Source organism: Paracoccus sp. SCN 68-21 (assembly GCF_001724535.1).
Classification (GTDB): domain Bacteria; phylum Pseudomonadota; class Alphaproteobacteria; order Rhodobacterales; family Rhodobacteraceae; genus Paracoccus; species Paracoccus hibiscisoli.
Genome location: NZ_MEES01000065.1, coordinates 1 through 56,548 on the forward strand (window position 1 = coordinate 1; position 56,548 = coordinate 56,548).

Sequence of the window (56,548 nt, forward strand, 5' to 3'; positions counted from 1 at the left end):
CTATGGTTCCGGCGCGGTCGTCTCGTCATGGTCATCTCCTCGCTCGCAGCATCATGCTGCTGTTGCGCGGAAAATCCACTTATCCCGGCTGTTCGGTTTCCCCGAGCCACCTCATGCATCAGCCGCCGCGGTGCGCCAGAAAAAGGTAAACACTCACACATCGACCACTGAATGAACGGAAATCCAAAATCAAAGGCGGGTCAGGTCTCGATGGACTCCAGGGTCACTTCTGGTTGGAAATCAACACTATAAGTCTGCGATTTTTTGCGGCGGGCTCTTGGCATGCACGGCAAGGCAGCGCAGGGATGATTGGCGGGGCTTGGGTGAAAATGGCGGGCATGTCTTGCCTCGGGCCGTCGAAACGGGACATCTGGTTCGGCATGATCCGAACGCATCACGGGGGCCGTCATTGGAAGCGCTGATCGAACAGCATCTTGGCAATCCGCTGGTTCTGGCGGCCTTGTTGTTCCTGTCGACCTTTGTGCTGGAGGAGGCCGCCATCCTGCTGGGTGCCGGTCTAGCCGCCTCGGAGGAGATGACCGCGACCCTGGCGCTGATCGCGCTTGGCGCCGGGATGATCGTCAGCGATTGGTGCCTGTACGGGCTGGGCGCGCTGGCGGTGCGGCATCGGCGCATCGCGGCCTGGGTGGCGCAGGAGCGTCTGGATCAGGGGCGGCGCCTGCTGCATCGCAGCACGCTGGCGGCGGCGCTGTTGGCGCGGCTGGTGCCGTGGCTGCTGTTTCCGATCTTTGTGGCCAGCGGGTTCCTGCGGGTGGGGTTCCGGCGCTTTGCGGCGATCAATGCGGTGATCGTGCTGATCTATGTTCCGGCGGTGTTTTATGGCGCCTTTGGCATCTATGCGGTGCTGATGGAGTGGCTGGGGCCATGGGCCTGGCTGGCCGGGGCTGCTGTGCTGATGGCGGTGCTGTGGGCCGGGCGCGCGGTGGCGCGGCGCTATCTGTCGGGGACGGACGCCTCGGACCGCTGAACGGTCTGCGCCTCCAGCAGGCAATCCAGGGCGCGGTTCAGGACCGGGGCATGGGACCAGGGCAGGAAATGATCCGCCCCCTCGATCATCACCGTGGCCGGGGTCACCGCCAGATGGGTGCGAAGATAGTCGGCGTTTGACGCTGGCACCAGCGTGTCGGCGGTGCCCTGCACGATGGTCACCGGCAGGCGAAGACCGGGCAGATCCCGGGCCAGCGCCTCCAGCCCTGCGCGCAGGGACATCAGCTCGGCGTTCGAGCTGGCCAGTTCGGTGGGCAGCATCTGGGCAAAGAAATCCAGCGCCGCGACCTCCTGCAGGGGGTGGATCTCCTCCAGCCCCGGATCGGCGGCGGCGCCCACCAGCAGCAGGGCCGCGACGCGGTCGGGGTGATCGGCCGCCAGCCGCAGCGCCAGCGGGCCGCCATAGGAATAGCCGACCAGCGTCACGGGCGGCTGCGCGGGCGTGCCCAGCAGGGGCACCAGCGCGTCGGCCTGGTCCTGCAGGTCGGTCACCGGCGTCGGGCCGCTGTTGCCGAAACCGGGCCGGTCGGGGGCCAGATACAGCCGCCCGGCCGGGACATCGGCCAGAAAGCCTGCCCATTCCTCGCCCAGGCCCGGGCTGCCATGGATGAAGATCACCCGCTGACCGCCCGGCTGTCCGGCGGCCAGAACGGACAGGGGCTGACCGTCCGCGCGGGTCGGCAGGTCGCGGCGGCGCAGCAGCGGGTCGTCGCCCTCGACCTCGGCCTCCAGGCCGATGCCGGTGATCGCGATCAGCTGTTCGCGCAGCGGCTGGAACGGCTCCAGAATGAAGGTCAGCGCATCGCCCGCCAGCGACTGTTCGGGGGCGGCCAGCTGGACGATCTCACCGGGGACGGGGCAATGCGGCAGGTCTGCGATCATGGTGCGGGGTTCCGGTCACGAACTGGGCGGATAGGTGCGGCGCAGGCGCTCCTGCTGGCGCTGCAGGCGGATCATGCCGATCAGGCCGACAGGGCGGTGGCCCTGCCGGCGCATGGCGGCGCCCAGGGCGAACAGGCTGCGATATTGCTGCCACAGCGTGCGCCAGGCGCCGCGCAGCGTCCCGTCGCCCGCCCAGATATGCAGCATCTCGGCGCCCGCGCCGTTCAGCTCGACGATGCGGAACCCGCGACCCTCGCGCAGCGCCTCGACGCTGCGAAAGCGGATGTCGAACCGGCCAAAGTGGAAATCGGGGATCTCGGCCGAGATGCGGTCGATCACCGCCTCCAGCGCGGGCGTAACCTGATCGATCGCGTTGCGATAGACCGCGCCAAGCCGCGCGCTGCGGGCATTGGTCAGGCAATGGAACGCGTCGGGCGCGGGAGTGCTGTCCCATGCGCCGGGGTTCCTTTCGCGATAGATCGCGGCATTCGCCTGCAGGATCGGGTCGCGGGCGACCAGCTGCGCGATGCTGTGCTGTCCGTCGCCGATGACATGGGGCGGGTGGACAAAGGCCATCGACACGATGCGCCCCGCCCCCTGCCCCGGCTGGCGGATGTAGAAGATCCCGGCCTCTCCGGGCATGTCGATCAGGGCCTGCAGCATCACCTGCGCGCCGTCCGGCTGGCGCGACAGGTAATCGGCCAGCTCGGCCCGCGTGCTCAGCAGCCGCACGCCCCAGCCCTGATAGCCCCGGTCGGGCTTGCCCACGACCGGAAATGTCAGCGCGTGATCGGCCATCGCGCGCGTGGCCGCCTGCAGGCGGACGATACCGGGCACGCAGTCGACATTCGCGAAGGGGGGCAGGAACCGCCGGCCGGTCGGACCGAACAGCGCCAGTCCCTGGGACTTGCTCTCTCCCCACAGGCCGCCTGCGTCCAGGGCGGGGTTGGCCGCGCTTGGCAGGGTCAGGCTGCCATGGCGCAGCGACAGGGCCAGCCACATCAGCGCCGGAACCACATAGAACAGCCGTTCCGGGATGCGCCGCTTGAAGGCGGGATAGACCGGACCCGCCGAAGGGCGGAGTGGCATGGGCGTCTCGGCGCGGGTCTTTGGCTCTCGGGAATAGGTCAAATGCTCGGGGTGCTGCTTTATCCTGGGGTTGTGGCGGGGACCGGCCCGCGCCGCGAGGGATCAGGATGCCCGATCACACCGCGAAAGGCCAGCCTTGCGCCCGCCCTGCCCCACGCTGTCAGCGACCGCGCTGCGACAGGCGCAGCAGACCCTTTTGCAGCAGGATGAACCCCAGCAGCAGCAGCCCGATCACGATCTTGGTCCACCAGCTGGACAGGCTGCCGTCAAAGACGATGTAGGTCTGGATCAGGCCCATCGTCAGCACGCCCACCAGCGTGCCGATCATGGTGCCCGACCCGCCCGTCAGCAGCGTGCCGCCGATGACCACAGCGGCAATGGCCGTCAGCTCTGTCCCCACGGTGGCCAGCGAATAGCCCGACCCCGTATAGACCGAAAACACGATCCCCGACAGGCCCGCCATCAGCCCCGAAAACGCATAGACCAGCACCGTCGTGCGCCCCTGCGGCACGCCCATCAGCCGCGCGGTCTGCGCGCCGCCGCCCAGGGCGTAGACGCTGGTGCCGAACCGGGTGCGATGCGCCACCACCGCGCCCAGGGCGACCACGACCAGCATCAGCACCCCGATCAGCGTCAGCCGCCCCCGCCCCGGCATCAGCCAATAGGCGTCCTGCAGCAGCTTGTAGAACGGGTGCGTGATCGGCACCGACTGGACCGACAGCAGATAGGCCGCGCCCCGCGCCAGGAACATCCCCGCCAGCGTCACGATGAACGCGGGCATGGCCAGCCGGTCGATCAGGAACCCCATCCCGGCTCCGAACACCGTGGTCAGCAACAGCAGCGCCGCGAACACCGCCAGCGGATGCAGCCCGGTGTCGCGCAGCAGGACGGCGATGAACACGCCCGAAAAGGCGATGACCGACCCCACCGACAGGTCGATCCCCCCCGACAGGATCACCAGCGTCATGCCCACCGCGACGATTCCCAGATAGGCGTTGTCGGTCAGCAGGTTGCCGATGACCCGCGTGGACAGCATCGCCGGAAACTGGCTGTAGGCCAGCGCATAGGCCAGCACGAAGATCGCGATCGTCGCATAGAGCGGCAGCAGGCGGGTGTTCATGTCCGGCCCCTTTCGGCGCGGTGGCTGTCGCGCCACAGCCGCCATTCGGACGCGATGCGCGGCGATTGCAGCACCAGGATGATCAGCACCAGCCCGGCCTTGATGATCAGGTTGTATTCCGACGCGAACCCCGCCAGCAGGATGCCCGCGCTGATCGTCTGGATGATCAGCGCCCCCAGCACCGATGCCGCGACCGAGAACCGCCCCCCCAGCAGGGAGTTGCCGCCGATGACCACGGCCAGGATGGCGTCCAGCTCCAGCCACAGGCCCGCGTTGTTGGCATCTGCGCCGCGGATGTCGGCGGTCACCACGATGCCCGCCAGCGCCGCGCAAAAGCCGCTGGCGACATAGACCGCGATCAGCAGGACGGTCGCGTTCACCCCCGCCAGATGGGCGGCGCGGCGGTTGATGCCCACGGCCTCCACCAGCAGGCCCAGGGCGGTGCGGCGCATGATGGCCGCGACCGCGATCGCCGTGGCCAGCCAGATCCAGACCGGGACCGGCAGGCCCAGGGCCACGCCCGACCCGACCCAGCCAAAGCCCGGATCGGTGAATGTCAGGATCCGCCCTTCGGTGATCAGCTGCGCCACGCCCCGCCCCATCGTCATCAGGATCAGGGTCGCCACAAAGGGCTGGATGCCTACGACGGCGACCAGCACGCCGTTCCACAGCCCCGCCGCCAGACCCGCCGTCAGGGCCAGCGCGATCGCCGCCCCCGCGCCCAGGCCCTGCGTCAGCGCCCAGGCCGCCGCCGCCCCGCAGATCGCCATGATCGTGCCCACCGACAGGTCGATCCCGCGCGTGGCGATGACCAGCGTCATGCCCACCGCCAGCAGGGCCACCGGCGCGCTGCGTTTCAGGATGTCGATGACCGGGCCCACGGGGCGGCCGTTCTGGATGTCGATGGACAGAAAGCCGGGATAAAAGACCGAGACCAGCGCGATCAGCGCGGCCAGCACGATCAGCTGCGGGGCGATGCGCGACAGGACCGTCATGCCGCGTCCCCCGTCCCGGCGATGGCATGCATGATCGCGTCGGCGCCCACCGCAGCCCCCGTCAGCTGCGCCACATGCGCCCGGTCGCGCAGCACGATCACGCGGTCGGCGACGGCGACCAGTTCGTCCAGCTCGCTGCTGATGATCAGCAGGGACAGGCCCTTGTCGGTCAGGGTGCGGATCAGGCGCAAAATCTCGGCATGGGCGCCCACGTCGATGCCGCGCGTGGGTTCGTCCAGGATCAGGAAGCGCGGATTCATCGCCAGCCAGCGGGCCAGCACGGCCTTTTGCTGGTTGCCGCCCGACAGCTCTCCGATGGGTTTTTCGCGGCCCGAGGTGCGGATGTCCAGCTGGCGGATATAGTCGTCGGCCAGGCGGTTCTGTTCCGCCCGCGGGATGGGTCGCGCCCAGCCCCGCCGCGCCTGCAGGCCCAGGATGATGTTCTCGCGGATCGACAGGTCGGCCACGATGCCGTCCGTCTTGCGATCCTCCGGCGCGAAACCGAAACCGGCGGCGATGGCCGCGCGCGGGTGGCGCAGGTCAAGCGGACCGTCCGCGTCCCGCGCGGTGCCGGTCTGGGCGGGGCGGATGCCGAACAGCATCTCGGCCGTCTCGGTGCGCCCCGATCCCAGCAGGCCCGCCAGGCCCACGACCTCTCCGGCGGCGACAGTCAGGTCAAAGGGCGCGACGACCCCGGCCCGGCCGATGCCATTGAAATGCAGCATGGCGGGGGCCTGTTCGGCCACGGGGGCGGGGCTGGCCACGACCTCCTCCAGCGCGCGGCCCAGCATCTGTTCGACCAGCGCCATGCGGGTCAGGCCCGCGATGGGCTGGCTGGACACGCGCCGACCGTTGCGCAGAATGGTCACCCGGTCGGCCAGATCAAAGACCTGGTCCAGGAAATGCGACACGAAGACGATGGCCATGCCCCGGTCGCGCAGGCCGCGGACCACGTCAAAGACCATCGCCACCTCGGCCGCGTCCAGGCTTGCGGTGGGTTCGTCCAGGATCAGCACCTTGCCGGAAATTTCGACCGCCCGCGCGATGGCCACGATCTGCTGGATCGCCACCGAATAGCTGCCCAGATCGCGGTCCACGTCGATGGACAGCCCGTATTGCGCCAGCGTCGCGTGGGCCTGCGTCCGCATCCCGCGCATGTCGATCAGGCCAAAGCGGCGCGGTTCGCGCCCGAACATCAGGTTCTGCGCGACCGTCAGGTTGGGCAGCAGGTTCACCTCCTGATAGACGGTGCCGATGCCCAGTTCCTGCGCCTGCAGGGTCGATCGCGGGTCGATCGGCGCGCCCTCCAGCGTGATCGTGCCGCCATCGCGGGGGTAAGCCCCGGTCAGGCATTTGATCAACGTGGACTTGCCCGCGCCGTTCTCGCCCAGCAGGGCGTGGACCTCGCCCGCGGCGATGTCCAGATCGACATCGTCCAGCGCGCGGGTGCCGGGAAAGACCTTGGTCAGCGACCGGATCGACAGCAGCATCGGCATTCCTTTCCAGGGTCGGGCGGGCCGCGTCGGGCCCGCCCGCATGGCATCAGTAGCCCAGATCCTTGCGGCGGTCGTATTCGCCTTGCGGATCATCGGCCTGGGTGTACAGGCGCGATTCCGTCTGGATGAACTTTTCAGGCATGGTGCCGTCGGCCCAGAACGCCTCCAGCGCGTCAAAGGCGGGTCCGGCCATGTTCGGCGTCAGCTCGACCGTGGCATTGGCCTCTCCGGCGGCGATGGCTTGGAAGATGTCGGGCACCGCGTCGATGGACACGACCAGGATGTCGCTGCCGGGCGCCAGCCCCGCCTCCTTGATGGCCTGAATCGCGCCGACCGCCATGTCGTCGTTATGGGCGTAAAGCGCGCAGATATCCGCGCCGCCGCCCTCGGCCTGAAGGAAGCTCTCCATGACCTCCTTGCCGCGGGCGCGGGTGAAATCGGCGGTCTGGCTGCGCACGATCTCCAGGTTGTCATGGCCGGCGATGGCGGTCTCGAAGCCGGTCTTGCGGTCGATGGCGGGGCTGGAGCCGGTCGTGCCCTGCAATTCGACGATGCGGCATTCCTCGCCTGCGACCTGGTCGACCAGCCACTGGCCTGCGACCTCGCCCTCATGGACCAGATCGGAGCCCACGGCGGTCAGATACAGGCTTTCGTTGCTGTCCACGCGGCGGTCCAGAAGGACGACGGGGATCTCGGCCTCGGCGGCCTCCTCCAGCACGCTGTCCCAACCGGTCGCCACCACGGGCGCCAGCAGGATCGCGTCGACGCCCTGCGCCACAAAGGACCGGATCGCGGCGATCTGGTTCTCCTGCCGCTGCTGCGCGTCCGAGAATTGCAGCTGATAGCCGCGCTCCTCGGCCTGCTGGCGGGTCAGCGTGGTCTCTGCCGCGCGCCAGCCCGATTCCGAGCCGATCTGCGAAAAGCCCACGGTCTGCGCCGTGGCAGCCCCGCCGCACAGCGCCAGCGCCGCGACGGTCGTCATCAGAGTTCTGGTCATGATAGCCTCCCTTGGGTGATGTGGTCGTCTTTTCGCGCGCCTGTCTCCTCTCAGTCGCGCAAATCCGCCGGCAGCAGGGCGTCGGGCAGGTTCTGGAAACAGACCGGGCGCAGCCAGCGCCGGATCGCCATCGTGCCCACGCTGGTCGCGCCGAAATTCGTGGAGGCCGGATAAGGGCCGCCATGCACCATCGCATCCGCGACCTCGACCCCGGTGGGCCAGCCATTGGCCAAGATGCGGCCCGCCTTGCGTTCCAGCACCGGCATCAGCCGCCCCGCCAGCGCGGTGTCTCCTACGTCGAGTTGCAGCGTGATCGTCAGCTGACCCTCCAGCGCGCGGGCCAGATCCAGCATCTGGTCGTCGCTGTCGGTCGCGACGATCAGGCCCGCCGGGCCAAAGACCTCATGCGCCAGGCCCGGATCGGCCATGAACCGCGCGGCATCCACGCGAAAGACCGCGGGCCGGGCGTTGCGGCCGTCGCTGTCATGGCGCAGCACCGGGTCGGCGGATGCGGCCAGCGTCTTAGCCCCCTGGCGGAAACCGTCGGCGATGCCGTCGGTCAGCATGACCTGGGCCGGGGCCTCGGCCAGGGCTGCGGCGGCGGCATCCGCAAAGGCGTCGGCATGATCGGCGGGCAGGATCACCAGCCCGGGATTGGTGCAGAACTGACCTGCGCCCATGGTCAGGCTGGCGGCCCAGCCCTGCGCGATCTGCGCGCCCCGCGCCGCCAGTGCGGCGGGCAGCAGGAAGCAGGGGTTGATGCTGCCCAGCTCTCCGTAGAACGGGATCGGCTCGGGGCGCCCGGCGCACAGATCGTACAGCGCGCGCCCCCCGCGCAAGGACCCGGTAAAGCCCACGGCCTTGATCAGCGGGTGTTGGACCAGCGCCTGACCCACCTCATGCGTGTCGCCGTGGATAAAGCTGAAGATGCCCGCGGGCATGCCGGTCTGGCGGATGGCCGCGTCAACGGCCTCGGCCACGATCTGTCCTGCGCCGGGATGGGCGGGGTGGCCCTTGACGACCACCGGGCAGCCCGCCGCCAGCGCCGATGCGGTGTCACCGCCCGCCGTCGAAAACGCCAGCGGGAAATTCGACGCGCCAAAGACCGCGACCGGGCCGATGGGCCGCTGGATCATCCGCAGATCGGGGCGCGGCAGGGGCTGGCGGTCGGGCAGCGCGGCGTCATGGCGGCGGTCCAGATAGTCGCCCGCGCGGATGTGGTCGGCGAACAGGCGTAGCTGCCCGGTGGTGCGGCCGCGTTCGCCCTGCAGGCGGGCCTCGGGCAGGCCGGTCTCGGCTGCGCCGATGGCGGTGATCGCCTCGGCGCGGGCCTCGATCTGGTCGGCGATGGCGTCCAGCAGGGCGGCACGATCGGCGCGGGTGGTGGCGGCGAAATCAGCGAATGCCGCCTCGGCCGCCTGCACGGCGCGATCGACCAGGGCGGCGTTGCCCGACGCGAATTCCTGCGCCTGCCCGGTGGCGGGTGCGGATCGAAAGCGGGTCTCGCCTGCCGTCCAGTCGCCCGCGATCAGGTGATGTCCGTGCGTGGATTGGGTCATGGTCTGTCCTTCAAAAATCGAACGGGGCGACGGTGACCCGCCGTCCCAGGGTGAACGCATCCGCGACCAGCACCATCGGTGCCAGATCGACCTCGGACGCGCCTTGACGCACCTGCGCCGCCATGCGGGCATAAAGTGCGGGGTATTCCTGCATGATGCTGTCCTGACCGTCGACGGGCTGGCCGCCGATCTCCAGCAGGTTGCCGCCCATGCGCAGGGCCAACGTGCCGCCATCGGTCTGCAGTTCGATATCCCATGTCTGCGGCCCCTGCTGCAGGAAATCCAGATCGGCGGTAATGCCGTCCGACAGGGTCAGCCGCGCGGCGATGGGTGCCTGCCGGTTGGCGGGCAGGTCCAGCTCGGCCCCCGTCAGATGCACCGGGCGGGGCAGGATCGCGGTCAGGATCGACAGCGCGTTGATGCCGGGGTCAAAGACGCCCATGCCACCCGCCTCCAGGATCCAATCATGGCCGGGATGCCATTTGCGGATATCCTCGCGCCAGGTGATATGCCCGCCATGGATGGTCCGGTCGGCCAGCCAGGCCCGCGCGCCCGCCACCCCATGCGCCATCCGGCTGTGCCAGGTCGCATAGAGGCTGACGCCCTGCGCCATGGCCTGCAGGGCGTGAACCTCGGACAGGGTGGCGCCGGGGGGTTTCTCCAGCATCAGGTGCCGACCCGCGCGCAGCACTGCCTGCGCCGCGGCAAAGCGCGGCACCGGCGGCAGGCACAGGCTGATCGTGCCCACATCGGGATGGGCGGCCAGCATCGCGTCGATATCGGTATAGGCCGGCACCCCCGCGACCTGGCCGCTGCGCGAGACGGTCGCGGCCAGCGTCCAGTCGGGACTGTCGCGCAACGCCGGGACGTGCTGGTCCAGCGCGATCTTGCCGATGCCCACAAGCGCGATTTTCATCAGTGGCTGTCCTTTCCGACCGCATTGCCCCGGCACCCGCGCAGGAAATCCATGTCCGCGCCGGTATCGGCGCCCATGACGTGCTGCTGGTGCAGGAACGCATAACCGCTGGTCGGCTGATCGGGCAGCGGCTGCCACGCCGCCAGACGCGCGGTCAGCTCCGCCTCCGATATGTCCAGATGCAGGCGGCGGTTCGGCACGTCCATGTCGATCATGTCGCCGTTGCGCACGACCGCCAGGGGGCCTCCGGCGGCGGCCTCTGGGGCGGTGTGCAGGACGACCGTGCCATAGGCCGTGCCCGACATGCGCGCGTCGCTGATGCGCACCATGTCGGTGATGCCGCGCCGCAGGACCTTGGGCGGCAGGCCCATATTGCCGACCTCGGCCATGCCGGGATAGCCGCGCGGGCCGCAGTTCTTCAGCACCATCACGCAGGTCTCGTCGATGTCCAGGGCCTCGTCGTTGATGCGCGCCTTGTAGTCGTCGATATCCTCGAACACCACCGCCCGACCGCGATGGACCAGCAGATGCGGGCTGGCGGCCGAGGGTTTCAGCACCGCGCCCTTGGGCGCCAGATTGCCCTTGAGGACCGCGATGCCGCCCTGCGCGGTCAGGGGGTTGTCCACGGGACGGATGACGTCCTCGTTGTGATTCATCACGCCCTTGACCTCGTCCCAGATTGTCTGGCCGCTGACGGTCAGGGCACCCTTATGCAGCTGCCCGGCCTCGGCCAGGCGCTTGATGACCACAGGCAGGCCGCCCGCGTAAAAGAACTCCTCCATCAGGTATTGCCCCGACGGCATCAGGTTCACGATGGTCGCCACGTCGCGTCCGCAGCGGTCCCAATCATCCAGCGTGATGTCCACGCCCACGCGCCCCGCCATGGCCAGCAGATGCACCACCGCATTGGTCGAACCGCCGATGGCGCCGTTCACGCGGATCGCGTTCTCGAAGGCGTCGCGGGTCATGATGTCTGACGGCTTCAGGTCGTCCTTGACCATCTGCACGATCCGCCTGCCCGACATCTGCGCCATGACGCGGCGGCGGCTGTCCACGGCCGGGATCGCGGCATTGCCCGACATGGCCATGCCCAACGCCTCGGCCATCGAGGCCATGGTGCTGGCCGTGCCCATCGTGTTGCAGGTGCCAGAGGAGCGCGACATCGACGCCTCGGCCTCCAGGAAATCGTCCTGGCTCATCTCTCCGGCCTTCACGGCCTCGCTGAACTTCCACAGATGCGTGCCCGAGCCGATGCGTTCGCCCCGGAACCAGCCGTTCAGCATCGGCCCGCCGGTGACCACGATCGAGGGGATGTCGCAGCTGGCGGCGGCCATCATCAGGCTGGGCGTGGTCTTGTCGCAGCCGACCAGCAGCACCGCGCCATCCATCGGCTGCCCGCGGATCGTCTCCTCGATGGCAAGCGCCGCCAGGTTGCGGAACATCATGGCCGAAGGGCGGAACGTGTTCTCCGATGCCGAAAAGACCGGCACCTCGACCGGGAAACCGCCGGCCTCCCACACGCCGGCCTTCACCTTCTCGGCCAGCTCGCGCAGGTGGCCGTTGCAGGGCGTCAGGTCGGACCAGGTGTTCAGGATGCCGATGATCGGGCGCCCGTCGAACAGGTCATGCGGATAGCCCTGATTCTTCAGCCAGCCGCGATGATAGATCGTGTCGCGCGAATTGCCGCCATACCAGTCCTGCGAACGCAGGCGGCGGGGCCAGGGGGCGGGGGTGAAACTCATGCGCGCACCTCTACAGCGTTGCGACGGCGACCGGGGTCGCGTCGGTGTCGTCATGGGCCAGCGGGTTCTCCAGCGGCAGGCCGAATTCGGCGCAGTCCAGCCGGAACCGGTCGCCGGGTTGCGCGGTGATCCCGTCGGCGAATGACAGCGTGGCCGTGCCGAAGAAATGCACATGCACATCGCCGGGCTGGCGGAAGATGGCATATTTGAAATGGTGGTGTTCCAGGTTGGCCAGGCTGTGGGACATGTTCGCCTCTCCGGACAGGAACGGCTTTTCCCAGATCGTCGTGCCGTCGCGGATGATGCGGCTGTGACCCTCGACATGGTCGGGCAGCGGGCCCACGCGCATCTCGGGGCCATAGCTGGCGGGGCGCAGCTTGGAATGGGCCAGCCACAGATAGTTGCCGCGTTCGGTCACGTGGTCGGAAAACTCGTTGGCCAGGGCGAACCCCACCCGCAGCGGGCGGCCATCGGGGGCGATGACATAAAGGCCCGCCAGCTCGGGCTCCTCTCCGGCGTCCAGCGCGAAGGCGGGCGATGTCAGCGCGGCGCCCGGCGCCACGGCGGCATGGCCGTTGCCCTTGTAGAACCATTCGGGCTGCGCGCCGACCTGGCCTGCCGGGGGCTTGCCGCCCTCCAGCCCCATGCGGAACATCTTCATGCTGTCGGTCAGCGTGTCCTCCGCGCCCTGATGCATGGCGTCGCGGGTCGCAGCGCTGCCCAGATGCGTCAGGCCGGTGCCGGTCAGGTGCAGATGCGCCGGGTCCGGATGATCCAGCGGCAGCAGCACGCGCCCCTCGCGCAGCGCGGCGGCCAGATCGACCGGGGTGCCAGGGCCACGGGCCGCGATCTCGGCCGCAAGGTCGCGGCCTGCCTCCCAAGCGTCCAGCGCCAACTGGCGGGTCGACGGCTCGCCCGGCACCAGATGCGCCTGTCCGTCGGTGCGGGCGGCGACGGCGCGGGTGCCATCGGTCAGGGTCAGTTGCGACAACAGCATCTCAGGCCTCACGGTTCTTGTTGTAGACGTCGAAGAAGACGGCGGCCAAAAGGACCAGGCCCTTGATCACCTGCTGGTAATCGATGCCGATGCCCATGATGGACATGCCGTTGTTCATCACGCCCATGATGAAGGCGCCGGTGACCGCGCCGACGATGCGCCCCACCCCCCCGGACATCGAGGCCCCCCCGATGAAGACGGCGGCGATCACGTCCAGCTCGACCGCGAAGCCCGCGCGGGGCGTGGCGGTGTTCAGCCGCGCGGCAAAGATCAGCCCCGCCAAGGCCGCCAGCATCCCCATGTTCACGAAGGTCAGGAAGGTCAGCCGCTCAGTCCGGATGCCGGACAGCTTGGCGGCCTTGGCATTGCCGCCCACCGCATAGATGCGCCGCCCGATGGTCGTGCGCTCGGTCAGGAAGACATAGACGACCGTCAGCACCACCATCGACAGTAGCACGTTGGGCAGGCCCCGGAACCAGGCCAGCTTCCAGGTCACGAACAGGATCGCGGCGGCGACGATGGCGTTGCGGATCAGGAACAGCGCAAAGGGTTCGTCATCCATCCCGTAGCGCGCATTGCGCGCCCGGCCCCGCAGCCCGATCCACAGGATCAGCCCCACGGCCAGCACGCCGGATGCCAGCGCCAGCCCGTTGGGACGCCCCACCCCCATCAGGTCGGGGATGAACCCGGTAGACAGCAGCTGGAAGTTCTGCGGGAACGGCCCGACCGACTGTCCCGCCAGCAGCCACAGCGACAGCCCGCGAAAGACCAGCATCCCCGCCAGCGTGACGATGAAGGACGGGATCTTCCAATAGGCCACGAAATAGCCCTGCACCGCGCCGATCGCCATGCCCGCCAGGATGCAGACCCCCATGGTCAGCCAGACCGGCAGGCCCATGGTCACGATCATCACCGCCGCCAGCGCCCCGATGAACCCCATGACCGAGCCGACCGACAGGTCGATATGCCCCGCCACGATCACCAGCAGCATCCCAAGCGCCATGATGATGATATAGCTGTTCTGCAGGAACAGGTTGGTGATGTTGACGGGGCGCAGCAGCACGCCCCCCGTCACGATCTGAAAGAACGCCATGATCGCGATCAGCGCGACCAGCAGGCCGTATTCGCGGATGTGGCGTGCCACATAGGCGCCGATGCCCATGGTCGGCGCGTGGTCTGTCTGGTCCACCATTGCGGTTTCCTATTCCCTGACGATCAGTGACATGATCGCTTCCTGGCTGGCCTCGGCGGCGGTCAGTTCGCCCACGAACCGGCCCTGGTTCATCACATGGATCCGGTCGCACAGGCCCAACAGCTCGGGCATTTCCGACGAGATCAGGATGACGGCCTTGCCTGCCGCGCTGAGGTCGTTGATGATGCTGTAGATTTCGTATTTCGCGCCCACGTCGATACCGCGCGTGGGTTCGTCCAGGATCAGCAGCTCGGGGTCGGTGAACAGCCATTTGGCCAGAACCACCTTCTGCTGGTTCCCGCCAGACAGGTTCATGACCTTCTGGAACACCGAGGGCGTGCGGATACGCAGGGACCGGCGATAGGTCTCGGCCACCTCGGTCTCGCGGCCGTCATCGACGACGCCGCGCGTGGCGACGGCGCCCAGATTGGCCAGCACGGTGTTGCGGCGGATCGTCTCGTCCAGGATCAGGCCGAGGGTCTTTCTGTCCTCGGTGACATAGGCCAGACCGGCGGCGATGGCCCGGTCCACGGTGGAGACGTCGACCGGCCGCCCGTGCATCAGCACCTGCCCCGAGATGTCGCGCCCATAGCTGCGGCCAAAGACGCTCATGGCCAGCTCGGTCCGGCCCGCGCCCATCAGGCCCGCAATGCCCACGACCTCTCCGGCGCGGACCTGCATCGACAGGTCGCGGATCATCCGGCGGTCGCGCTGTTCGGGATGGCCCACATTCCAGTCGCGCAGCTCGAACACCACCTCGCCCGCGCGGCGTTCGCGCTCGGGATAGCGATGCGCCATGTCGCGGCCCACCATGTCGCGCACGATGCGGTCCTCGGTCAGGCCCTTGGCCTCCAGCGTGCTGATCGTGGCGCCGTCGCGGATGACGGTGACGCTGTCGGCCACGCGGCGGACCTCGTTCAGCTTGTGGCTGATGATGATGCTGGTGACGCCTTGCCCTTTCAGCTCCAGCAGCAGGTCCAGCAGCGCCTGGCTGTCGCCCTCGGACAGGGCGGCGGTGGGCTCGTCCAGGATCAGCAGGCGCACGTTCTTGGACAGCGCCTTGGCGATCTCGACCAGCTGCTGCTTGCCCACGCCAAGCGTGTCGACGCGGGTGCCCGGCGTCTCTCGCAGGCCGACCTTGGCCAGCAGGGCCTCGGTCTGGCGGAATGTCTCGGGCCAGTCGATGACGCCGCGGGTGGCGCGCTCGTTGCCCAGAAAGATGTTCTCGGCGATGGTCAGCAGCGGCACCAGGGCCAGCTCCTGGTGGATGATGATGATGCCCACATCCTCGCTGTCGCGGATGGACCCGAAGGCCGCGGGCTGGCCGTCATAGGTGATCTGGCCCTCATAGCTGCCGACCGGATAGACGCCCGACAGCACCTTCATCAGCGTGGACTTGCCCGCGCCGTTCTCGCCGCAGATGGCGTGGATCTCGCCCTCGGCCACCTCCAGGCTGACATCGTCCAGCGCCTTGACCCCTGGAAAGGTCTTGGTGATCCGGTCCATTCGCAACAGCGCGCCCATGGCTCTCCCCCCTTGTCCGGGCCGCCCGCAGGGGGGCGGCCCGATGCGCCTTACTGCAGCTGTTCGGCGGTATAGTAGCCGCTGTCGATCAGGACCTGTTCCCAGTTCGATTCGTCGACGCCCACCGGCTCCAGCAGGAAGGACGGCACGACCTTGACGCCGTTGTCATAGGTCTCGGTGTCGTTCACCTCGGGCTCGGTGCCCTTCAGCATGGCGTCGACCATCCCGACGGTGACGCGGGCCAGCTCTCGGGTGTCCTTGAAGACGGTCGAATACTGCTCTCCGGCCCGGATCGACTTGACCGACTGGACCTCGGCATCCTGGCCGGTGACGATGGGCATGGTCTGGTCGCCCGAGCCGTATCCCACGCCCTTGAGCGAGGACAGGATGCCGATCGACAGCCCGTCATAGGGCGACAGCACGCCATGCACCGTGGCCTGGGTGTAGTTCGCCGACAGAAGGTTATCCATCCGCGCCTGCGCGGCCGATCCGTCCCACCGCAGCGTGCCGACCGTGTCCATGCCCATCTGGCCCGACGGAATCGCGATGCGCCCCTCGTCGATCAGCGGCTGCAGGATCGACATCGCGCCGTCATAGAAGAAATAGGCGTTGTTGTCGTCCGGGCTGCCGCCGAACAGCTCGACGTTCCAGGGCTGGACGTCGGGGAACCGCTCCTCCAAGCCCACGACAAGCGACGTGGCCTGTGCCACACCGACGCTGAAATTGTCGAAGGTGGCATAGTAATCCACGTCCGGCGTGTCGCGGATCAGGCGGTCATAGGCGATGACCGGAATGTCGGATGCCGCCGCATTGGCCAGCGCGTTGGACAGCGTGGTCCCGTCGATGGCCGCGATGACCAGCACGTCGACCCCCTGGCTGATCATGTTCTCGACCTGGGCCAGCTGGTTGGGGATGTCGTCCTCGGCATATTGCAGGGTCGTCTCGTAGCCTGCCTCCTGGAACTGGCGGACCATGTTGTTGCCGTCATCGATCCAGCGGGCCGAGGATTGCGTGGGCATGGAGATACCCACGGTCTGGGCCGCGGCGCCAAAGGCCAGCCACGAGGTCCCGATCGCCAGCGCGACCGCGGCGGTTTTGAATGTCATGTTACCCTCCCTTTCGGCGCCGTGGCGCCGCCCCTGTGCGGTCCCCTTGTTGCGGGGCTGCGAACGGGACCATAGCAAAGCCGCTGCATATCAGTAAAATGACATTCACGACGACCAACATACCGGAAAACGCATGTCGCCACCCCTCCATCTGAAACCCGCCCCCCTGCGCCTGATCCTGGAGATCGCCGAGACCGGCCAGCTGCAGCAGGCCGCCGCGCATTGCGCCATGACCCAGCCCGCCGCATCGCGCATGCTGGCCGAGATCGAGCGTCAATGCGGCGCGCCGCTGTTCATCCGCCAGCCCAAGGGCATGTCGCCGACCGAGATCGGCACCACCGTCCTGCGCCGCGCCCGCGTGATCCTGCGCGAGATGCAGGGCATGGCCGATGACGTGCAGGCCCTGCGCGGCGGGCAGGCGGGGTCGGTGCATGTGGGCGCGGTGACGGGGCCTGCGGTCGGCTATCTGACCTCGTCGGTCCGCGCGATCAAGCGCGACACCCCCGAGGCAGACATCACAGTCGACGTGATGCCGTCACGCGAATTGCTGGGCCAGCTGAGCCTGGGGCAAATGGATTTCGCGCTGGCCCGCGTCCTACCCGATTTCGACAGCCGCGAGTTCCTGATCCAGCCCCTGCGCGATGAAAAGGTGACGTTCTGCGTGCGCGCGGGCCACCCTCTGGCTGCGGCCGCGCGGGTCGATCTGGCCGATCTGCACGATCAGGAATGGATCATGCAGTCGCGCGGCGCCCCCATCCGCGAGGCCACGATGGAGGCATTCGCCGCCGCGGGCCTGCCCGAGCCGCGCAACATCGTCAACAGCCCGTCGATCCTGTTCACCATCGCCTATCTGGCGCAGGGCGACGCCATCGCTTCAGTGTCCGAGGAGGTGGCCCAGCTGTTGATGCGCCCGCCAGTCAATGCGGGATTCGCGCTGCTGAACCACCCTCAGGACATCCGGGTGGCGCCCTATTACCTGCTGTCGCTGCGCCGCCGCCCACTGTCGCCGCTGGCGGCGCGCATCCGCGACGCGGTGATCCGCGCCACGCGCGTCACGCCAGCGTCACCGGGCTGATCGGCGGCCGCCCCGCAAAATGGGCGTCCAGGTTGTCCACCATCAGCGCGGCCATCGCGTCGCGCGTCTGGACCGTGCCCGACCCCTGATGGGGCGACAGCGTCACGTTGCGCAGCGCGGTCAGGCGCGGGTCGGGGTCGGGCTCGGACGCGAACACGTCCAGCGCCGCCGCCCCCAGCCTGCCCGATTGCAGGGCGGCGATCATCGCCTCCTCGTCGACGACGCTGCCGCGGGCCACGTTGACGAACAGCCCCTGGGGCCCAAGCGCCTCCAGCACCGGGCCCGTGATCAGGCCCTGCGTGTCCGGCCCGCCCGCGACGATGGCGATCAGGATGTCGCTGTCGGCGGCCAGCGTCGCCAACTCGGGCTGGAAGGGCAGGTCCACGCCCTTGTCGCGGCGGTTCCAATAGGCGACCTGCAGCCCCAGCAGTTGCGCCAGCGCCGCGATCTGCCGCCCGATCGTGCCCATGCCGACGATGCCCAGCCTGCGCCCCCGGAACGACCGCTGCAGCGGGAACGACCCCTTGCGCGCCCAGTCCCCGCTGCGGACCCAGGCATCGGCGGCGACCATGTCGCGCCAGCCCACCTGCGCCAGCAGCAGGGCCATGTCGGCCACCTCCTCGGCCAGCGCCGGAGAGGCGTTGGTCAGCACGATTCCGCGTTCCGCGATGGCGGCGGTGTCAAAGGCGTCATAGCCCGCCGATCCGCAACTGATGATCTCCAACGCGGGCAGGCGGTCCAGCAGGGCCACGTCGATGGGCACATGGCCGATCGCGGCAATGGCGCGGATCTGCGCGCCGTGGCGGTCCAGCAGCGCGTCGCGGTCGGGGGCATGGTCCAGGCGGTGCAGAGCATAGCCCGCCTCCAGCCTGGCCAGCGCGTCGGGGCGGGTCGGGGTCATCAACAGAACGTCAGGGGTCATCGGCGGTCGCTTTCCGGCGGTTCGGGCCCGCATCGGGCCGGGGGCGCCCGTCGCGGCGACGGGCGGGACCGGGTCAGCATGCACGCAGCTGCGACCAAGCGCCACCCGCCCTGCAGATGCCCCCATTTCGCTGTCTGAAACTTTTTCCCGCCCCCCTCGTAGATCACGATGCTACGCGGCGCCGGGTTATCAGGCCACCAGCGCGGGCCGCGACCGGACCAGCCGACCGACTGCGACCATCGTCGTCACCGCGCCCGTCAGGGTCGCCAGGAAAAGGACAATCAGCAGCGCCCGCAGCGCATTTATCCCAAAAAGCGAAATAGTTGTCGCGACAGCAATCAGGGGAATATGTGTGCCGATAAAGATGATCAGCATGATCCGCGCCTTGTCGGTCATTTGGTTTCCTTGGATTTATTGTTAAGTCATTTAGTGTCCGATTATGATTCGGGCCAAGGATAACCATTTCAATCTTTCCAGATCAAGACCTTAGCGAATATGAATCGGCATGACGAAAATACCGGCTGGCTGAATGCCATCGCCGCTGGAAGCCGGAACGACTTCGCGCGATATTATCGCGCGAACAGTAATCTTGTATTCGGTATTCTATTACGCATGCTGCGCGACCGTGCCGATGCCGAGGAGGTTTTACAGGAAGTGTTCGTGCGTGTCTGGACCCGCGCGGGCCGTTACGACCCTGCTTTGGCGAACCCGCAGACCTGGCTGGTGGCCATCACCCGCAATGCCGCCATCGACCGGCTGCGCGCCCGTCAGAGCCGCCCCCTGACCGCCCCGCTATGCCCCGATATGCCCGGCAGCGCCCCCTCCCCCGAGGCGCAGGCCGTGGCCTCGGACCAGCGGTCGCAGCTGGATCACTGCCTGTCCCTGCTGGAGGATGACAAGGCGCAGGCCGTCCGCGACGCCTATCTGGAGGGCTGGAGCTATGAGGAACTGGCACGGCGGTCGGGCGTTCCCCTCAACACGATGAAGACCTGGCTGCGCAGATCCCTGCACCGCTTGAGGCGCTGCATGGATCAATTTACGGACCCCCAATGACCGATCTTTCCCCCGACGAGCTGCTGGCAGCCGAGTATGTCATTGGTCTTTTGGATCGTGACCAGCGGCGCGCCGCCGAGGATCGGTTGACCCGCGACCCGGAATGGGCGTGCGTGGTTGCGCGCTGGCAGCGACAACTGTCGCAGATGGACGCTGCCTTTGCGCCCGTTCCCGCGCCCGACCTGCTGCCCCGGATCGAGGCGCGGCTGTTCGGTGCCCCCCCCGCCGTGCACGGATGGTGGAGGATCACGCGCCCGGAGCTGCTTACGGGGCTGGTTCTCGGCGCGGTGCTGGTGGTCAAGGCGGTGCTGCTGGCGCTGTGGCTGGGCGGGCGGTGACCGCCGCCTGAAACCTTTCGGCACACGGTCCGTATCGGCCGACGCGACAGCGACAGGTCCGAGCCGCCTATGATTGATGCCTCTCCCACCCCGCGCCGCGGCGCTCTGTATCCCGTGATCGCCGCGGTGACGACGACGGTGGTGCGGGACAATTGCGTGCTGTTTCTGCCCTGCATGGGGCGGGGGCGGCAGATGCCGTTGCCACCCGACGACCAGATGGCGCCAGGACGCCTGCTGGCGGTCGGAGATGCGACGCTGCATGTGGCGGCGCGGGGTCAGGCAGGCGCCGGCCTGACGCTGGCCGGGCTGCGCCTGCCCCTGGGGCGCCGCCTGCCGGTGCTGGTGCTGACGGATGCGCAGGGCGGGCTGCGACCCCGTTCCGTCGGCGCGCCTGCGAAAATCTCTCCCTCAGGGTGAAACAATCCACGACCGCACCCGTAACCCTCGCCGCTAAGAATAGCATGACAGGGAGCCACAGAATGTCGGTCGTCAATGATGTCACAACCCAGAACTATTCGGGGTCGCTGCTCAGCGCCCAGCTGCTGTCGGCGCAGCGCACGCTGCTGCTGAACCGGATCGGCCCACAGGTCACCAACACCGTGACCGACAACAACAACCAGCTGGTCGTCGGTGAGACCGTCACCCTGGGCGATGGCCGCACCGCCACCGTGCTGGGGTCGGGAACGATCCAGCCCGGCGTGCGGGTGGCGGGCATCGTCGTGCCTCTGGGCTCCTCTCAGCCGGTGGTGCTGGTCCAGACTTCGGGCGGACAGCTGGTGTTCCTCTATCCTGAGGGGGCGCCGAACCTGTTGGGCGCAATCGCGCTGATCACGGATATCCGTCCGGTGGATTACACGTTCCCGGGCGGCATCATCTGCTTTACCGAAGGCACGCTGATCCGCACGCGCCACGGCGATGTCCCGGTCGAGGAGCTGCATCCCGGCATGCAGGTCTGGACCCGTGACGCGGGCCTGCAGGAGATCGCCTGGACCGGCAGCCGCACCCTGTCGGCCGCCCGTCTGGCGGTCGAGCCGCATCGCCGCCCCGTGCTGATCCGCAAGGACGCGCTTGGGCCGGGGCTGCCCGCGCGGGACATGACCGTCTCTCCGCAGCATCGGATGCTGGTGGGATCGCGCATCGCGCAGCGGATGTTCGACGATTCCGAGGTGCTGGTCGCGGCCAAGCATCTGACCGCGATCCCCGGCATCGAGGAGGCGCCGTGGCGCCATGGCGTGACCTATGTGCATTTCCTCTGCGCCGACCATCAGGTCGTGATGTCCGAGGGAGCCTGTTCCGAGACGTTGCATACAGGGCCCGAGGCGCTGAAAGCCCTGTCGGACGTCGCGCAACGCGAGCTGCTGGACCTGTTCCCCGAACTGGCGCTGATGTCGCCTGCGGCCCCGGCCCGGCCCGCGGCACGTCGCCTGCTGAACGGCCGCGAAGGGCGCAAGCTTGCGCAGCGCCATGCGCAGAACGGGATGATGGTTCAGGCCTGACGCCTCTGCCCCCGCCGCCGCGACCGGCGGCGGGGGATCACACCTCGACCGCGATCCGGCCCATCGGGTTGGAACAGCAGGCCAGGATCCAGCCCTCGGCGATGTCCTCGTCGCTGATGCCGCCGTTATGGACCATATGGACCTCTCCGGCGGTCTTGCGGATCTTGCAGGTGCCGCACAGCCCGAAGGTGCAGCCCGACGGAATGTTCAGCCCCGCCCGCTTGGCCACGGCCAGCACGGTGTCGGTCTCGGCGCAGGCGGCCGTGACGCCGCTGGCGGTGAACACCACCTGCGCGCGGGCATCCTCATCGGGGGCCACATCGTCGATCACCGGAGCCTCGGATTCGGTGGCGACAGGGGCGCCGAAGCTCTCCTGGTGATAGCGGTCCATGTCATAGCCAAGGGCGACCAGCATGTCGCGCACCGCCTGCATGAAAGGCTCGGGGCCGCAGCAGAACACCTCGCGGTCCAGATAATCGGGGGCCATCAGGCCCAGCATCAGGCTGTTCAGACGCCCCTGATAGCCGGTCCAGGTGCGGAACGGTTCCGGTTCCTCGACGGTCAGGCGGACCTGCAGGCCCGGCACGCGCGAGGCGAACTGCTCCAGCCGTTCGCGGAAGATGATGTCCGAGGGGCGGCGTGCGGCATGGACGAACACGATGTCGGTATCCTGCGCCTGATCCCAGGCCCAGGTGGTCATCGACATCATCGGCGTGATCCCCGACCCGGCCGAGATGAACAGGTATTTCCGCGCCGGATGCCGATGAAAGCTGAAGATGCCGCCTGGACCAAAAGCCTTGATGCGCATGCCCGGCTGCAGGTGATCCAGCATCCAGCGCGTGCCGATGGAGGTCGCCTGCGCCTTGACCGTGACCGAGATCGACAGTGGCCGCGACGGCGACGAGCTGATCGTGTAGGTCCGCTGGATGTTACCGCGCGCGCCCTTGGCCGGATCGACCGGCAGGTCCAGCGTCACGAACTGCCCGGGCTGATAGTCGAACCAGGCCCCCGATGGTGCCCGAAAGATGAAGGTCGCGGTGTCGCGCGTTTCCGGCACGACCATCACGCATTCCAGCGGCTCGTCGTCGGACCAGGGTTCGGCGGTCCAGTTCAGGCGGGGGCGCGCCATTATTCCGCCGCCATGCGCGCGCCAAGCCGCGCGGACATCAGCCCGCAATACCAGTCGATCAGGTGGATCACCCCGGCCTCCTGGCTGGGGGAATAGGGGCCGGGCTCATAGGCGGGCGACAGGATGCCGGCCTGGTTCTCCTCGACGACCTGGCGGTCCTCGTCATTGGTGTTCAGCCAGACGCGGGTCAGGGTCTCCAGATCGTAATCGACCCCCTCGACCGCGTCCTTGTGGACCAGCCAGTTGGTCGTGACCTGGGTCTCGGTCGGGCTGATCGGCAGGATGCGGAAGACGATGGCGTGATCGGCCAGAAAGTGGTTCCAGGACGAGGGGAAGTGATAGAACATCAGGCTGCCCGCGTCATTCCAGGGCATCGAGCCCATGCGCCGCGACACGGCGGCCTTGCCCGACATGGTAAAGCTTTCCTGATGGTCCATCAGCGGCACGCGGGCCATCCGCCACTGCATGTCGGGGGCATTGACAAAGCGCGCGGGCAGGCCCTCCGCATCGCAGCGGTCCCAGTGGGACAGGATCTCGGGGCTGGCGGAATTGGGCCCCTCCATCACCGTCATCAGCGGGTCGTCGGAATAGGTTCGGCACAGCGACGGATGGCTGCCGCCGCAGTGATAGCATTCGCGGTTGTTCTCCATCACCAGCTTCCAGTTGCCCTTTTCCACGATGGTCGAGGTAAAGGCGACCTTGGCATCCGCCAGCCCCGAAGGCGCGACATAGCGCATCAGGTTCGCGGCCAGTTCGTTGATGGCGGGCGGCACGGCGGCCAGGCAGATGAAGATCATCCCCTTGAGATCGACGCAATGGACTGATTTCAGGCTGTATTTCGACGGGTCGAAATCGGGGCCCATGTCGCGCGCGAACAGCAGCTTGCCGTCCAGATCGTAGGTCCATTGGTGATAGGGGCAGACCAGCTTCGGGTTGGTGCCGTTCGATTTCGCGCAAAGGCGCTGGCCGCGATGGCGGCAGACGTTGTGGAACGCCCGGATGCGCCCATCCGCGCCGCGCGTGACGATGACCGGATAATCGCCGACCTGCATCGTGATATAGCTGCCGGTCTTGGGCAATTCGCAGCTGGGACCGGCGAACAGCCATTCGCGGTACCAGATCTGCTCCAGGTCGTCGCGAAACGCCTGCTGGTCGCAATAGAGGTCGCGCGGCAGGGCGTGATCGGGCAGGCGGGCGGCGATCAGCTGGGCGGTCGAGGACGGAGAGGTCTGGGTCATGGCGCTGCTCGGGGTCGGGGTGTCGGGGTGCGGACGGGTGGCGTTCGGCCCAACCTAGTCGGCGCGGCGCGGGGGCGCGGCAGAATTGCGACATTCGGCGGCAGAAACAGACATGCCCGCGCTAGAGCAGCCCTGCCGAGCGCAGCCGCGCGAGCTGCTGTCCCGAATGGGGCCCGCGTTCGGCCAGCAGGGCGCGCAATTCGTTCATCATGTCGCGCGGGCGCGCGCGGTTGACCGTGGTGAAAAGCGAACTGGGCAGCAGGTCGTCGGTCATCAGACTGGCCATCCAGCCCTCGTCGCGCGGCAGCGACCACATCCAGCGCCCGGCCTGCGTGTGCAGGCGGGCATGGCGCAGATCGACAAAGCCCGCGGCACCCTCGATCTGGTCCAGCCGCGGCAGGTGGCGGCCCAGCTGGCAGGTGGTGCCCGTGCCCAGCACGTCGACCTTGATCGCGTGGGGCGCGCGCTTGTGGAACATGAAGTTCTTCCACCCCTCCTGGCCCAGCTTGCCCTTGGCCATCCAGGCATTGCCCAGATAGCCAAGCACATGACACTCGGGCGGCAGCTGGTCGAAATGCGCCAGCGTGCGCGCGACGTAATCGGGCGGATAGAGGATGTCGTCATCGACGGTCAGCACGATGTCGTCGTCATCCGGGACGAAGGCGAACTTGCCCGCGTCGCGCAGGTCGCGATCGGGAATGATCGCGGTGACGCGGTCGTCCTGCGCCAGGGCGGGCGGGATCGCCTCATGCTGGTTCAGGCACAGGAACAGGTGGTCCACCTGCGGCAGGATCGATGCGACGGTCTGCATGAGGATGGCGGAGCGGGGCGGAAAGGTGGCCATGTGGGCGCGGATCATCCCGGTCTCCGGTCAGCTGATGTCGGGGCAGCATGCCGACGCGCCTGCTGAAACGCAACCGGCGCCTGCCGGAGGGGAAAGCCCGCCCGACCCCCATCGAGGGGGACGGGCGGGCTGCGGGGCCCCCGGACCCCCGCGACCAGGACGCGATAGGTGGTTCTGACACAAATGGAAAAACCTTCCATAATGCTTGGCAAAGCCCTAGTGCTGCCGTATTCCATGAGGCAGACGCCGATTCCCTGCCATCCGAGGAGACCATCATGACCCCCGCCACCCCGCGCCACGGCCTGGACGTCCATCCTGATTTCGCAGCCTTTGTCGAGGATCGGGTGCTGCCCGGCACCGATGTGTCTGCTGATGCGTTTTGGCGGGGCTATGCGGAGTTGCTGGACGGCTTTGCCGAGAAAAACCGCGAGCTGCTGGCCGAACGCGCCACATTGCAGGCCCGGATCGACGCCTGGCACAAGGCGCGCGGCAACCAGCCTTGGGATGCGGCCGCCTATCGCGCGTTCCTGACCGAGATCGGCTATCTGGCCGCGGAAGCTGCGCCCTTTGCCATCGACAACGGCACCATCGACCCCGAAATCGCGACCCTGGCGGGCCCGCAGCTGGTGGTGCCGGTCAGCAATGCCCGCTTCGCGCTGAACGCGGCCAATGCGCGGTGGGGGTCGCTGTATGATGCCATGTACGGGTCGGACGTGACGGGACCGGTGCCCACGGGCGGGTTCGACGCGGCGCGGCGCGATGCGGTCGTGGCGCGGGCGGCGGCGTTCCTGGACGAGGCGCTGCCGCTGGCCTCGGGCAGCCATGCGGACGTCACCGCCTATGGCGCCGACGATCAGGGCCTGACCGCCACGGTCGGCGGGCAGGTCGTGCGCCTGGCCGATCCGGCGGCCTTTGTCGGCACGCGGCGGGACGGGGCAGACACGGGCTATGTCCTGCGCCACAACGGGCTGCATGTGGAGCTGGTGATCAATGCGGACCACCCGATCGGGGCGGCCTCGGCCAGCGGGCTGCGTGACGTGGTGCTGGAGGCGGCGCTGTCAGCCATCCAGGATTGCGAGGACAGCGTCGCCGCCGTCGATGCCGAGGACAAGATCGGCGTCTATGCCAACTGGCTTGGCCTGATGAAGGGCGATCTGGCCGAGAGCTTTGACAAGGGCGGCAAGGTCATGACCCGCCGGTTGCAGGGCGACCGCGAGGTCACCCGCCCCGATGGCAGCACCGTGACGCTGCAGGGTCGCGCCCTGCTGCTGGTGCGCAATGTGGGCCACCTGATGACCACAGATGTGGTGCGCAAGGACGGGCAGGACACCCCCGAGGGGCTGATGGACGCGATGGTCACCGTCGCCTGCGCCATCCACGACCTGAAAAAGACCCAAGGCCCGCGCAACAGCCGTGCTGGCGCGATCTATATCGTCAAGCCCAAGATGCACGGCCCCGACGAGGCGGCATTCGCCGACGCCGTCTTTACCCATGTCGAGACCGCCCTGGGCCTGCCCGCCAACACCGTCAAGCTGGGCCTGATGGACGAGGAGCGTCGCACCAGCGCCAACCTGGCCGCCTGCATCCACGCGATCCGCAACCGGATCTTCTTCATCAACACGGGTTTCCTGGACCGCACGGGCGATGAGATCCACACCTCGATGCAGGCGGGCGCGTTCGTGGGCCGCGACGGCATGAAGACCGCGACCTGGCTGAAAGCCTATGAGGATCGCAACGTGCTGATCGGGCTTGCCGCGGGCATGCGGGGCCGCGCGCAAATCGGCAAGGGCATGTGGGCCAAGCCCGACGCCCTGGCCGAGATGCTGGAGGTCAAGATCGGCCACCCGAAATCGGGCGCCAGCACGGCCTGGGTCCCCTCGCCCACGGCGGCAGTGCTGCATGCGCTGCATTATCACCAGATCGACGTGGCCGCGCGCCAGGACGAACTGGCGGGCGCGGCGCTGCCCGATCTGGACCTGCTGCTGACGCCCGCGCTGGCGGACGGTCCGATCCCGCAGGACCAGATCCTGCGAGAGCTGGACAACAGCGCGCAGGGCATCCTGGGCTATGTCGTGCGGTGGGTCGACCAGGGCATCGGCTGTTCCAAGGTGCCCGATATCGACGACGTGCAGCTGATGGAGGATCGCGCCACCTGCCGCATCAGCGCGCAATATCTGGCCAACTGGCTGGAGCATGGGCTGATCACCGTGGATCAGGTCGAGGACGCGCTGCGCCGCATGGCCGCCAAGGTCGATGCCCAGAACGCGGGCGATGCGGCATACCGCGCCATGGCGCCCGGGTTCGACGGTCCGGCCTTTCTGGCGGCGCGCGATCTGGTCCTGACGGGGACCAGCCAGCCCTCGGGCTATACCGAACCCGCGCTGCACGCGCGCCGGGCCGAGGCCAAGGCCCGCGCCGTCTGACCCCCCCGGCGCGGCGGTGGTTGCGCAGCCGCCGCCGCGCGCTATGCTGCGCGCGGATCAGATAGGGAACCGTGATGTCGGGAAAAATCATTGCCGTGGCCGGGATCGGCTATGTCGGCCTGTCCAATGCCGTCCTGCTGGCCGCGCGCAACACGGTGCGGGCGCTGGACGTGAACGCGGACCGCGTGGCCATGCTGAACGCCCGGCAATGCCCGATCATCGATGCCGACATCGCCGACCATCTGGCCACGCGCGACCTGAACCTGACCGCCACGACCGATGCGGCGGCCGCCTATGACGGGGCCGATGTGGTGATCGTCGCGACGCCCACCGATTACGACCCGGTGACGAATTACTTCAACACCACCAGCGTCGAGGCGGTCATCCGCGACGTGACGGTCCATGCGCCCGATGCGCTGATCGTGGTCAAATCGACGGTGCCGGTGGGCTTTACCAAGGGCGTCCGGGAGAATCTGGGCACGCAGAACGTGATCTTCAGCCCCGAATTCCTGCGCGAGGGGCGCGCGCTGCATGACAACCTGCACCCGTCGCGCATCGTGGTCGGAGAGGACAGCCCCCGCGGCCGCGGCTTTGCCGACCTGCTGGCCGAGGCATCACTGGACGCGGATGTCCCGATCCTGCTGACCGGATCGACCGAGGCCGAGGCGATCAAGCTGTTCGCGAACACCTATCTGGCGCTGCGCGTCGCCTATTTCAACGAGCTGGACAGCTATGCGATGGGCAACGGTCTGGACAGCCGCCAGATCATCGAGGGGGTCGGCCTAGACCCCCGCATCGGCAGCCATTACAACAATCCGTCCTTTGGCTATGGCGGCTATTGCCTGCCCAAGGACAGCAAGCAGTTGCTGGCCAATTACAGCAACGTCCCCCAGAACCTGATCGCCGCCGTGGTCGAGGCGAACCGCACCCGCAAGGACGTGATCGCCGAGGACATCCTGTCGCGCCGCCCGCAGGTGGTCGGCATCTATCGCCTGGTGATGAAGGCGGGGTCCGACAATTTCCGCCAATCCGCCGTGCAGGGCGTGATGAAGCGGCTCAAGGCCAAGGGGGTCGAGGTCGTGGTCTATGAACCCGCCCTGCCCGACGAGCGGTTCTTCGGCTCGCGCGTGATCCGCGATCTGGCCGCGTTCAAGGCCGAAGCCGACGTGATCGTGGCGAACCGTCTGACGGCGGATCTGGACGACGTGACCGACCGCGTGTTCACCCGCGACCTGTTCCGCGAGGACTGACAGGGCTGCGGGTGCGATTGTCGGCGGCACGCCCCTGCGGGCTGACATGTCGGGGTGCTTGGCGCTGACGGTCCTTGCGGCTGCCGGATGGGCTGTTGACGGGTTGGGAACGGTTGCTCGGGTGCAGTCGACGGGGTTCAGTCGCGTAGGCACCGAATCGGGCTGCGGGCGGCGGCTGGTCTACTGCCTTTCTCCCGATACAAAAATTTTCATCATTACCACAAAAGCATGCATTAAACTCTTGATGCTTTTTCTAAAGCCTCTCGCGCAGCTGCGCCTCGATCCGGCGGCGGCGCCACGAGGAGCGGATCTGGCGCGCATAGAGGTTTTTGGGGCACAGCGACAGGTCATCGCCCTGACCCTTCATCGCAAAGCGGCGGGCTGCGGCGGCGATGCGGCTGTCGGCGGCGGTGATGGCGGCGACCGTCACCTCGACCTCGCGGATGTCCTGCGGCTCCAGTGCGTCGAAACTGCTGTGGCGGGCGCGGTCCAGCAGGTCCAGAACGCTGCCGATATCGACGTGATCGCCGCTTTTCAGCGGGCCCTGCAACGTCGCCTCGCGCGGGGTGGCGTGCTGGTCGCGGGCGATCTCGGTCCGGTCGGCGACCGAGGACATGCGCTGGCCGTCAGCGGTCCAGACCGTCAGCATGATCTCCAGCACATAGATCGGCTCGAACCCCAGATTGCTGACCAGGATGCGGGCCGACAAGTCGCGCGCACCGCCCAGATGGATCAGGATCTCGGTCCGGCGCTGGCGGCGCAGGCCCGACACGATCACGTGCAGATAGATCATCCAGATCAGCGCCGTTACCGCCGCCATCCCGGCCTGCACCAACCCGCTATTCTCTGAAATCCAGTCCCACATCGCGCCATTCCCCTGTGCTGCCCGCCCAACACGCCCCAAAGGGCGATGTTCCTGCACAGTGCGATCACAGGGGCATGACCGGGCCCGTGAACCCGGCGGGCGCGGGCCGCGTTCCGCCCCGAACCCCACCCGGAGGAGACCGCCCATGTCCGATATCGACCCCGCCATCCTGGACGCCCGCCTGACTGCGCAGCGCCGCCTGCTGGCGCGTCTGGTCGCCGCGCTGGAGCCCGCGGCCCGCCAGCCGGTGATCGACTGGCTGGGCCAGCGCGAGACCCTGCGCGACGGGCAGGAGGACCCCGGCGCGGTCCCCACCGAGGAGGTCGGCCCGGCGCTTGCCACGGCAGAGGAGTTTCGCATGATCCTGCGCCTGACCCGCGACCGCCTGCACGAGACCGATCAGGACTGAGCGCGCGCCCGCAGCATCTCGTCCAGCGCATCGGGCCGGATCAGCGCGTCCAGATCGACCCGCGCCCGCAGCCGCGCTAGCAGCAGATAAAGGCCGCCGATCTTGCGGTGCAGGAACAGGATCTCTGGCGGGGGCATCTCGGCGCGGGCGCGGGTGGCGGCGATCTGCATCGCCAGATCGGCCACCTGACGCGGGATGTCGCTGCTGCCCATGTCCATCACGCCTCCCGCCCGCAGCGGCGCAAAGGCCAGATCCATCATCGCCATCAGCATGTCCTGATGGGCGGCGTCGGTGTCGGCGCGGAAATAGCCGATGGCGATGGCGGCGTCGCGGATCGCCTCGCGGTCGCCCGCCAGCGCGGCACGCAGCAGCGCCAGATAGCGCGGGGCCACGGGGGCCGAGAACCCGCGCGTGGCCCCGAAATCCAGCAGCACGATGCGCCCGCCCGACGGGTGCGCGTCGTCGGGCTGCCAGCGGTAATTGGCGAAATTGGGGTCGGTCTGCATCAGGTCGAACCGGAACAGCTCCTCGATGACCAGCTGGGCCAGATGGGTGGCGGCGCGGTCGCGGACGGGCTGGGGGGCCTCGGCCAGGGTCTCGATGGGGCGGCTGTCGATGAAGTCCATGGCCAGCACGTCGGGCGTGCTGAACTGATCGTCGGGCACCGGCAGCAGGAATTCGTCGCACCCCGCCAGATTGGCGGCATAGAGGCGCATCTGTTCAGCCTCGCGCGCGTAATCGGCCTCGGCATGCAGCTGGGCGCGGGCCTCGGCGATCAGCGGTGGCAGATCGACGCCGGGGGGCAGCAGGCCGGGGATCCGCATCAGCAGCGCCATGTTGTCGATATCGCTGTCGATGCTGGCCCGCACGCCGGGATATTGCACCTTTATCGCCAGATCGCGCCCGTCGCGGGTCAGGGCGCGATGCACCTGCCCGATCGAGGCCGCCGCGATCGGGCGCACTTGAAAGCGCTGGAAATGGCGCAGCCAGCCCTCGCCCCAGGCCGCGTCCAGTGCGCGCTGCAGCTGCTTGGGCGGCATGGGGTCTGCATCGGCGCGCAGGCGGGCCATGATCTGCGTTAGCTCGGGCGGCAGGAAATCGCCCGCCTCCATCGAGATCAGCTGTCCCATCTTCATCGCCGCCCCGCGCATCTGCGCCAGCTGGCCCGCCAGCCGCGCGGCATTGCCGGGGGTCATGAACATCTCCTGCGCGCGGGGGCGCTGGCCGGTCGCCAGCTGCCGCGCGCCGGTGGCCAGCGCGCCCCCCCCGATGCCCCCCGCCAGCCCACCAAGGCGCAGCATCCGCGTCAGGCGGCCCTGGGGGACAGCGCGGGGGGTGCGGTCGTCGGTCATGCGCGGGCCAGCAGATGGGCCGCCATCGCGCGCCCGCTGGCCCAGCCATGTTCTGCCAGGGCCCCTAGCGCCCAGTCCCCGCCGACGACCAGCCCCGCCGCGTCATCGGCCAGGAACGGCTGCCCCAGGGGGCGGTCGGTCTGCGAATACAGCCAGCGATGCGCTGCGGCGTGGTGCAGATGCGCCGGGTCCGCTCCCAGCAGCTCCAGCAGCTGCGGCGCGATCATATGCGCCAGATCGGCAAAGGGCAGGTCGATGTGGTGCATGCTGTAATCGGGCGCGGCCTGCACCACCCAGGTGGTCAGCGGCTGGTCATCGCGCCCCGGCTTGGCGCTGTCCTGGGCGACCCAGGCCAGCGCGTCCTGTCCCTTATGCGTGGCAAAGGGGCGCGGCGCGGCGAGGTCCACCCCCACCATCACGGTGATATTCGCGCGGTAGCGGACCTGCGCCAGCGGCCCCGACAGCGGGTGATCGCCGCCCAGCAGATCGCGGGCCTGGGGCGCGGGAATGGCCAGCACGACGCGGTCGGCGTGGTGGTCGATGCCCTCTCCGCCCAGGTGCCAGCCCGCGCCGTGGCGCCGCAGCGCCGTGACCATGGCACCCGACCGGATGTCCAACCCCTGCGCCAGCGCGCGCGGGATCTGCGCCATGCCGGGCGTGCCGACGATGCCGGCTGCCTCAGGCCAGGGTGCAGCGTCGCCCGCATCCACCAGCCCGCCCAGCAGGGCCGCAAATTCGGGGTCCGAGGCCGGCAGATATTGCGCCCCGTGATCGAACCGCAGCCCCCCATCGGTGCGGCGCGTGGCCAGTCGCCCGCCGATGCCGCGCCCCTTGTCGAACAGCGTGACTGTCAGTCCCGCCGCGACCAGCGCCCGCGCGCAGGTGATGCCGGTGATGCCCGCGCCGATGATGGCCACCCTGACCTGTTCGCCCATGCGCTGTCCTTTCCCCGGTTTTTCCCAACAGGACAGAGTGTCGCGCCGGGTGCAAGGCGGCATTCTGTCCGGCGGGCCCTAGTCCAGATCCAGCCGTGCGGCAAAGTCCAGAAAGGCCGCCAGCGACGCCGTCACCAGCTTGCGCGTGGAATAGACCAGGTGGATCGGCACCCCCGGCAGCGCGTGTCCGGGCAGGACCGGCACCAGCAGCCCCTGCGCCAGATCGTCGGCCACCTGGAATTCCGGAGCCAGCGCGATCCCCTTGCCGCCCACCGCCAGCGCGCGCAGCAACTCTCCGTTGTTGCTGGAAAAGGCGGGAGTGATCTTTTGATAGATCACCTCGGACCCCTGGCGCAGGGGCCAGGTGCCGGGACCCCTGAGGTTGGTGTAATGCAGGCATTGGTGGTCGCGCAGGTCGGCCGGGCGCTGCGGGCTGCCGTGGCGGGCGATATAGTCGGGCGATGCGACCAGCATGATGTTGGCGTCATGCAGGCGCCGGGCATGCAGGCTGCTGTCCTCCAGCGTGCCGATGCGGATCACGGCGTCGAACCCGTCGCGCGTCATGTCGGACCGGCTGTCGTCCAGCACCACGTCCAGCTGGATGTCGGGATATTCCTCCATAAAGCGCATCAGGTGCGGCTGCAGCACCTTGAGGGTGTATTGCACCGGCACGCCCAGCTTCAGCGGCCCGGAGGGACGGGCCGAGGCGGCGCGCACCCCTTCGAAGGCCGCGTCCAGGCGGGTCAGGATGTCGGTGATCTGCGCGTGAAAGGCATGGCCCGCCGCCGTGGGCGTCACCGCCCGCGTGGTTCGCGTCAGCAGGCGCGTGCCCAGATCGGTCTCCAGGTCGGCGATCATCTTGCTGCAGGTGCTTTTCGAGATGCCCAACCGGCGCGCTGCGGCGGCAAAGCTGCCCTCGTCGACGATGGCGGCAAAGCTGCGCAGCACCTTGATGTCCATGACCGACCCTCTTGCGTGACCCGGACATGATGAAAGGGCCGCCACTCCCGGAGGAATGGCGGCCCGTCGGCCCCTGTGCGGAACCGGCCGGTCAGAACCGATCAGTAGAAGCCGCGGCTGGAATTATCAATGCTGGCGGTTTCGCTGGTGGTGTTGATGCGGGTGATGGTCACCAGATCAGTGGCGCTCAGCCCGGCCTGCGACAGCTCGCGCGCGGTCATCACGTCGCCTGCGGGGACTTCGACGGTCTGCGCGGGGCGGGTCGGGGTGGTGAATTCGCTGGACGAGGCGGCCATCGCGCCACCGGCGGTCAGGGACAGGGCGGCCAGGGCATACACGAAGTTTTTCATGATCATTTTCCTTGTTCTTGCAACATCTTGGAAGCGGTGGCGCGCCGGATGCGCGTCTGGTCCGTTCCGATGACTGTCAGATAAGGGTCACAGTCGGGAAAGATTAGCCGCGCTTTTCCGCGCTCTGTGTTCGGCAGGACGGGACAATCGCGCAAGATCGTCCCGTCCGGACGGTCACGCCGTGCAAATCTGCGCGATGCGCTCCAGGATGGCGTCGGGCTGTCCGTCCAAGGTGGCGAACTGACGGGGCCGCCCCTCCCACGCGCCTAAGGGACCCTGGCGGTCGGCGGGGTTCATCAGCGTCAGGCCCAGGGCGATGCCGTCGGACAGCACGCGCACCTCGCCCTGGGTCAGGGTGAACAGGTCGGGGTCGGTCAGCCAGACGGCGGCGGTGCAGTCATGGACCAGCATCCCGTCATAGCCCGCCGCCTGATAGAACCGGACATAGCCCTGCGACAGGTCGGCCACCAGCCGCATCCCCGGCCCGCCCGCCTGTGCCAGCCGCGCCAGCGTGGCGCTGTCCATGAAGGTGCGCGTGGTCAGGTCCAGCGGCACCGCCACCACCCGCCAAGGCGCACCAAAGACGATGTCGGCGGCCAGCGGATCGCCCCAGATATTGGCCTCGGCCGCGGGGGTGATGTTGCCCGGCACGCGAAAGGCGCCGCCCATCAGGGTCACGTCGCGCACCAGCCCGGCGATGTCGGGCGCCCTCTGCACCGCGCGCGCCAGATTGGTCATGCGCCCCACGGCCAGCACGCGCACCTCGCCCGGATGGGCGCGGATCTGGTCGATCAGGAACTGCGCGGCGGTGTCGGGGTCGTCCTGCGGCGCCAGGTCGATCGGGTTGTCGCCCAGACCGTTGTCGCCGTGAATCCAGGTGGGCCAGAATTCGGGCGGCATGTCGGGGGTCAGCGGCCCTGCGGCGCCCGCATGCACGGGCGCGTCATGCCCCCATGCGCGCAGCAGGAACCGCGCGTTCCGCGTGGTCAGCGCGACCGGCGCGTTGCCAAAGACCGTGGTGACCCCCAGCAGGTCGATCTGCGGGTGGCGCAGCAGGTAATACAGCGCCAGCGCGTCGTCCACGCCGGGGTCGGTGTCAAAGATCACCTTGTCTGTCGTCATGTCATGGTCCCCTGTCTGGCCGCCCCCCTTAGCGGATGGCGCGCAGAGGTCAATCGGGTCCGGTCAGCGACATGGTGGCGCGGACGGCCCGCCGCCAGGCCTGATAGCGGGCGTCGCGATCGGCCTCCTCCATCGCCGGGGCAAAGCTGCGATCCAGCGCCCAGTCCTTGGCGAACCCCGCCATGTCGGGATAGAGGCCCGGCCCCTGCCCTGCCAGCCAGGCCGCGCCCAGGGCCGTCGTCTCCAGCACCTTGGGGCGGTCGACGGGCGCGCCCAAGATGTCGGACAGGAACTGCATCGCGTAATCGGACGCGCTCATGCCGCCGTCGACACGCAGGGCGGTCTCTCCCGTGGGCTCCCAGTCCGCCTTCATCGCTTCCAGCAGGTCGCGGGTCTGGAATCCAACGCTCTCCAGGGCAGCGCGGGCCAGCTCGGCCGGGCCGGAATTGCGCGTCAGGCCATAGATGGCGCCACGGCTGTCGGGCGACCAATAGGGGGCGCCCAGTCCGGTGAAGGCGGGCACCAGGATCACCTGTTGGCCTTCGTCGGCACTTTCGGCCAGGGGCTGGGTCTCCTTGGCGTCACGGATGATCTTCAGCCCGTCGCGCAGCCATTGCACGACCGCGCCCGCGATGAAGATCGACCCCTCCAGCGCGTAGGTCGGCTTGCCGTCCAGCTGATAGGCGATGGTGGTCAGCAGCCGCTGCGTCGAGGCCACCGGCCTGTCCCCCGTGTTCAACAGCGCGAAACAGCCCGTGCCATAGGTCGATTTGATCATGCCGGGCTGGAAACACGCCTGCCCCACGGTGGCCGCCTGCTGGTCGCCCGCGACCCCGGTGATGGGGATGGGCCGCCCGAACAGGTCGGGCCGCGTGGTGCCGAAATCGGCGGCGCAGTCGCGCACGTCGGGCAGCATCGCCATGGGAATGTCGAACAGCTTGCAGATCGTGGCCGACCAGCGGCCCTTGTGGATGTCGTACAGCATCGTGCGTGCGGCATTGGTGGCATCCGTCGCATGCACCTGGCCGCCGGTCAGGTTCCAGATCAGCCAGCTGTCCACGGTGCCGAAGGCCAGATCGCCCGCCTCGGCGCGCGCGCGGGCGCCGTCGACATTGTCCAGGATCCATTTCAGCTTGGTGGCCGAGAAATAGGGATCGACCAGCAGCCCGGTGCGGGCGGTGATCATGTCGGCATGGCCCCCGGCCTCCAGTTCGCGGCAGAATTCGGCGGTGCGGCGGTCCTGCCAGACGATGGCGTTGTGGACGGGCTTGCCCGTTTTGCGGTCCCAGACCACCACGGTCTCGCGCTGGTTGGTGATGCCGATGGCGTCGATGCGGGGGTTGCCGCATTTCTCGATCGCGGCGCGGCAGGTTGCCGCCGTGCTGGCCCAGAGGTCGCCCGGATCATGTTCGACCCAGCCCGATCGGGGGAAATGCTGCTCGAACTCCTCCTGGGCGCTGCCGCAGGGCTGCATGTCGCCGTCAAAGACGATGGCGCGGGACGAGGTCGTGCCCTGGTCGATGGCAAGGATATGGGTCATGGCGGCGGTCCTTTTCCGACGGATTGGGGGGCGCGGTCGCCCGCGCCCCCCGGACAGTTAACGCGGCTGGATCACTCCTGCCAACGCTGGATCAGCTCCTCATAGGCGATGGTGACCGGCGCCGGCTTTTCGTTGTCCAGCTTGGGCACCGGGGCGCCTTCGCGATCCAGCCAGACCTGCGGGTCCTCGGGCTCGTTCAGGACCGGGCCCAGGTCACCCTGCACGCCGGACCGCTGCAGGCGCTCCATCACGGCCTCCTGCTGCTCGCACAGCGCGTCCAGCGCCTCCTGCGCGGTCTTGGCGCCCGAGGAGGCGTCGCCGATATTCTGCCACCACAGCTGTGCCAGGCGCGGATAATCGGGGACGTTCAGACCCGTATCCGACCAGCGCGTCCGATCCGGAGAGCGATAGAATTCGACCAGGCCGCCCAGCTGGGGCGCACGCTCGGTAAAGCTTTCATGCCGGATCGAGCTGTCGCGCACAAAGGTCAGACCCACATGGCTTTTCTTGGTGTCGACGGTCTTCGACACGATGAACTGCGCATAGAGCCAGGCGGCCTGCGCGCGGTCCACGGGGGTCGATTGCATCAGCGTGGCCGAGCCCACGTCCTGATAGCCGACCTTCATCCCCTCCTCCCAATAGGCGCCATAGGGCGAGGGTGCCATGCGCCATTTCGGCGTGCCGTCGTCGTTCATGACGGGCAGGCCTTCCTTGACCATGTCGGCGGTGAAGGCGGTGTACCAGAACATCTGCTGGGCGATTGCGCCTTGCGCCGGAACCGGACCGGCCTCGCTGAAGGTCATCCCCGCAGCCGCCGGGGGCGTGTAGTTCTGCAGCCAGTCGATGTATTTCTCGATCGCATAGACGGCGGCCGGGCTGTTCGTGGCCCCGCCCCGCGCCATGCAGGATCCCACCGGCTGATAGTCGTCATTGACGCGGATGCCCCATTCATCGACCGGGAAACCGTTCGGCTCACCCTTGTCGCTGGCGCCCGCCATGGACAGCCACGCATCGGTGAAGCGCCAGCCCAGGCTGGGGTCCTTCTTGCCGTAATCCATGTTGCCATAGATCTGCTGGCCGTCGATCTCGCGTCCGGTAAAGAACTTGGCGATGTCCTCATAGGCGGACCAGTTCACCGGCACGCCCAGATCGTACCCGTATTCGGCGCGGAATTCGGCCATGATCTCGGGGTCGGTGAACCAATCGTGGCGGAACCAGTAGAGGTTGGCGAATTGCTGGACCGGCAGCTGATACAGCTTGTCATCCGGGCCGGTCGCCGAGGCCAGGCCGATGAAATCGTCCAGGTCCAGATCGGGGTTGGTGAAATCGGCCCCCTCGTTCGCCATCCAGTCGGTGATGTTGCGGACCTGCTGATAGCGCCAATGCGTGCCGACCAGGTCGGCATCGTTGATATACATGTCATAGACGTTCTCGCCCGTCTGCATCTGGGTCTGCAGTTTCTCGACGACATCGCCCTCGCCGATCAGGTCGTGGGTGACCTGGATGCCGGTGATGGCGGTAAAGGCCGGCGCCAGGACGCGGGCCTCGTATTCGTGGGTGGTGATCGTTTCCGACACCACGTTGATCGACATGCCGGACAGGGGTTCGGCGGCGTCGATGAACCACTGCATCTCGGCCTCCTGCTCCTCTCGGGTCAGGACGGACTGGTCGCCGATCTCGGCGTCGAGGAACGCGCGCGCGGCCTCGATATCGGCGAAGGCGGGGCCGGTCAGGCCCAGCAGGACCGCTGTGGTGGTCATCAGTTTCAGGTTCATGGTTCTCCCTCCCATTGGTTCAGTCTTGCTGCCCGTCAGACCCACCGGAACACGACGGCGGCATAAAACAGGCAGATCAGCAGCGCCCAGGGTTGCAGCGCCGCCCCCATCGTCCCCAGCCAGGCCAGGTTGATGAAGGCGGACCCCAGAAGCGTGATGAACAGGCGGTCGCCCCGCGTCGTCTCGATCCCCAGGACGCCGCGCCGGGGCGTTTCGGGAAACCGGATCGCCAGCACCGAAAAGGTGACCAGCAGCAGGGCGATGATGACGAAAAAGATCGCGGTCGGTGTGGTCCATGCCATCCAGGCCATGTGCGTTCCTCCCTTACACGCGGCCCAGGGCAAAGCCCTTGGCGATATAGTTGCGCACGAAATAGATGACCAAGGCGCCTGGCACGATGGTCAGCACCCCCGCCGCCGCCAGCACCCCCCAATCGACTCCGGACGCGCCTTGCGTGCGGGTCATGGTCGCCGCGATCGGCTTGGCCGCGACCGATGTCAGCGTGCGCGACAGCAGCAGCTCTACCCACGAGAACATGAAGCAGAAGAACGCCGCCACCCCGATCCCCGATGAGATCAGCGGCATGAAGATCCGCACGAAGAAGCGCGGGAAGCTGTAGCCGTCGATATAGGCGGTCTCGTCGATCTCCTTGGGGACGCCGCGCATGAAACCCTCCAGGATCCAGACGGCCAGCGGCACGTTGAACAGGCAATGCGCCAGAGCCACCGCGATATGCGTATCGAACAGACCGACCGAGGAGTACAGCTGAAAGAACGGCAGCGCAAAGACCGCGGGCGGCGCCATCCGGTTGGTCAGCAGCCAGAAGAACAGATGCTTGTCGCCCATGAAGTGATAGCGGCTGAAGGCATAGGCCGCAGGCAGGGCCACGGCCACGGAAATCACCGTGTTCAGAACGACATAGATCAGACTGTTCACGTAACCCATATACCAGCTGGGATCGGTCAGGATCACGACATAGTTGCGCAACGTCAGGGTCTGCGGCCACAGGCTGAAGGTTCCGGTGATCTCGGAGTTGGTCTTCAGGCTCATGTTGATCAGCCAATAGATCGGCAGCATCAGGAACAGCAGATACAGGGTGATGACGACGGTGCTGCCGTTCAGGCGGGTGCGGCTCTGCATGTCAGCCCCTTTTGTCCAGATTGGTCATGACCGTGTAGAAGACCCAGGAGATCAGCAGGATCACCAGGAAATACATCAGCGAGAACGCCGCCGCAGGGCCCAGGTCGAACTGTCCAAGCGCCATCTTGACCAGGTCGATGGACAGGAAGGTCGTCGCATTGCCCGGCCCGCCGCCGGTCACCACGAAGGGTTCGGTATAGATCATGAAGCTGTCCATGAAGCGCAGAAGGATCGCGATCATCAGGACGCCCATCATCTTGGGCAGTTCGATATAGCGGAACACCTTCCAGCGGCTGGCCTGGTCGATCCGCGCCGCCTGGTAATAGGCGTCGGGAATGGATTGCAGCCCCGCATAGGCCAGAAGCGCCACCAGCGACGTCCAGTGCCAGACATCCATCACCACCACCGTGGCCCAGGCATGGACCGGGTTCTGGGTATAGTTGTAGTTGATGCCCATGCTGTTCAGCGTATAGCCCAACAGCCCGATATCGACGCGCCCGAAGATCTGCCAGATCGTGCCGACCACGTTCCACGGGATCAAGAGCGGCAGCGACATCAGCACCAGCACGACGCTGGCCCAGACCCCGCGTTTGGGCATGTTCAGCGCGACGAAGACGCCAAGCGGGATCTCGATCGCCAGGATGATGGCCGAGAACGCCAGCTGCCGGCCAAGCGCGTTCCACATCCGGTCCGATGCCAGCAGCTCCTCGAACCAGCCCAGGCCGTTCCAGAAGAAGACGTTGTTGCCGAACGTGTCCTGAAACGCATAGTTGACCACGGTCATCAGCGGGATCACCGCCGAGAACGCGACCAGCACCAGCACCGGCAGGACCAGGAACCAGGCCTTGTGATTGACGGTCTTTTCCATGATGTCCCCCCTTACGCCGCGGCCACGCGCCAGTCGTCGGCATAGACGTTGATGCGCGACGGATCGAAGACCACGCGGGTCATGTCCGCCCCGACGCCCATATCCTCGGGCGCGATGATGTTCAGGTCGTGCCCCATCAGATCGGCGCGGATGATGCGGTGGCGGCCCACGTCCTCGATCCGGCGGATGGTGACGGGCAGGCCCTCATGCGCGGACAGGCGCACATGTTCGGGGCGCACCCCGATCTGCACGTTGCCCTGCACCGCGCCATAGGTCCCGGCCAGCGGCGTCGTGCCGCCGGGCACCAGCGCCTGCGCGCCGTCGATTTTCGCCGGCAGCAGGTTCATGCCCGGCGATCCGATGAAATAGCCCACGAAGGTATGTTCGGGCCGGTCGAACAGCTCTTCTGGCGTGCCGATCTGGACCACGCGACCGTCATACATGACGACGACCTTGTCGGCGAATGTCAGCGCCTCGGTCTGGTCATGGGTCACATAGATCATCGTGTGGCCGAAATCGTGGTGCAGCTTTTTCAGCTGGGTGCGCAGCTCCCATTTCATATGCGGGTCGATGACGGTCAGCGGCTCGTCGAACAGCAGGGCGTTCACGTCCTTGCGGACCATGCCGCGGCCCAGGCTGATCTTTTGCTTGGCATCCGCGGTCAGGCCGCGGGCCTTGCGGTCCAGCATGTGCTCCATGCCGATCATCGCGGCGATTTCCGCGACCCGTTCGGCCACATAGGCCTCGGGGCGGCCCCGGTTGCGCAGCGGAAAGGCCAGGTTGTCGCGCACGGTCATGGTGTCGTAGACGACCGGAAACTGGAACACCTGCGCGATGTTGCGCTCTGCCGTGGGCGCGCGGGTCACGTCGACCCCGTCGAACAGGATGCGCCCCTGCGACGGGATCAGCAGCCCCGAGATGATGTTCAGCAGCGTCGATTTCCCGCACCCGCTGGAGCCCAGCAGCGCATAGGCCGCGCCGTCCTGCCAGTCGTGGTTCAGCTCCTTGAGGGCGTAATCCTCCGGGCCCTTGGGATGGACGGAATAGGAATGGGCGAGGTTCTCCAGCGTGATCTTGGCCATAACCCCTCCTCAGGCGGCTGTTGCATAGGCGGCGGGGGTGACCATGCGGCCATCCTCGGCAAAGACATAGACGTGGCGCGGGTCCAGCCAGACCGGCAGCGACTGGCCCAAGGGCAGGTCGTGGATGCCTTGAATCAGACCGACCCATCGCTGGCCGTGATGGTCCAGATGGACGAAGGTCTCCGATCCGGTCAACTCGGTCACGACCAGCTGCGCGTCAAAGCACAGTGCATCGGCGGCATGGCGCGACAGATGCAGGTGGTTGGGCCGGAACCCCGCCAGATAGCGCCCGTCGGGCAGCGCGGGCATTCCCGCGACCGAAGGCCGCCCACCCGCCACCTGAAAGGGCAGGAAATTCATCGGCGGGTCGCTGAACACCCGCGCCGTGGTCGCATCGACAGGCTGGCGATAGACATGGGGCGTGGGCCCGAACTGCGTCACCCGCCCCTCCCACAGGGTCGCGGTGTTGCCGCCCAGCAGCAGCGCCTCTTCGGGTTCGGTCGTGGCATAGACGAAGATCGCGCCCGATTCCGCAAAGATGCGCGGGATCTCGACCCGCAGCTCCTCGCGCAGCTTGTAGTCCAGGTTCGCCAGCGGCTCGTCCAGCAGCACCAGACCCGCGTTCTTGACCAGCGCGCGCGCCAGGGCGCAGCGCTGCTGCTGGCCGCCCGACAGCTCCAGCGGCTTGCGCTCCAGCATGGGGGTCAGGCGCATCATTTCGGCGGTCTCGCGGACGCGGCGGTCGATTTCGGCGCGGTCCACGCCCATCAGGCGAAGGGGGGATGCGATGTTCTCAAAGACCGTCATCGCCGGGTAGTTGACGAATTGCTGATAGACCATCGCGACCTTGCGGTCCTGCACGCGCATGCCCGTGACGTCCCGGCCCTCCCACAGGATGCGGCCCTGCGCGGGGCGGTCCAGCCCGGCCATCAGCCGCATCAGCGACGTCTTGCCCGACAGGGTCGGTCCCAGCAGAACGTTCATCGTGCCGCGCGCCAGCACCAGATCGGTGGGGTGGACATGCACCTGCCCCTCGACCACCTTCGTCACGCCCTGCAGTTCCAAACTCATCCCCGACCCCTCCCAAGGTCCTTCCTGCGGCGGCGCCTATTCGGCGGCGGCCTGCCGCTGCGCCCAACGGGCGCGGATCCATGCATCCAGCGCCGCCACCTGATCGACCGTCAGGCGCAGCCCCAGCTTGGTGCGCCGCCAGATGACATCATCCGCACAGCGCGCGTATTCGTGATCCATCAGCCAGACGACCTCGGCCTCGGACAGGGTGGCGCCGAAATCGACGCCCAGATCGGCGGCGATGCGTGCGCCCGCCAGAATGCCCCGCGCCTCGGTCCCATAGGCGCGCACCAGACGCAGCGCCCAAGGGTCGGTCAGGAACGGATGGTCGCGGCGCAGTCCGGCCACCAGATCGGCCACCCCGTCCACCGGGAAATCGCCCCCGGGCAGCGCCTGCCCCTTGGTCCAGGCGCCGGGCAGCCCGGCAAAGAAGGGCGCGATCTTCTCCAGCGCCGATTCCGCCAGACGGCGATAGGTGGTGATCTTGCCGCCAAAGACGTTCAGCACCGGCGCCCCGCCCGCCTGATCGACCTTCAGCGTATAGTCGCGCGTCGCCGCCGTGGCGCTCTGGGCGCCGTCGTCATAGAGCGGGCGCACCCCGGAATAGGCCCAGACCACGTCATCGGCGGTCAGCTGGCGGCGGAAATACTGATTGGCAAAGCCCAGCAGATAGTCCCGCTCCTCAGGCGTGCATTCGGGCTTGACCGAGGGGTCCTGATGGTCGGCATCGGTGGTGCCGATCAGCGTGAAATCGCCCTCATAGGGGATGGCAAAGATGATCCGCCCATCGGTGCCCTGAAAGAAGTAGCATTTGTCGTGATCATACAGCTTGCGGGTCACGATATGGCTGCCCCGCACCAGACGTACGCCCTCGGTCGAGTTCAGGCGGATCGTGCCCTGGATGATGTCGCCCACCCAGGGCCCGCCCGCATTGACCAGCATCCGCGCCCGGTGGCGGGTGGTCGCGCCGGTGTCAGTATCCTGGGTGGTGACGACCCAGTGGTCGGCATGGCGGTCGGCGGATTGGACACGGGTGCCGGTCATGATGCGCGCGCCCCGCGCCTCGGCGTCGCGGGCGTTCAGCACGACCAGGCGCGAATCCTCGACCCAGCAGTCGGAATACTCATAGGCGCGGCGGAACCGCTCCTGCAGGGGGGCGCCCTCGGGCGTGCCCTCCAGCGACAGGGTGCGGGTGCCGGGCAGGATCTGGCGGCCGCCAAGCGTGTCATACATGAACAGACCAAGGCGGATCAGCCAGGACGGGCGGCGGCCCTTCATCCAGGGCATCACGCGGCCCAGCAGCTTGGATGTGGGGGTGTCGCTCTCAAACCGCATGTCGGCGTGCCAAGGCAGCACAAAGCGCATCGGCCAGCTGATATGCGGCATGGCGCGCAGCAGCACCTCGCGCTCGATCAGGGCCTCGCGGACCAGGCGGAACTCGAAATATTCCAGATAGCGCAGGCCGCCGTGGAACAGCTTGGTCGATGCGCTGGAGGTCGCCTGCGCCAGATCGCCCATCTCGGCCAAGGTGACGGACAGGCCGCGCCCGGCCGCGTCGCGCGCAATCCCGCAGCCATTGATGCCGCCGCCGATCACGAACAGATCCACCATGTCATCTGTGACTGTCACACCGGACCTCTCTGCCAAGACATGCCCATTTCTGACCCGCAGCGCGCCAAAAAGAAAGCATAATTTTTCGTTTTCCTTCACTTTGGGGATTATCGTTTTTGGACAATGGGTTGTGTCCTATAATGTCACCCTATCTGCCCCTTAAGGCGCTGATTTGACCGCCGTCGGATGCAGGCGCGGGGCGAAATTCTGCACAAAACGCAAGAAAGCGAAGATATTGCCTGTTCGTCAAAGCCGTGTCACATCTTCGAAAAGCCAGGGGTGTTTCATGTCGCAGACCTTCCGCCAGCCCGAGATCCTGGAGATCGCCCGCCGCGACGGCAAGGTGACCGTCGAGGGGCTGGCCGGCCATTTCGGCGTCACCCTGCAGACGATCCGCCGCGACCTGACCGAGCTGGCCGAGGCCGGCCGGCTGGAGCGGGTGCATGGCGGCGCAATCCTTCCCTCGGGCGTTGCCAATATCGGCTATGAGGAGCGCCGCAGCCTGCATCACGACGCCAAGACCGCCATCGCGCGGGCCTGCGCGGCCGAGGTGCCCGAAAAGATCAGCCTGTTTCTGAACATCGGCACCAGCACCGAGGCCGTGGCCCGCGAATTGCTGGGCCATCGCAACATGCTGGTGGTCACGAACAACATGAACGTGGCCAATATCCTGGCCGCTAACCCCGATTGCGACGTGATCGTTACGGGCGGCAGCCTGCGCCGCGCCGATGGCGGTTTGGTGGGCACGCTTGCGGCGGAAACGATCCGCCAGTTCAAGTTCGATCTGGCGGTGATCGGCTGTTCGGCGCTGGACCGCGACGGCGACCTGCTGGATTTCGACATCCAGGAGGTCGGCGTCAGCCAGACCATCCTGCGCCAGTCGCGCCGAACCTTTCTGGTGGCCGACCATTCCAAGCTGTCGCGCAGCGCGCCCGCGCGCATTGCCTCTCTGTCGCAGCTGGAGGCGGTCTTTACCGACCGCGCCCTGCCACCCGACCTGATGCGCGCCTGCGAGACGTGGCAGACGCGCGTGGTCTTGGCCTAAAGCGCCGCCAGCAAGGCCGCCGTGTCGGGCATCCGCGCCAGGCTGGCCGCGATGCGGTCGCGCCAGCGGGGACCGCGGGACAGCGCGTCCTCATGCGCCTCGGCCAGATCCTCGGGGCGGTCGCGGGCCAAGGCCGCGATCAGGAAGGCCGCCTGCGCACGGTCCTTAGCCGATTTCAGGCGGTCGTCGCCGCGCCTGCGATCGGCCACGATCAGCTTGTGGATCGCGAAACGCTCAGGCCGCGGGATCTGGACCAGAACGCCGCTGCGATAGGGGATCGCTGCCGGAATCGGGTCCGCGATCAAATAGTTCAGGTGATGCAGCGCCTGCGCCTGCACCCCCAGGGCGGGCAGGTCGCGCAGGCCCTCCTCGCCAAAGGCGGGGGTCAGGAACTCGACCAGCGCATTGCCCTGGGTCTGGCGCCAGCGCCAGGCGCGACCCGGCTCCAGGCTGGGGACGGGGGCGAAATCGAAATCGGCCAGCACCTGCTGGACCGGGGGCGCGGCCGCATCCTCCAGCGCCAGGGACAGCCGCTCAAAGCTGGCGATGTCCAGATCGTCGGTCTGCGCCGTCTGTTCCAGTGACAGTGCCAAGTTCAGCTCTCCCTCATAAAGACGGAAGGCATGGGTGCCCACGACCGTGCCGCCAAGGCGAAAGACGCCCGCCGCCGACAGCGCCGCCATCAGGCTGCCGCTGGTCGGGTCCAGGCCCAGAAACCCCTCGGCCCGCAGCAGACGCACCAGACGGGCACGCTCGCGGCGGCGTTGTTCCAGGGGAGCGCGGTCGTCGCGCAGGGCGGCCATGCGGGCGGCCAGATCGGGGCTGTCCTCGCCCAGATAGCGCTTGCGGACCTGGGTGCCGACGCGGAAACTGTCATACCAATAGCCGCGCGCGCCGCGTCGGATCAGCGCGGGCGTGCCGCGCAGGTCGCGCCACCCCTCGTCGCGCAGCGATCGCAGCAGGTCGTGATAGGCCGCATGGGCCAGCGCGGAATGGGTGCGAAGCATAAGACCACCGGGTTGCACCCCGGTGGTCTAAGGCCATGCTCAACAGTTTTCAAGACTGTTGAGCATATCGGCAGGTCAGGCCTTGTTCCGCTTGCGCCCCTTGGGACCGGCGACGTTCGGGGGCACATTGCCCTCCTCCTCGGCCCGCTCATGGCCTTCGCTTAGCTCAGACGCCATGTCACGCTCGCTATCCTTGGGCGCGCCCTCGGACGCATCCAGCTCGGCCGCGGCGCGGGTCCAGTGGTCGGCCTCCTGCCCCTCGGGGCGGCCTTCGTCTTCCCAGATCTGGTGCGCGCGGGCGCGGATCAGGTCGTCACGGTTGGTATCGCTCATCATATCCTCCTGGTGATGGCTGGTGATCAGTCGGCGCAGGTCAGGGCCACGACGCTCTGCCATCCCAGGGGCAGCACCCCAGAGACAGCCTCGTTGCAGGCGACCTGATCGCGGGCGGTGTCGATGCGCAGGCTCCATTCCCCGTCGGGCAGGGCGAATTCGCCGTCATCGCCGGCATTGACGATGATCAGGATCGCGGGACCGAACGCGGGCTGCAGGCGCATGCCGGTCAGGCGGAGGTCCGGGTCGGACCAATCATCATCGGCCATGTGGTCGCCGCGCGGATGCAGCCATTCGACGGCGGGGCCGCCCTCCTTGCCGGAAAAGCGGGTGTGGGCCAGACCGCTGTCCGTGCGGAACGCGGCAAGGGCCGCGACGGCATCGCGGATCTCGGGGCGGGCGGCGTCCCAGTCCAGCCAGCTGATCGGATTGTCCTGGCAATAGGCGTTGTTGTTGCCGTCCTGGCTGTTGCCCAGTTCATCCCCGGCCAGGATCATCGGCACGCCCTGCGACAGGAACACGGTCGCCAGCATGGCGCGCACGCGGCGGATGCGGGCGGTGTCGATGCCTGCATCGTCCGACGGACCCTCGGCGCCGAGATTGTCGGACAGGTTGTGATCGTGGCCGTCGCGCCCGTCCTCTCCGTTCGCGTCGTTATGCTTGTCTGCGTAGCTGACCGTGTCCCACAGCGTGAATCCGTCATGCGCCGCCACGAAATTGACCGAGCTGGTCGAGGGGCGGTGGCTGTGATCGAACTGCACCGGCGACCCGGCCAGCCTTTCCGCCATCGCGCCCAACAGGCCCGCATCGCGCCGCCAGAAGGCGCGGGTATCATCGCGGAACTTGTCGTTCCATTCGCGGAACGGCCAGCGATAGCCGCCGACCTGATAGCCGCCATCCCCGATATCCCACGGCTCGGCGATCAGCTTGATGCCGGACAGGACCGGGTCCTGGCGGATCGCGTTGAAGAAGGCGCCGTCGCGTTCGAATCCCGTCGCCTCGCGGCCCAGGGTCGAGGCCAGGTCGAAGCGAAACCCGTCCACATGCATCACCTGCACCCAATAGCGCAGCGAATCCATGACCATGCGCAGCACCATCGGATGCGCGACATTCAGCGTGTTGCCGGTGCCGGTGGTGTCAAAGCTGTGGCGCTTGTCATCGTCCAGCAGGTAATAGCTGGCATTGTCGATGCCCCGGAAGGACAGCGTCTGGCCCAGTTCGGACCCCTCGCAGGTGTGGTTGAAGACCACGTCCAGGATGACCTCGATCCCGGCCTTGTGGAACCGGCGGATGGCCTCCTTGACCTCGCGGATCTGGCCGGTCTTCAGATAGGGCGCGTGGGGGGCAAAGAAGGACAGCGTGGAATAGCCCCAATAATTCGACAGGTCCTTTTCCACCAGATAGCGGTCATTGGCAAAGGCGTGGATTGGCAGCAGCTCGATCGCGGTGACGCCGGTCTTGTGCAGATGGTCGATGACCGCGTCGCTGGCCAGCCCTTGAAAGCTGCCGCGCAGATCCTCGGGGACGTCGGGATGCTGCTGGGTCAAGCCCTTGACATGCGCCTCATAGATCACCGTCTGCGTCCAGGGGGTGCGGATGGCACGGTCGCTGTCCCAATCGAAATTGGCATCCACGACGACGCCCTTGGGCATGAAGGGCGCGCTGTCGCGTTCGTCAAAGGTCAGGTCGTCCTGGCCTATCTGATAGCCGTGCAGCGCGTCGTCCCAGATGATCTCACCGCGCAACTCGCGGGCATAGGGGTCCAGCAGCAGCTTGTTGGGGTTGAAACGGTGGCCGTTCTCGGGCTCGTAGGGGCCGTGGACGCGATAGCCATAGACTTGGCCCGGCAGGATGTCGGGCAGGTATCCGAACCATACGCCGCCCTCCATTTCGGGCAGGGGCAGGCGGTGCAGCTCTTCCTGCCCCGTCTCGTCGAACAGGCACAGCTCGACCCGGGTGGCATGGTCGGAAAACAGCGCGAAATTCGTCCCGTCGCCCAGGAACTCGGCCCCCAGGATGTCGGAACGGGCCTGGGTGGCGTCAAAGGAGGGCGGGGTAAGGTCACGCATGAAGGCCTCGGTTGTTAAAAAGGGGCGGGGTGACAGAGCGGCGGATCTGGGCATGGGCCGCGCGGCGGTCCAGCATGGCCTGGGTGATCAGCACCGTCCCGGCGGCGGTGCGTGTGAACCAGCGGGCATCCTCGTCGGGGTTCTCGCCGGTCACCAGACCGGCGGGCACCTGGGCGCCGGGGCCGACCAGCGTGCAGATCAGGCGCGCGCTTTCGGGCACGACGGCGCCGGGCATGGCGATGCTGCCGCGCCCAAGATACCAGTCCGAGGCCGGGCAGGCAAAGGGCAACCGCGCCGGTTCGGCGTTCACGAAATCCAGCTGCGCGCGGCGGAGCGCGTCCAGCGTGCCGACATCGCGCCAATAGGCGTCGCCCGAGGGGCCGGCGGGCAGTTGCCAGACGGCCGCCATGCCGCGCGCCACCGCATCGGGGATCACGTCATGGCCGAAGTCCAGCGCCTCGACGGGGCGGTCGAACAGCGCCTCGCGCAGCCAAGCGCGGTCGAACACATAGATGCCCATCGACACCATCGCGCGGTCACGTTGTCCGATCATACCCGGCGGATCGGCGGGCTTTTCCAGAAAGGACAGGATGCGCCCCCGGTCGTCGGCCTGCATGACGCCGAAACCCCGCGCCTCGGCCCGCGGCACGGTATCGACCGCGACCGTCACCGCCGCACCCGAGGCGCGATGCGCCGCCAACAATGCGCCGTAATCCATGTCATAGACGTGGTCCGCAGCCAGGATCAGCACCTGATCGCCGCCCATCGCCTCGATCTCGTGGCAGGTCTGGCGGGCCGCGTCGGCGGTGCCCAGGTAACGTTCGCGCCCGTCGCGCAGCATCAGCCCCGCCTGCGGAAAGAACTGGCCCCACCGGGTCGGCAGGTGGTGATGCAGGCTGCGCGGCGCGTATTGGGTGGCGACCAGCATGCGCCGCACACCCGACCGCACCGCATTGGCCATCGCGAAATCGACGATGCGGTTGGTGCCCGCAAAGGGGACGGCGGGCTTGCTGTCGCTGGCGGTCAGACCCTCCAGCCGCCTGCCCTTGCCGCCCGCCAGCAGCAGGGCGGCCACATCCAGCGGCGGCCCTTGGGTCACGCTGCTGCGCGCGGCGGCGGCACGCGACAGGCTGATGCGGTTTGACTGTGTGGGCAGATGAATGGTCATGGCGTCATCCTTGGGAGTGCGGGGCAAAGCGTGTCATGCCGAACCGCGTCATCCACAGGTTGTTCCCGGACCCGTCAATTATCAATCGCCCCTGCCTCGGACAGCAGCACGCGGCTGCCGTCCGGTCCGGTCCAGTCCAGAATTTCGGCAGCCCCGTCATCCACCGCCGCTGCACCGGGCAGCATCAGCCGCGCGACCGCCCGCCAGTCGCCCGACCGCCGGGTCAGGCTGAGTCTGTCGGGCGTGATCACCACCTGCGCATCGGCGTCGGACAGCTGCGCCTGCCGGTCGCGCCGCCAGTGCAGCAGGCGCTGCGTCCATTGCGCCTTGACGCCCCGGTCGGCGGCCAACGCGTCCCAGGGGACCGGATGGCGGTTGTCGGGGTCGGTCAGCGCCAGGAACGTGCCCTGCGTGCCCTGATAGATGTCGGGAAAGCCGGGCATCACCGCCTTGAACACCAGCTGGGCCAGCATCAGCGCCTCGCCCCGCTGCAGCAGGGCGGTCAGGGCGGCCGGGGGATTGCGGTGCCAGCCGTCCAGCAAGGCGTGACCCAGATCGGCCAGCGCGGCCTCGGCCGTCAGGTCCGGGTTAGTCCAAAAGCTGGTTTCCTTGGCCTCGCGCATGGCCTTTTCGACATGCTGCGCCAGACGGTCGGCGGCCCGGTCGGCCCCGTGCATCGCCAGCGCGGATTGCACCATGTACCAGCGCCAGGCATCGGGCACGCCTTGGGCCTGCGGCAGCGCGGCGGCGGCCTCGTCCAGGGCCAGCATCTGGTCGGGCAGGTGGCTGGCGGCGATCATGCGGGCGCGCGAATCCTCGGACCGCTTGCTGTCATGGGACGAGGTCAGCACCATGTCGCCCGCGCCGCGCCGCGCCAGGATGGCGTTGGCCTCGGGCGCAGTCACGGTTGCATGGTCGGGTTCGGCGCCGACCTCGTTGGCGGGCAGATAGCGGGTCCAGCGAAAGCCCGCGGTATCCTCCTGCGCCTTGGCCAGCAGCGCGCCCGACACCTGCTGCAACCGCGTGACAAAGGCCATCTGCGCAGGCGTCGCCGGGTCCGCCCAGACCTGCGCCAGCATCCGCAGCACCCGGTCGCAGCGCAGCCCCCGCGCGGCATCGTCGGCCACCTGCGCGATCAGCGCGCGGTCATCGGGGGTCGTGCCCTGATCCGTGACATAGCTGCGATAGCGGGGCACCGCGACCAGCAGCGCGGTCACCGCCTCGCGCAGCGCCTCGGGGCCGGGCTGGACATCGGGCAGCGGGTCCAGCGCCGCGCCCGCCAGCCGCGCCAGCTGCCGCCGCTCGGCCGCCAGTTCGTGGTCCAGCACGTCATGCTTCGCCTGGATCAGCGCCTGATCGAACCCGCCGGTGATGCCGGTCGCCTGGCGCCAATGGCGGTCCAGATCGTCCAGCCCCTGCGGCCGCGTCAGCAGCCGTGCGATCAGGCGCCCGGCCTCGTATCCGGTGGTGCCCGCGACGGGCCATTCGGGGGGCAGCGCCTCGTCCCCGGTCAGGATCTTCTCGACCCACAGAGGGGTGTCGGGCAGCGCCTGCGACAGGCGCGCCAGATAGTCGGCAGGGTCGGCCAGCCCGTCGATATGGTCGATGCGCAGCCCCTGCACCAGATCGCGGCGCACCAGATCGATGATCAGCGCATGCGTGTCGTCAAAGACCGGAGGGTCCTCGACCCGCATGCCGATCAGGTCGGTCACGTTGAAGAACCGGCGATGCGTGATGCTGTCACGCTCCAGCGCGGCATGGACCAGACGCCAGTGCTGCGCCTCATGCAGGGCTGTCAGATCGTCGGTCACGTCGGTGCCCGGCGCCAGCGGCACGGCCAGATCGCCCATGCACCAATGCCCGTCGCGGATCTGGAAGGCGCCCTGGGTCAGCATCACCTCGAACGGTTCGGGCAGCCAGGGCAGGATCAGCGGCCCCGCCTGCCAGTCGATGTCGAAATGACGCGCGCGGGGGCTGGCGCGGCCATGGGTCAGCACATCGGCCAGCCAGGGGTTTTGCACCGAAAAGGCGGTGTGGTTGGGCACGATGTCCAGGATGATGCCCAGGCCCCGCGACCGGGCGGCATGGGCCAGCGCCTCGAACCCCTCGGCCCCGCCCAGGGTCTGGTCGATGCGCGACGGATCGGTGATGTCATAGCCGTGGGTCGAGCCTTCGGTCGCGGTAAAGATCGGCGACAGATACAGATGCGAGACGCCCAGCCCCGCGATCTGGTCAAGGCGCTGCGTCAGGGCGGCGAAATCGACCCCGCCGCGCAGCTGGATGCGAAAGGTGGCGGTCGGGATGCGGGGGATCATTGAAGGGCCTTCATGGTCAGGGAAAAGGGGCTGCCGGGCTGACCGACGCAAAGGTCGGGATCGGGCAGCGGCGTGGGATCGGGCTGGCCCAAAGCCAATGACAGCGCCAGTGCGCCGCCGGGAAACTGCCACAGGGCGCGGATCAGGCCGGGGCCCTCGCGTGTGACCGTTGTCGTTGGCTGGCCGCTGTCCAGCAGCGGCACCACGTGGGCTGCCCGAAACGCCAGCGCGCGGCGCGTCAGGGCCATCCAGTCGCAGGCATGGGCGTCCTCGGCCCAGGTCAGGCGGCTGCGATCCATCGTGGCGGGGTCGATCGGGTCGGGCACGGTGTCACCCCGGCGGGCGATGTCGGGAAATTCGGCCGCCCTGCCCTTCCGGACGGCCTGCGCCAGGTCGCCGTCGAAATCGGCAAAGAACTGAAAGGGCGCGGTGTCTCCCCGCTCCTCTCCCATGAAGATCATCGGGATGAAGGGCGCGGCCAGCAGCAGGCCATAGGCCACGCGCACCGCCTGCGGATCGGCAAGGGTCAGCAGCCGTTCGCCAAGCGCGCGGTTACCGATCTGGTCGTGGGTCTGGATCGCGTTCACGAAGGCGGTGGGCGGCAAATGCCCGCAAGGCGCGCCCCGCGGCGGCCCGCCGGGACGGTCCTGCCCCTCCAGCACATGGCCGCGCGACAGGGCCAGCGCCAGATCGCCCACCGGGTCATCGGCAAAGGGCGCGTAATAGCTGTCGGTCTCGCCGGTCAGGGCGACGTGGACGGCGTGGTGGAAATCATCGTTCAGCGCGGCGTCATGGCCGGCCTCGCGCAGGTCGGGGATGTTGCGCTCATCCTCGGTGATCAGGTGGCGAGCGGGGGTCAGGCGGGCGACCTGCGCGGCCAGGTCGGTCAGAAAGACCTGCGCGCCGGGGCCGCGCATCTGGTGCACCGCGTCCAGACGCAGCCCGTCGATGCCGTAACCCTCCAGCCAATGCATCGCGCAGCCCATCCAGAAATCGCGCACGGCGGGTTGGTCGAAATCGATCGCCGCGCCCCAGGGCGTGTGCCGGGCGGGGTCAAAGAACTCGGGGGCTGCGACATGCATCCAGGCCCCTTCGGGGCCAAAGTGGTTCATCACCAGATCCAGGATCACCATCATCCCGCAGTCATGGGCCGCCTGCACCAGACGGCGCAGATCGCCGGGGCTGCCATAGGCCGGGTGGGGCGCATAGGGCAGCACCCCGTCATAGCCCCAGCCCCGGTCGCCCGCGAACTGTCCCACCGGCATCAGCTGGATCGCCGTCAGCCCAAGGGCGGCCAGCCCCGGCAGCCGGTCGGCGGCGGCGGCAAACGTGCCCTCAGGGGTAAAGCATCCGACGTGCAGCTGACAGATCGCGGCCTGCGACCAAGGGCGGCCCGGCCAGGGGCGCGGCGCGGGCATGTCGACCAGCACGCTTGACCCGTTCACGCCCGCCGCCTGCAGGCGGCTGGCCGGGTCGGGAATGTCCTGACCGTCGACGCGGAACAGATAGGTCTGGCCGGGAAAGGCCGGGACGCTGGTCTGCCACAGCACGGCGTCGTCGCGCTGCATCGGGCATGACCCGTCCCCGGTCAGCAGATCGACCTGACCCGCAGAGGGCCCCCAGAGGCGAAAGTGCCACGTCCCGTCACCCTGCGCGGTGTCGCGTACCGGTCCCCAGAACCTGCCTGTCATCGTGGTCTCTCCGCGCATGCCTGCGGGAACAATGACCGGGATCGCAAGGTGTTCCCGAGGTTGACAAAAAGCAGCCGGTTCAGGCGTCGTAGGGCTGTGGCCCGGTCTTCTGCCCGATCAGCAGGCGGTGACCGTCGGGCGTGACCGCCCAGACCGCGCGGTCGCACAGTTCGACCAGAACCGGCTTGTCGCCCGAGGCGGCCTCGAACACCACCAGCAGGTTGCGCAGCATGTCGATGGTGAATTCGGCGCGGGCCAGGACCTCGCGGCCATCAGCCGCCTTCGCGGAAAGGTTAATCATCGCAACCCCGAACAACAAAAAATTACACAAAATGCAGATTATCAAGAACCCCGGACCGTGTGAATAGCCCTGTTCTGCGCACTATTGTGTCGCCCCCGTGTTCGCTGGTCAAGATGTTGTTGTTCGCAGCAATACGTCCACCGCCCCCGGGGGTTGCCCCCGGAGGCGGTCGCGGGGCTCAGCTCCCGGTGATGGCCAGCAGGGCCAGATACATCACCGACGGCCCCAGCAGGCATCCAAGCCCGGTGTAGAACGTGGCCGTCATTGCGCCATAGGGCACCAGGCGCTTGTCAGTGGCGGCCAGGCCCCCGGCGACGCCGCTGGTCGTGCCCATCAGCCCGCCATAGGCCATGGCCGATTTCGGGTTGTTCAGCCCGATCAGCGGCGCCACGAAGGGCGTGCCGATCATCACCAGAACCGCCTTGAGCAGACCCGCCGCGACCGACAGGGCGATGACCTCGGAACTGGCGCCCAGGGCGGTGCCGGTCACCGGACCCACGATATAGGTCGCGGCCCCGCCGCCGATGGTCGCCATGCTGACCGCATCGGTATAGCCGAAGGCGGCGGCGACCAGTGCGCCCACCACAAAGGACATCACGATGCCCAAGGCCAGGGCGGCGATGCCCGCGGCACCCGCCTTGCGGATTTCGCGGATGTCGACGCCATAGGCGGTGGACACGATGGCCAGATCGCGCAGCATCGCGCCGCCCATCAGACCGATGCCGGTGAACAGCGGCACGTCGGCCAGCCCCCTCGACCCGCCCGTGGCGATGCCGCCGATCCAGGCCAGCACAAGCCCGATGATGATCGCCACCGCCGACCCGTGCAGGCGCCCCGCCGACAACCGGTCCGACAGCTGATAGGACAGCCACATGACGACGCCGACGGTGACAAAGGCAAAGACCAGGCCGTTCTTGACCAGGATATCCGTGATCATGTCCATCGCCTTATGCCTCCTGCGCCATCAGGGGCGGCAGGGGTTCGTCCTGGCCGCCGATGCGCGCCACGACCGGAACCAGTGCCATGCAGACCGCCGTGGCACCCACGCCCGCGATGATCGCGATGGGGCCGCCCGCCAGGGCCGCGACGACGTTCTGCTGGGCGGCCATGGCCACGACGATGGGGATGTACATGGCCGACCAGAACAGGATGCCCTGTTCCGACAGCACCGGCAGCCGGCCCGTGCGGCGCAGCCAGTCGGTCACCACGATCAGCAGCAGCATGGCAAAGCCAACGCCGCCGACATTGGACTGGACCCCCAGGATCATGCCCAGCAGATCGCCCAGGATCACGCCTGCCAGATGACAGGCGGCCAAGGCCGCAACTCCATAGATTATCATCAGATTCCCCTCCCTCGGGATGTGACGACCCGGATGCGCGACCTCCTCCGCCGCGCATCCGGGCCGGTGTCAGGCCGTGGCCTGCTCGTAAAGTCCCGCATGCTGGCGGCGCAGTTCGGCCTTTTGCACCTTGCCCATGACATTGCGCGGCAGGGCGTCGACGACGATCACCTGCTTGGGCTGCTTGAAGCGCGCGAGGCCCGTCAGCGCGGCGCGGATCGCCTCCGCGTCCAGCGTTCCCGATTTCGGCACGACGATGGCGGTCACGGCCTCTCCCAGGTCGCCATGCGGCAGGCCGATCACGGCGCTTTCCAGAACGCCGGGCAGCGCGTCGATGGCCTCCTCGACCTCCTTGGGATAGACGTTATAGCCGCCCGAGATCACCAGATCCTTGTCGCGGCCCACGATGCGCAGATAGCCGTCGGCCTCGATCGTGCCCAGATCACCGGTGATGAAATAGCCGTCGGGGCGGAACTCGGACGCGGTCTTTTCGGGCATGTTCCAATAGCCTTCGAAGACGTTGGGCCCCTTGACCTCGATCAGGCCGATCTCTCCGGGGGCGACCGGTGCGCCGGTCTCGCGGTCGGTGATGCGCACGTCGATGCCCGGCAGCGCCATACCCACCGCCCCCGCGATGCGGTCCCCGTCATAGGGGTTCGAGGTGATCATGCAGGTTTCGGTCATGCCGTAACGCTCCAGGATGCGATGCCCGGTCCGTTCGGTGAAGGCGCGGTGATCCTCGGCCAGCAGCGGCGCCGATCCCGACACGAACAGCCGCATGGTCGCGGTCGCCTCGCGGTCCAGACGCGGCGATTTCAGCAGGCGCGTGTAGAAGGTCGGCACGCCCATCAGCACGGTGGCGCGGCCCATCAGGTCGATGGCCTGTTCGGCGTCGAATTTCGTCAGGAAGATCATCGTGGCGCCCGCAACCAGCGCCATGTTGGCGGCCACGAACAGCCCATGCGTGTGAAAGATGGGCAGCGCGTGGATCAGCCGGTCATCGGCGGTGAAGCGCCAGTGATCCAGCAGCGCCTCGGTGTTCGAGGTCAGGTTGCCATGCGTCAGCACCGCTCCCTTGGACCGCCCCGTCGTGCCCGAGGTGTACAGGATCGCGGCCCGGTCGTGCGGCTCGCAGGGATGAGCGTCCTCGCGCGGGGTGGCGGTGGCGGCACGCTCGGTCAGCGTCCCCTGCCCGTCCGCGCCCAGGGTCTCGACCGCCAGCGTATCACCCCCGCGATGCGCGTGGGACGCGGCCAGGCCGGGGTCGCAGACGAACAGGCGGGGTGCGGCGTCACCGATGAAATAGTCGATCTCGGACCCGGTATAGGCGGTGTTCAGCGGCAGAAAGATCGCCCCCACCTGCAGCGTCGCCAGATACAGCGCGATCGCCTCCGGCGATTTCTCGACCTGGGCTGCCACGCGGTCGCCGGGGGTCACACCCAGGGCGGTCAGCGCGCCCGCCAGACGTTCGACCGTCTCGCGCATGGCGGCAAAGCTGATATCGGGCTGGCCGGGGCGTTCGAACAGGGTCTTGCCCTGCATGACCTCGGCGGTCTGGATGAAGTGGCTGTGTATGGTCTGCATGGTCTCTCCTCCCTCAGGTCTTCAGCGCATCGGCCAGCTGGGCGCCATGCGCCACCGTGCCGTCGCGCACGAAGGCTTCGTGCCGGTCCTCGATCCGGTCCAGCTCGTACAGATAGTTGATCATCAGCCCGTGCGCCGATGCCAGCGCCCCCGGCGACAGGTCGGCGGGCCAGTTCAGCCGGTGCGCGCAGGCGCCGTTGCCCAGATGGAACCGCGCCACCGGA

The 56,548-nt window shown here is 67.8% G+C and carries 53 protein-coding genes (1 of these 53 cut by a window edge); 10 read left to right on the top strand and 43 right to left on the bottom strand.

Annotated elements, in window-relative coordinates:
• Positions 1–409: 409 nt before the first annotated feature.
• Positions 410–988, top strand: coding sequence for a DedA family protein (locus tag ABS73_RS14105; RefSeq protein ID WP_277020598.1), 579 nt, complete (start codon positions 410–412; stop codon positions 986–988).
• Here the strand turns inward: ABS73_RS14105 and ABS73_RS14110 are convergent.
• From ABS73_RS14110 to chvE, 13 genes are all read right to left on the bottom strand, one after another.
• Positions 955–1,890, bottom strand: coding sequence for an alpha/beta fold hydrolase (locus tag ABS73_RS14110; protein WP_277020601.1), 936 nt, complete (start codon positions 1,888–1,890; stop codon positions 955–957). The two genes, ABS73_RS14105 and ABS73_RS14110, sit on opposite strands and share 34 nt — an antisense overlap.
• A 15-nt stretch (positions 1,891–1,905) precedes the next feature.
• On the bottom strand, positions 1,906–2,979 hold the full coding sequence (locus ABS73_RS14115) for a hypothetical protein (protein ID WP_277020604.1): 1,074 nt from the start codon (positions 2,977–2,979) through the stop codon (positions 1,906–1,908).
• 160 nt (positions 2,980–3,139) lie between these two features.
• Positions 3,140–4,099, bottom strand: coding sequence for a galactofuranose ABC transporter, permease protein YjfF (gene yjfF, locus ABS73_RS14120; RefSeq protein WP_277020607.1), 960 nt, complete (start codon positions 4,097–4,099; stop codon positions 3,140–3,142).
• A complete protein-coding gene (locus ABS73_RS14125; protein ID WP_277020610.1) occupies positions 4,096–5,094 on the bottom strand; it encodes an ABC transporter permease in 999 nt (332 codons plus the stop codon). Before ABS73_RS14125 ends, yjfF begins: the two co-directional genes overlap by 4 nt.
• Positions 5,091–6,584, bottom strand: coding sequence for a sugar ABC transporter ATP-binding protein (locus tag ABS73_RS14130; protein ID WP_277020613.1), 1,494 nt, complete (start codon positions 6,582–6,584; stop codon positions 5,091–5,093). Before ABS73_RS14130 ends, ABS73_RS14125 begins: the two co-directional genes overlap by 4 nt.
• 52 nt (positions 6,585–6,636) lie before the next feature.
• Positions 6,637–7,587 (bottom strand): galactofuranose ABC transporter, galactofuranose-binding protein YtfQ, encoded by a 951-nt coding sequence (ytfQ, locus tag ABS73_RS14135; protein WP_277020616.1) that lies wholly within the window; start codon positions 7,585–7,587, stop codon positions 6,637–6,639.
• A gap of 50 nt (positions 7,588–7,637) precedes the next feature.
• On the bottom strand, positions 7,638–9,146 hold the full coding sequence (locus ABS73_RS14140) for an aldehyde dehydrogenase (NADP(+)) (protein WP_277020619.1): 1,509 nt from the start codon (positions 9,144–9,146) through the stop codon (positions 7,638–7,640).
• 10 nt (positions 9,147–9,156) lie between these two features.
• Positions 9,157–10,062 carry a Gfo/Idh/MocA family protein gene (locus tag ABS73_RS14145; protein WP_277020622.1) on the bottom strand — a complete coding sequence of 302 codons (906 nt, stop codon included), beginning with the start codon at positions 10,060–10,062 and terminating at the stop codon, positions 9,157–9,159.
• Positions 10,062–11,804, bottom strand: a complete 1,743-nt coding sequence (gene araD, locus ABS73_RS14150; protein ID WP_277020625.1) for an L-arabinonate dehydratase — start codon at positions 11,802–11,804, stop codon at positions 10,062–10,064. The genes ABS73_RS14145 and araD overlap by 1 nt, the downstream gene beginning before the upstream one ends.
• A 10-nt stretch (positions 11,805–11,814) precedes the next feature.
• Positions 11,815–12,801: an AraD1 family protein gene (gene araD1 / locus ABS73_RS14155; protein WP_277020627.1), complete on the bottom strand. Its 987-nt coding sequence runs from the start codon at positions 12,799–12,801 to the stop codon at positions 11,815–11,817.
• A gap of 1 nt (position 12,802) precedes the next feature.
• Positions 12,803–13,993 carry a multiple monosaccharide ABC transporter permease gene (mmsB, locus tag ABS73_RS14160; RefSeq protein WP_277020629.1) on the bottom strand — a complete coding sequence of 397 codons (1,191 nt, stop codon included), beginning with the start codon at positions 13,991–13,993 and terminating at the stop codon, positions 12,803–12,805.
• Positions 13,994–14,002: 9 nt separating this feature from the next.
• Complete coding sequence (mmsA, locus tag ABS73_RS14165) at positions 14,003–15,517, bottom strand: multiple monosaccharide ABC transporter ATP-binding protein (protein ID WP_277020631.1); 1,515 nt, start codon at positions 15,515–15,517, stop codon at positions 14,003–14,005.
• A 50-nt stretch (positions 15,518–15,567) separates the two neighbouring features.
• Complete coding sequence (gene chvE, locus ABS73_RS14170; RefSeq protein WP_277020634.1) at positions 15,568–16,623, bottom strand: multiple monosaccharide ABC transporter substrate-binding protein; 1,056 nt, start codon at positions 16,621–16,623, stop codon at positions 15,568–15,570.
• A gap of 133 nt (positions 16,624–16,756) precedes the next feature.
• On the opposite strand from chvE, the gene ABS73_RS14175 reads away from it, so the two are divergent.
• Entirely contained in the window at positions 16,757–17,698 is a 942-nt protein-coding gene (locus ABS73_RS14175) for a LysR family transcriptional regulator (RefSeq protein WP_277020637.1), read from the top strand.
• Here the strand turns inward: ABS73_RS14175 and ABS73_RS14180 are convergent.
• Positions 17,676–18,620, bottom strand: a complete 945-nt coding sequence (locus tag ABS73_RS14180; RefSeq protein WP_286693531.1) for a 2-hydroxyacid dehydrogenase — start codon at positions 18,618–18,620, stop codon at positions 17,676–17,678. The genes ABS73_RS14175 and ABS73_RS14180 overlap by 23 nt on opposite strands.
• A 189-nt stretch (positions 18,621–18,809) precedes the next feature.
• On the bottom strand, positions 18,810–19,016 hold the full coding sequence (locus tag ABS73_RS14185) for a hypothetical protein (RefSeq protein WP_277020642.1): 207 nt from the start codon (positions 19,014–19,016) through the stop codon (positions 18,810–18,812).
• Between the two features lie 99 nt (positions 19,017–19,115).
• Between ABS73_RS14185 and ABS73_RS14190 the strand changes: the two genes are divergently transcribed.
• From ABS73_RS14190 to ABS73_RS14205, 4 genes are all read left to right on the top strand, one after another.
• Positions 19,116–19,673 carry a sigma-70 family RNA polymerase sigma factor gene (locus ABS73_RS14190; RefSeq protein WP_277020645.1) on the top strand — a complete coding sequence of 186 codons (558 nt, stop codon included), beginning with the start codon at positions 19,116–19,118 and terminating at the stop codon, positions 19,671–19,673.
• Positions 19,670–20,011, top strand: coding sequence for a hypothetical protein (locus ABS73_RS14195; protein WP_277020647.1), 342 nt, complete (start codon positions 19,670–19,672; stop codon positions 20,009–20,011). The genes ABS73_RS14190 and ABS73_RS14195 overlap by 4 nt, the downstream gene beginning before the upstream one ends.
• Positions 20,012–20,080: 69 nt before the next feature.
• Positions 20,081–20,428, top strand: coding sequence for a hypothetical protein (locus ABS73_RS14200; protein WP_277020650.1), 348 nt, complete (start codon positions 20,081–20,083; stop codon positions 20,426–20,428).
• A 62-nt stretch (positions 20,429–20,490) separates the two neighbouring features.
• Positions 20,491–21,507: a Hint domain-containing protein gene (locus tag ABS73_RS14205; RefSeq protein ID WP_277020652.1), complete on the top strand. Its 1,017-nt coding sequence runs from the start codon at positions 20,491–20,493 to the stop codon at positions 21,505–21,507.
• Positions 21,508–21,544: 37 nt separating this feature from the next.
• Here ABS73_RS14205 and ABS73_RS14210 read toward each other — a convergent pair whose 3' ends face one another.
• The 3 genes from ABS73_RS14210 to ABS73_RS14220 all read right to left on the bottom strand — a co-directional run bounded on the left by ABS73_RS14210 (position 21,545) and on the right by ABS73_RS14220 (position 24,733).
• Positions 21,545–22,636, bottom strand: coding sequence for an FAD-binding oxidoreductase (locus tag ABS73_RS14210; RefSeq protein ID WP_277020654.1), 1,092 nt, complete (start codon positions 22,634–22,636; stop codon positions 21,545–21,547).
• Positions 22,636–23,874 (bottom strand): aromatic ring-hydroxylating oxygenase subunit alpha, encoded by a 1,239-nt coding sequence (locus tag ABS73_RS14215; RefSeq protein ID WP_277020656.1) that lies wholly within the window; start codon positions 23,872–23,874, stop codon positions 22,636–22,638. The genes ABS73_RS14210 and ABS73_RS14215 overlap by 1 nt, the downstream gene beginning before the upstream one ends.
• A 121-nt stretch (positions 23,875–23,995) precedes the next feature.
• Positions 23,996–24,733, bottom strand: a complete 738-nt coding sequence (locus tag ABS73_RS14220) for a hypothetical protein (RefSeq protein WP_277020657.1) — start codon at positions 24,731–24,733, stop codon at positions 23,996–23,998.
• A 260-nt stretch (positions 24,734–24,993) separates the two neighbouring features.
• Between ABS73_RS14220 and ABS73_RS14225 the strand changes: the two genes are divergently transcribed.
• Positions 24,994–27,141: a malate synthase G gene (locus tag ABS73_RS14225; RefSeq protein WP_277020660.1), complete on the top strand. Its 2,148-nt coding sequence runs from the start codon at positions 24,994–24,996 to the stop codon at positions 27,139–27,141.
• 74 nt (positions 27,142–27,215) lie between these two features.
• Positions 27,216–28,391, top strand: a complete 1,176-nt coding sequence (locus tag ABS73_RS14230; RefSeq protein ID WP_277020663.1) for a nucleotide sugar dehydrogenase — start codon at positions 27,216–27,218, stop codon at positions 28,389–28,391.
• 253 nt (positions 28,392–28,644) lie between these two features.
• On the opposite strand, the gene ABS73_RS14235 is transcribed toward ABS73_RS14230, so the two are convergent.
• The gene (locus ABS73_RS14235) at positions 28,645–29,256 is read right to left on the bottom strand and encodes a hypothetical protein (RefSeq protein WP_277020666.1); all 612 of its coding nucleotides are present in this window, start codon (positions 29,254–29,256) and stop codon (positions 28,645–28,647) included.
• A 145-nt stretch (positions 29,257–29,401) separates the two neighbouring features.
• Between ABS73_RS14235 and ABS73_RS14240 the strand changes: the two genes are divergently transcribed.
• A complete protein-coding gene (locus ABS73_RS14240) occupies positions 29,402–29,665 on the top strand; it encodes a hypothetical protein (protein ID WP_277020669.1) in 264 nt (87 codons plus the stop codon).
• Here ABS73_RS14240 and ABS73_RS14245 read toward each other — a convergent pair.
• The 13 genes from ABS73_RS14245 to glpD all read right to left on the bottom strand — a co-directional run bounded on the left by ABS73_RS14245 (position 29,656) and on the right by glpD (position 43,471).
• Entirely contained in the window at positions 29,656–31,017 is a 1,362-nt protein-coding gene (locus ABS73_RS14245; protein WP_277020672.1) for an ABC1 kinase family protein, read from the bottom strand. The genes ABS73_RS14240 and ABS73_RS14245 overlap by 10 nt on opposite strands.
• Positions 31,014–31,952 (bottom strand): NAD(P)/FAD-dependent oxidoreductase, encoded by a 939-nt coding sequence (locus tag ABS73_RS14250; RefSeq protein WP_277020674.1) that lies wholly within the window; start codon positions 31,950–31,952, stop codon positions 31,014–31,016. The genes ABS73_RS14245 and ABS73_RS14250 overlap by 4 nt, the downstream gene beginning before the upstream one ends.
• A 78-nt stretch (positions 31,953–32,030) precedes the next feature.
• Positions 32,031–32,912, bottom strand: a complete 882-nt coding sequence (locus tag ABS73_RS14255; protein WP_277020676.1) for a LysR family transcriptional regulator — start codon at positions 32,910–32,912, stop codon at positions 32,031–32,033.
• A 101-nt stretch (positions 32,913–33,013) separates the two neighbouring features.
• Positions 33,014–33,262: a hypothetical protein gene (locus ABS73_RS14260; RefSeq protein ID WP_277020679.1), complete on the bottom strand. Its 249-nt coding sequence runs from the start codon at positions 33,260–33,262 to the stop codon at positions 33,014–33,016.
• A gap of 174 nt (positions 33,263–33,436) precedes the next feature.
• Positions 33,437–34,384, bottom strand: a complete 948-nt coding sequence (locus ABS73_RS14265; protein WP_277020682.1) for a nucleoside hydrolase — start codon at positions 34,382–34,384, stop codon at positions 33,437–33,439.
• A gap of 49 nt (positions 34,385–34,433) precedes the next feature.
• Entirely contained in the window at positions 34,434–35,924 is a 1,491-nt protein-coding gene (gene glpK / locus ABS73_RS14270; protein WP_277020685.1) for a glycerol kinase GlpK, read from the bottom strand.
• 71 nt (positions 35,925–35,995) lie between these two features.
• Positions 35,996–37,699: an ABC transporter substrate-binding protein gene (locus ABS73_RS14275; protein WP_277020687.1), complete on the bottom strand. Its 1,704-nt coding sequence runs from the start codon at positions 37,697–37,699 to the stop codon at positions 35,996–35,998.
• Positions 37,700–37,734: 35 nt separating this feature from the next.
• Positions 37,735–38,010, bottom strand: coding sequence for a DUF2160 domain-containing protein (locus tag ABS73_RS14280; RefSeq protein WP_277020690.1), 276 nt, complete (start codon positions 38,008–38,010; stop codon positions 37,735–37,737).
• 13 nt (positions 38,011–38,023) lie between these two features.
• Positions 38,024–38,839 (bottom strand): carbohydrate ABC transporter permease, encoded by an 816-nt coding sequence (locus ABS73_RS14285; protein WP_136857863.1) that lies wholly within the window; start codon positions 38,837–38,839, stop codon positions 38,024–38,026.
• 1 nt (position 38,840) lies between these two features.
• On the bottom strand, positions 38,841–39,707 hold the full coding sequence (locus ABS73_RS14290; protein WP_277020692.1) for a carbohydrate ABC transporter permease: 867 nt from the start codon (positions 39,705–39,707) through the stop codon (positions 38,841–38,843).
• Positions 39,708–39,718: 11 nt separating this feature from the next.
• Positions 39,719–40,789: an ABC transporter ATP-binding protein gene (locus tag ABS73_RS14295; protein ID WP_277020695.1), complete on the bottom strand. Its 1,071-nt coding sequence runs from the start codon at positions 40,787–40,789 to the stop codon at positions 39,719–39,721.
• Positions 40,790–40,798: 9 nt separating this feature from the next.
• Positions 40,799–41,860 carry an ABC transporter ATP-binding protein gene (locus ABS73_RS14300; protein ID WP_277020698.1) on the bottom strand — a complete coding sequence of 354 codons (1,062 nt, stop codon included), beginning with the start codon at positions 41,858–41,860 and terminating at the stop codon, positions 40,799–40,801.
• A gap of 36 nt (positions 41,861–41,896) precedes the next feature.
• A complete protein-coding gene (gene glpD / locus ABS73_RS14305) occupies positions 41,897–43,471 on the bottom strand; it encodes a glycerol-3-phosphate dehydrogenase (protein WP_277020701.1) in 1,575 nt (524 codons plus the stop codon).
• 286 nt (positions 43,472–43,757) lie between these two features.
• Here glpD and ABS73_RS14310 point away from each other — a divergent pair, with 286 nt between their 5' ends.
• Positions 43,758–44,516, top strand: a complete 759-nt coding sequence (locus ABS73_RS14310) for a DeoR/GlpR family DNA-binding transcription regulator (protein WP_136857868.1) — start codon at positions 43,758–43,760, stop codon at positions 44,514–44,516.
• Here ABS73_RS14310 and ABS73_RS14315 read toward each other — a convergent pair.
• The 11 genes from ABS73_RS14315 to ABS73_RS14365 form a co-directional block, all read right to left on the bottom strand.
• Complete coding sequence (locus ABS73_RS14315; protein WP_277020704.1) at positions 44,513–45,523, bottom strand: nucleotidyltransferase family protein; 1,011 nt, start codon at positions 45,521–45,523, stop codon at positions 44,513–44,515. The genes ABS73_RS14310 and ABS73_RS14315 overlap by 4 nt on opposite strands.
• 75 nt (positions 45,524–45,598) lie before the next feature.
• Positions 45,599–45,856 (bottom strand): DUF2934 domain-containing protein, encoded by a 258-nt coding sequence (locus ABS73_RS14320; protein WP_277020705.1) that lies wholly within the window; start codon positions 45,854–45,856, stop codon positions 45,599–45,601.
• A gap of 26 nt (positions 45,857–45,882) precedes the next feature.
• A complete protein-coding gene (glgX, locus tag ABS73_RS14325) occupies positions 45,883–47,925 on the bottom strand; it encodes a glycogen debranching protein GlgX (protein WP_277020708.1) in 2,043 nt (680 codons plus the stop codon).
• Entirely contained in the window at positions 47,918–49,093 is a 1,176-nt protein-coding gene (locus ABS73_RS14330; protein ID WP_277020710.1) for a sugar phosphate nucleotidyltransferase, read from the bottom strand. The genes glgX and ABS73_RS14330 overlap by 8 nt, the downstream gene beginning before the upstream one ends.
• Before the next feature lie 74 nt (positions 49,094–49,167).
• The gene (treY, locus tag ABS73_RS14335; RefSeq protein ID WP_277020711.1) at positions 49,168–51,408 is read right to left on the bottom strand and encodes a malto-oligosyltrehalose synthase; all 2,241 of its coding nucleotides are present in this window, start codon (positions 51,406–51,408) and stop codon (positions 49,168–49,170) included.
• Entirely contained in the window at positions 51,405–53,117 is a 1,713-nt protein-coding gene (gene treZ, locus ABS73_RS14340) for a malto-oligosyltrehalose trehalohydrolase (protein ID WP_338118588.1), read from the bottom strand. The genes treY and treZ overlap by 4 nt, the downstream gene beginning before the upstream one ends.
• 61 nt (positions 53,118–53,178) lie before the next feature.
• Positions 53,179–53,400, bottom strand: coding sequence for a hypothetical protein (locus ABS73_RS14345; protein ID WP_277020715.1), 222 nt, complete (start codon positions 53,398–53,400; stop codon positions 53,179–53,181).
• A gap of 178 nt (positions 53,401–53,578) precedes the next feature.
• Positions 53,579–54,337 (bottom strand): malonate transporter subunit MadM, encoded by a 759-nt coding sequence (gene madM, locus ABS73_RS14350; protein ID WP_277020718.1) that lies wholly within the window; start codon positions 54,335–54,337, stop codon positions 53,579–53,581.
• A 10-nt stretch (positions 54,338–54,347) separates the two neighbouring features.
• The gene (gene madL / locus ABS73_RS14355; RefSeq protein WP_277020721.1) at positions 54,348–54,740 is read right to left on the bottom strand and encodes a malonate transporter subunit MadL; all 393 of its coding nucleotides are present in this window, start codon (positions 54,738–54,740) and stop codon (positions 54,348–54,350) included.
• Between the two features lie 69 nt (positions 54,741–54,809).
• Positions 54,810–56,324 carry a malonate--CoA ligase gene (locus ABS73_RS14360; RefSeq protein ID WP_277020723.1) on the bottom strand — a complete coding sequence of 505 codons (1,515 nt, stop codon included), beginning with the start codon at positions 56,322–56,324 and terminating at the stop codon, positions 54,810–54,812.
• Between the two features lie 13 nt (positions 56,325–56,337).
• Positions 56,338–56,548, bottom strand: partial view of a malonyl-CoA decarboxylase domain-containing protein gene (locus ABS73_RS14365; RefSeq protein WP_277020725.1) — the 3' portion only. It continues 1,103 nt past the right edge of the window; the window shows 211 of its 1,314 coding nt (coding positions 1,104–1,314); the start codon falls outside the window, past its right edge; it ends in the stop codon at positions 56,338–56,340.

Coding starts and splice junctions, on each gene's coding strand:
- ABS73_RS14110 (WP_277020601.1), bottom strand. CDS start 1,890: ATGATCGCAGACCTGCCGCATTGCCCCGTCCCCGGTGAGATCGTCCAG.
- ABS73_RS14115 (WP_277020604.1), bottom strand. CDS start 2,979: ATGCCACTCCGCCCTTCGGCGGGTCCGGTCTATCCCGCCTTCAAGCGG.
- yjfF (WP_277020607.1), bottom strand. CDS start 4,099: ATGAACACCCGCCTGCTGCCGCTCTATGCGACGATCGCGATCTTCGTG.
- ABS73_RS14125 (WP_277020610.1), bottom strand. CDS start 5,094: ATGACGGTCCTGTCGCGCATCGCCCCGCAGCTGATCGTGCTGGCCGCG.
- ABS73_RS14130 (WP_277020613.1), bottom strand. CDS start 6,584: ATGCTGCTGTCGATCCGGTCGCTGACCAAGGTCTTTCCCGGCACCCGC.
- ytfQ (WP_277020616.1), bottom strand. CDS start 7,587: ATGACCAGAACTCTGATGACGACCGTCGCGGCGCTGGCGCTGTGCGGC.
- ABS73_RS14140 (WP_277020619.1), bottom strand. CDS start 9,146: ATGACCCAATCCACGCACGGACATCACCTGATCGCGGGCGACTGGACG.
- ABS73_RS14145 (WP_277020622.1), bottom strand. CDS start 10,062: ATGAAAATCGCGCTTGTGGGCATCGGCAAGATCGCGCTGGACCAGCAC.
- araD (WP_277020625.1), bottom strand. CDS start 11,804: ATGAGTTTCACCCCCGCCCCCTGGCCCCGCCGCCTGCGTTCGCAGGAC.
- araD1 (WP_277020627.1), bottom strand. CDS start 12,801: ATGCTGTTGTCGCAACTGACCCTGACCGATGGCACCCGCGCCGTCGCC.
- mmsB (WP_277020629.1), bottom strand. CDS start 13,993: ATGGTGGACCAGACAGACCACGCGCCGACCATGGGCATCGGCGCCTAT.
- mmsA (WP_277020631.1), bottom strand. CDS start 15,517: ATGGGCGCGCTGTTGCGAATGGACCGGATCACCAAGACCTTTCCAGGG.
- chvE (WP_277020634.1), bottom strand. CDS start 16,623: ATGACATTCAAAACCGCCGCGGTCGCGCTGGCGATCGGGACCTCGTGG.
- ABS73_RS14175 (WP_277020637.1), top strand. CDS start 16,757: ATGTCGCCACCCCTCCATCTGAAACCCGCCCCCCTGCGCCTGATCCTG.
- ABS73_RS14180 (WP_286693531.1), bottom strand. CDS start 18,620: ATGACCCCTGACGTTCTGTTGATGACCCCGACCCGCCCCGACGCGCTG.
- ABS73_RS14185 (WP_277020642.1), bottom strand. CDS start 19,016: ATGACCGACAAGGCGCGGATCATGCTGATCATCTTTATCGGCACACAT.
- ABS73_RS14190 (WP_277020645.1), top strand. CDS start 19,116: ATGAATCGGCATGACGAAAATACCGGCTGGCTGAATGCCATCGCCGCT.
- ABS73_RS14195 (WP_277020647.1), top strand. CDS start 19,670: ATGACCGATCTTTCCCCCGACGAGCTGCTGGCAGCCGAGTATGTCATT.
- ABS73_RS14200 (WP_277020650.1), top strand. CDS start 20,081: ATGATTGATGCCTCTCCCACCCCGCGCCGCGGCGCTCTGTATCCCGTG.
- ABS73_RS14205 (WP_277020652.1), top strand. CDS start 20,491: ATGTCGGTCGTCAATGATGTCACAACCCAGAACTATTCGGGGTCGCTG.
- ABS73_RS14210 (WP_277020654.1), bottom strand. CDS start 22,636: ATGGCGCGCCCCCGCCTGAACTGGACCGCCGAACCCTGGTCCGACGAC.
- ABS73_RS14215 (WP_277020656.1), bottom strand. CDS start 23,874: ATGACCCAGACCTCTCCGTCCTCGACCGCCCAGCTGATCGCCGCCCGC.
- ABS73_RS14220 (WP_277020657.1), bottom strand. CDS start 24,733: ATGATCCGCGCCCACATGGCCACCTTTCCGCCCCGCTCCGCCATCCTC.
- ABS73_RS14225 (WP_277020660.1), top strand. CDS start 24,994: ATGACCCCCGCCACCCCGCGCCACGGCCTGGACGTCCATCCTGATTTC.
- ABS73_RS14230 (WP_277020663.1), top strand. CDS start 27,216: ATGTCGGGAAAAATCATTGCCGTGGCCGGGATCGGCTATGTCGGCCTG.
- ABS73_RS14235 (WP_277020666.1), bottom strand. CDS start 29,256: ATGTGGGACTGGATTTCAGAGAATAGCGGGTTGGTGCAGGCCGGGATG.
- ABS73_RS14240 (WP_277020669.1), top strand. CDS start 29,402: ATGTCCGATATCGACCCCGCCATCCTGGACGCCCGCCTGACTGCGCAG.
- ABS73_RS14245 (WP_277020672.1), bottom strand. CDS start 31,017: ATGACCGACGACCGCACCCCCCGCGCTGTCCCCCAGGGCCGCCTGACG.
- ABS73_RS14250 (WP_277020674.1), bottom strand. CDS start 31,952: ATGGGCGAACAGGTCAGGGTGGCCATCATCGGCGCGGGCATCACCGGC.
- ABS73_RS14255 (WP_277020676.1), bottom strand. CDS start 32,912: ATGGACATCAAGGTGCTGCGCAGCTTTGCCGCCATCGTCGACGAGGGC.
- ABS73_RS14260 (WP_277020679.1), bottom strand. CDS start 33,262: ATGAAAAACTTCGTGTATGCCCTGGCCGCCCTGTCCCTGACCGCCGGT.
- ABS73_RS14265 (WP_277020682.1), bottom strand. CDS start 34,384: ATGACGACAGACAAGGTGATCTTTGACACCGACCCCGGCGTGGACGAC.
- glpK (WP_277020685.1), bottom strand. CDS start 35,924: ATGACCCATATCCTTGCCATCGACCAGGGCACGACCTCGTCCCGCGCC.
- ABS73_RS14275 (WP_277020687.1), bottom strand. CDS start 37,699: ATGAACCTGAAACTGATGACCACCACAGCGGTCCTGCTGGGCCTGACC.
- ABS73_RS14280 (WP_277020690.1), bottom strand. CDS start 38,010: ATGGCCTGGATGGCATGGACCACACCGACCGCGATCTTTTTCGTCATC.
- ABS73_RS14285 (WP_136857863.1), bottom strand. CDS start 38,839: ATGCAGAGCCGCACCCGCCTGAACGGCAGCACCGTCGTCATCACCCTG.
- ABS73_RS14290 (WP_277020692.1), bottom strand. CDS start 39,707: ATGGAAAAGACCGTCAATCACAAGGCCTGGTTCCTGGTCCTGCCGGTG.
- ABS73_RS14295 (WP_277020695.1), bottom strand. CDS start 40,789: ATGGCCAAGATCACGCTGGAGAACCTCGCCCATTCCTATTCCGTCCAT.
- ABS73_RS14300 (WP_277020698.1), bottom strand. CDS start 41,860: ATGAGTTTGGAACTGCAGGGCGTGACGAAGGTGGTCGAGGGGCAGGTG.
- glpD (WP_277020701.1), bottom strand. CDS start 43,471: ATGGTGGATCTGTTCGTGATCGGCGGCGGCATCAATGGCTGCGGGATT.
- ABS73_RS14310 (WP_136857868.1), top strand. CDS start 43,758: ATGTCGCAGACCTTCCGCCAGCCCGAGATCCTGGAGATCGCCCGCCGC.
- ABS73_RS14315 (WP_277020704.1), bottom strand. CDS start 45,523: ATGCTTCGCACCCATTCCGCGCTGGCCCATGCGGCCTATCACGACCTG.
- ABS73_RS14320 (WP_277020705.1), bottom strand. CDS start 45,856: ATGAGCGATACCAACCGTGACGACCTGATCCGCGCCCGCGCGCACCAG.
- glgX (WP_277020708.1), bottom strand. CDS start 47,925: ATGCGTGACCTTACCCCGCCCTCCTTTGACGCCACCCAGGCCCGTTCC.
- ABS73_RS14330 (WP_277020710.1), bottom strand. CDS start 49,093: ATGACCATTCATCTGCCCACACAGTCAAACCGCATCAGCCTGTCGCGT.
- treY (WP_277020711.1), bottom strand. CDS start 51,408: ATGATCCCCCGCATCCCGACCGCCACCTTTCGCATCCAGCTGCGCGGC.
- treZ (WP_338118588.1), bottom strand. CDS start 53,117: ATGCGCGGAGAGACCACGATGACAGGCAGGTTCTGGGGACCGGTACGC.
- ABS73_RS14345 (WP_277020715.1), bottom strand. CDS start 53,400: ATGATTAACCTTTCCGCGAAGGCGGCTGATGGCCGCGAGGTCCTGGCC.
- madM (WP_277020718.1), bottom strand. CDS start 54,337: ATGATCACGGATATCCTGGTCAAGAACGGCCTGGTCTTTGCCTTTGTC.
- madL (WP_277020721.1), bottom strand. CDS start 54,740: ATGATAATCTATGGAGTTGCGGCCTTGGCCGCCTGTCATCTGGCAGGC.
- ABS73_RS14360 (WP_277020723.1), bottom strand. CDS start 56,324: ATGCAGACCATACACAGCCACTTCATCCAGACCGCCGAGGTCATGCAG.